The sequence below is a fragment of the Acidovorax sp. KNOB132 genome, from assembly GCF_057541515.1.
Window position 1 is genome coordinate 1 of the sequence record NZ_BAAJYT010000006.1, and the last position, 55,843, is coordinate 55,843.

At 65.2% G+C, this 55,843-nt stretch carries 53 protein-coding genes, 3 tRNA genes and 3 pseudogenes (1 of these 59 cut by a window edge); 14 read left to right on the forward strand and 45 right to left on the reverse strand.

The genetic code is table 11. The features are described 5' to 3' along the window. Window positions 1-1,238, reverse strand: a 1,238-nt coding sequence (locus AC27IO_RS01965) for an acyclic terpene utilization AtuA family protein (protein ID WP_498736993.1), incomplete at its 3' end; no start/stop codon positions are given. A gap of 81 nt (window positions 1,239-1,319) precedes the next feature. On the opposite strand from AC27IO_RS01965, the gene AC27IO_RS01970 reads away from it, so the two are divergent. Beyond that, on the forward strand, window positions 1,320-2,222 hold the full coding sequence (locus tag AC27IO_RS01970) for a LysR family transcriptional regulator (protein WP_317358606.1): 903 nt from the start codon (window positions 1,320-1,322) through the stop codon (window positions 2,220-2,222). A 343-nt stretch (window positions 2,223-2,565) separates the two neighbouring features. Here AC27IO_RS01970 and AC27IO_RS01975 read toward each other — a convergent pair whose 3' ends face one another. Beyond that, window positions 2,566-2,925: a hypothetical protein gene (locus AC27IO_RS01975; protein WP_284430771.1), complete on the reverse strand. Its 360-nt coding sequence runs from the start codon at window positions 2,923-2,925 to the stop codon at window positions 2,566-2,568. 153 nt (window positions 2,926-3,078) lie between these two features. Here AC27IO_RS01975 and AC27IO_RS01980 point away from each other — a divergent pair, with 153 nt between their 5' ends. The 3 genes from AC27IO_RS01980 (at window position 3,079) to AC27IO_RS01990 (ending at window position 4,003) form a co-directional block, all read left to right on the forward strand. Continuing rightward, a complete protein-coding gene (locus AC27IO_RS01980; protein WP_284406272.1) occupies window positions 3,079-3,390 on the forward strand; it encodes a hypothetical protein in 312 nt (103 codons plus the stop codon). 43 nt (window positions 3,391-3,433) lie between these two features. After that, the gene (locus tag AC27IO_RS01985; RefSeq protein ID WP_498736996.1) at window positions 3,434-3,715 is read left to right on the forward strand and encodes a hypothetical protein; all 282 of its coding nucleotides are present in this window, start codon (window positions 3,434-3,436) and stop codon (window positions 3,713-3,715) included. A 111-nt stretch (window positions 3,716-3,826) separates the two neighbouring features. Continuing rightward, a complete protein-coding gene (locus AC27IO_RS01990) occupies window positions 3,827-4,003 on the forward strand; it encodes a DUF3606 domain-containing protein (protein WP_284430769.1) in 177 nt (58 codons plus the stop codon). 582 nt (window positions 4,004-4,585) lie between these two features. Here AC27IO_RS01990 and AC27IO_RS01995 read toward each other — a convergent pair. From AC27IO_RS01995 to tolB, 6 genes are all read right to left on the reverse strand, one after another. Then, window positions 4,586-5,203, reverse strand: coding sequence for a DUF4124 domain-containing protein (locus tag AC27IO_RS01995; RefSeq protein WP_498736998.1), 618 nt, complete (start codon window positions 5,201-5,203; stop codon window positions 4,586-4,588). Window positions 5,204-5,454: 251 nt separating this feature from the next. Continuing rightward, a tRNA-Lys gene (locus AC27IO_RS02000) sits at window positions 5,455-5,530 on the reverse strand. A gap of 69 nt (window positions 5,531-5,599) precedes the next feature. Continuing rightward, the gene (locus tag AC27IO_RS02005; RefSeq protein WP_498737062.1) at window positions 5,600-6,379 is read right to left on the reverse strand and encodes a tRNA threonylcarbamoyladenosine dehydratase; all 780 of its coding nucleotides are present in this window, start codon (window positions 6,377-6,379) and stop codon (window positions 5,600-5,602) included. A gap of 47 nt (window positions 6,380-6,426) precedes the next feature. Beyond that, window positions 6,427-7,221, reverse strand: a complete 795-nt coding sequence (ybgF, locus tag AC27IO_RS02010) for a tol-pal system protein YbgF (RefSeq protein WP_498737000.1) — start codon at window positions 7,219-7,221, stop codon at window positions 6,427-6,429. Next, entirely contained in the window at window positions 7,221-7,772 is a 552-nt protein-coding gene (gene pal, locus AC27IO_RS02015) for a peptidoglycan-associated lipoprotein Pal (RefSeq protein ID WP_284430765.1), read from the reverse strand. Before pal ends, ybgF begins: the two co-directional genes overlap by 1 nt. Window positions 7,773-7,819: 47 nt before the next feature. Beyond that, window positions 7,820-9,139, reverse strand: a complete 1,320-nt coding sequence (gene tolB, locus AC27IO_RS02020) for a Tol-Pal system beta propeller repeat protein TolB (RefSeq protein ID WP_498737064.1) — start codon at window positions 9,137-9,139, stop codon at window positions 7,820-7,822. A 122-nt stretch (window positions 9,140-9,261) separates the two neighbouring features. Here tolB and msbA point away from each other — a divergent pair, with 122 nt between their 5' ends. Beyond that, the gene (gene msbA, locus AC27IO_RS02025; protein ID WP_498737002.1) at window positions 9,262-11,043 is read left to right on the forward strand and encodes a lipid A export permease/ATP-binding protein MsbA; all 1,782 of its coding nucleotides are present in this window, start codon (window positions 9,262-9,264) and stop codon (window positions 11,041-11,043) included. Between the two features lie 47 nt (window positions 11,044-11,090). On the opposite strand, the gene AC27IO_RS02030 is transcribed toward msbA, so the two are convergent. The 6 genes and pseudogenes from AC27IO_RS02030 to mltG form a co-directional block, all read right to left on the reverse strand. Further along, window positions 11,091-11,771 (reverse strand): ankyrin repeat domain-containing protein, encoded by a 681-nt coding sequence (locus tag AC27IO_RS02030; protein ID WP_284430762.1) that lies wholly within the window; start codon window positions 11,769-11,771, stop codon window positions 11,091-11,093. Beyond that, on the reverse strand, window positions 11,768-12,580 hold the full coding sequence (locus AC27IO_RS02035) for a TatD family hydrolase (RefSeq protein WP_284430761.1): 813 nt from the start codon (window positions 12,578-12,580) through the stop codon (window positions 11,768-11,770). The genes AC27IO_RS02030 and AC27IO_RS02035 overlap by 4 nt, the downstream gene beginning before the upstream one ends. Before the next feature lie 60 nt (window positions 12,581-12,640). Further along, on the reverse strand, window positions 12,641-13,000 hold the full coding sequence (locus AC27IO_RS02040; RefSeq protein ID WP_272568678.1) for a PilZ domain-containing protein: 360 nt from the start codon (window positions 12,998-13,000) through the stop codon (window positions 12,641-12,643). 18 nt (window positions 13,001-13,018) lie between these two features. After that, window positions 13,019-14,023: a DNA polymerase III delta subunit-related protein gene (locus AC27IO_RS02045; RefSeq protein WP_498737005.1), complete on the reverse strand. Its 1,005-nt coding sequence runs from the start codon at window positions 14,021-14,023 to the stop codon at window positions 13,019-13,021. Then, a pseudogene (tmk, locus tag AC27IO_RS02050) lies at window positions 14,020-14,701 on the reverse strand (dTMP kinase). The gene AC27IO_RS02045 and the pseudogene tmk overlap by 4 nt, the downstream one beginning before the upstream one ends. A gap of 29 nt (window positions 14,702-14,730) precedes the next feature. Continuing rightward, a complete protein-coding gene (gene mltG, locus AC27IO_RS02055) occupies window positions 14,731-15,735 on the reverse strand; it encodes an endolytic transglycosylase MltG (RefSeq protein WP_498737006.1) in 1,005 nt (334 codons plus the stop codon). Between the two features lie 44 nt (window positions 15,736-15,779). Here mltG and ygfZ point away from each other — a divergent pair, with 44 nt between their 5' ends. Next, window positions 15,780-16,697 carry a CAF17-like 4Fe-4S cluster assembly/insertion protein YgfZ gene (gene ygfZ, locus AC27IO_RS02060; RefSeq protein WP_284430758.1) on the forward strand — a complete coding sequence of 306 codons (918 nt, stop codon included), beginning with the start codon at window positions 15,780-15,782 and terminating at the stop codon, window positions 16,695-16,697. Here the strand turns inward: ygfZ and AC27IO_RS02065 are convergent. The 20 genes and pseudogenes from AC27IO_RS02065 to AC27IO_RS02160 form a co-directional block, all read right to left on the reverse strand. Continuing rightward, a complete protein-coding gene (locus tag AC27IO_RS02065) occupies window positions 16,673-17,041 on the reverse strand; it encodes a hypothetical protein (RefSeq protein WP_498737008.1) in 369 nt (122 codons plus the stop codon). The two genes, ygfZ and AC27IO_RS02065, sit on opposite strands and share 25 nt — an antisense overlap. Window positions 17,042-17,191: 150 nt before the next feature. Continuing rightward, window positions 17,192-17,267: transfer RNA gene (locus AC27IO_RS02070), tRNA-His, on the reverse strand. A 51-nt stretch (window positions 17,268-17,318) separates the two neighbouring features. Beyond that, on the reverse strand, window positions 17,319-19,241 hold the full coding sequence (locus AC27IO_RS02075) for a SurA N-terminal domain-containing protein (protein WP_284430756.1): 1,923 nt from the start codon (window positions 19,239-19,241) through the stop codon (window positions 17,319-17,321). A gap of 59 nt (window positions 19,242-19,300) precedes the next feature. Next, window positions 19,301-19,376: transfer RNA gene (locus AC27IO_RS02080), tRNA-Val, on the reverse strand. Window positions 19,377-19,393: 17 nt separating this feature from the next. Continuing rightward, on the reverse strand, window positions 19,394-19,666 hold the full coding sequence (locus AC27IO_RS02085) for an HU family DNA-binding protein (RefSeq protein ID WP_007858657.1): 273 nt from the start codon (window positions 19,664-19,666) through the stop codon (window positions 19,394-19,396). A gap of 349 nt (window positions 19,667-20,015) precedes the next feature. Then, entirely contained in the window at window positions 20,016-20,585 is a 570-nt protein-coding gene (pgsA, locus tag AC27IO_RS02090; RefSeq protein ID WP_498737011.1) for a CDP-diacylglycerol--glycerol-3-phosphate 3-phosphatidyltransferase, read from the reverse strand. A 54-nt stretch (window positions 20,586-20,639) separates the two neighbouring features. After that, a complete protein-coding gene (gene uvrC, locus AC27IO_RS02095; RefSeq protein WP_498737013.1) occupies window positions 20,640-22,688 on the reverse strand; it encodes an excinuclease ABC subunit UvrC in 2,049 nt (682 codons plus the stop codon). A 61-nt stretch (window positions 22,689-22,749) separates the two neighbouring features. Beyond that, window positions 22,750-23,459, reverse strand: a pseudogene (locus AC27IO_RS02100) (aspartate/glutamate racemase family protein). A 54-nt stretch (window positions 23,460-23,513) separates the two neighbouring features. Next, window positions 23,514-24,332, reverse strand: a complete 819-nt coding sequence (locus tag AC27IO_RS02105) for a M55 family metallopeptidase (protein ID WP_498737015.1) — start codon at window positions 24,330-24,332, stop codon at window positions 23,514-23,516. Window positions 24,333-24,342: 10 nt separating this feature from the next. Continuing rightward, window positions 24,343-25,431 (reverse strand): P1 family peptidase, encoded by a 1,089-nt coding sequence (locus tag AC27IO_RS02110; protein WP_498737017.1) that lies wholly within the window; start codon window positions 25,429-25,431, stop codon window positions 24,343-24,345. After that, entirely contained in the window at window positions 25,428-26,366 is a 939-nt protein-coding gene (gene gsiD, locus AC27IO_RS02115; RefSeq protein WP_272568665.1) for a glutathione ABC transporter permease GsiD, read from the reverse strand. Before gsiD ends, AC27IO_RS02110 begins: the two co-directional genes overlap by 4 nt. 43 nt (window positions 26,367-26,409) lie before the next feature. Beyond that, entirely contained in the window at window positions 26,410-27,330 is a 921-nt protein-coding gene (gene gsiC / locus AC27IO_RS02120; RefSeq protein WP_284412092.1) for a glutathione ABC transporter permease GsiC, read from the reverse strand. Window positions 27,331-27,424: 94 nt separating this feature from the next. Further along, a complete protein-coding gene (gsiB, locus tag AC27IO_RS02125; protein ID WP_284430751.1) occupies window positions 27,425-28,963 on the reverse strand; it encodes a glutathione ABC transporter substrate-binding protein GsiB in 1,539 nt (512 codons plus the stop codon). Window positions 28,964-29,060: 97 nt separating this feature from the next. Continuing rightward, window positions 29,061-30,944 carry a dipeptide ABC transporter ATP-binding protein gene (locus tag AC27IO_RS02130; RefSeq protein ID WP_498737020.1) on the reverse strand — a complete coding sequence of 628 codons (1,884 nt, stop codon included), beginning with the start codon at window positions 30,942-30,944 and terminating at the stop codon, window positions 29,061-29,063. Window positions 30,945-31,019: 75 nt separating this feature from the next. After that, complete coding sequence (locus tag AC27IO_RS02135; RefSeq protein ID WP_284398544.1) at window positions 31,020-32,027, reverse strand: isoaspartyl peptidase/L-asparaginase family protein; 1,008 nt, start codon at window positions 32,025-32,027, stop codon at window positions 31,020-31,022. Between the two features lie 92 nt (window positions 32,028-32,119). Next, entirely contained in the window at window positions 32,120-33,076 is a 957-nt protein-coding gene (locus AC27IO_RS02140; RefSeq protein ID WP_284430750.1) for a MurR/RpiR family transcriptional regulator, read from the reverse strand. Between the two features lie 247 nt (window positions 33,077-33,323). Continuing rightward, the gene (locus AC27IO_RS02145; protein WP_498737066.1) at window positions 33,324-34,271 is read right to left on the reverse strand and encodes a Bug family tripartite tricarboxylate transporter substrate binding protein; all 948 of its coding nucleotides are present in this window, start codon (window positions 34,269-34,271) and stop codon (window positions 33,324-33,326) included. Between the two features lie 167 nt (window positions 34,272-34,438). Further along, window positions 34,439-35,419 carry a Bug family tripartite tricarboxylate transporter substrate binding protein gene (locus AC27IO_RS02150; RefSeq protein WP_284430749.1) on the reverse strand — a complete coding sequence of 327 codons (981 nt, stop codon included), beginning with the start codon at window positions 35,417-35,419 and terminating at the stop codon, window positions 34,439-34,441. Window positions 35,420-35,503: 84 nt separating this feature from the next. After that, a complete protein-coding gene (locus AC27IO_RS02155) occupies window positions 35,504-36,535 on the reverse strand; it encodes a hydroxymethylglutaryl-CoA lyase (protein ID WP_498737023.1) in 1,032 nt (343 codons plus the stop codon). Next, the gene (locus tag AC27IO_RS02160) at window positions 36,532-37,749 is read right to left on the reverse strand and encodes a CaiB/BaiF CoA transferase family protein (RefSeq protein ID WP_498737024.1); all 1,218 of its coding nucleotides are present in this window, start codon (window positions 37,747-37,749) and stop codon (window positions 36,532-36,534) included. The genes AC27IO_RS02155 and AC27IO_RS02160 overlap by 4 nt, the downstream gene beginning before the upstream one ends. 131 nt (window positions 37,750-37,880) lie before the next feature. On the opposite strand from AC27IO_RS02160, the gene AC27IO_RS02165 reads away from it, so the two are divergent. The 3 genes and pseudogenes from AC27IO_RS02165 (at window position 37,881) to efp (ending at window position 40,618) form a co-directional block, all read left to right on the forward strand. Further along, the gene (locus AC27IO_RS02165) at window positions 37,881-38,780 is read left to right on the forward strand and encodes a LysR family transcriptional regulator (protein WP_272568647.1); all 900 of its coding nucleotides are present in this window, start codon (window positions 37,881-37,883) and stop codon (window positions 38,778-38,780) included. Beyond that, window positions 38,777-39,893, forward strand: a pseudogene (gene earP, locus AC27IO_RS02170) (elongation factor P maturation arginine rhamnosyltransferase EarP). Before AC27IO_RS02165 ends, earP begins: the two are co-directional and overlap by 4 nt. Before the next feature lie 170 nt (window positions 39,894-40,063). Next, a complete protein-coding gene (efp, locus tag AC27IO_RS02175; protein ID WP_272552191.1) occupies window positions 40,064-40,618 on the forward strand; it encodes an elongation factor P in 555 nt (184 codons plus the stop codon). A gap of 81 nt (window positions 40,619-40,699) precedes the next feature. On the opposite strand, the gene AC27IO_RS02180 is transcribed toward efp, so the two are convergent. After that, window positions 40,700-41,257, reverse strand: a complete 558-nt coding sequence (locus AC27IO_RS02180; protein WP_498737028.1) for a helix-turn-helix domain-containing protein — start codon at window positions 41,255-41,257, stop codon at window positions 40,700-40,702. Between the two features lie 159 nt (window positions 41,258-41,416). Here AC27IO_RS02180 and AC27IO_RS02185 point away from each other — a divergent pair, with 159 nt between their 5' ends. Together AC27IO_RS02185 and AC27IO_RS02190 are read left to right on the forward strand one after the other, a co-directional pair. Next, window positions 41,417-42,307: a DMT family transporter gene (locus tag AC27IO_RS02185; RefSeq protein WP_498737030.1), complete on the forward strand. Its 891-nt coding sequence runs from the start codon at window positions 41,417-41,419 to the stop codon at window positions 42,305-42,307. 223 nt (window positions 42,308-42,530) lie between these two features. Continuing rightward, window positions 42,531-43,043, forward strand: a complete 513-nt coding sequence (locus AC27IO_RS02190; RefSeq protein WP_284398572.1) for a hypothetical protein — start codon at window positions 42,531-42,533, stop codon at window positions 43,041-43,043. 55 nt (window positions 43,044-43,098) lie between these two features. Here AC27IO_RS02190 and AC27IO_RS02195 read toward each other — a convergent pair whose 3' ends face one another. Next, window positions 43,099-44,415 carry an Nramp family divalent metal transporter gene (locus AC27IO_RS02195; RefSeq protein WP_498737068.1) on the reverse strand — a complete coding sequence of 439 codons (1,317 nt, stop codon included), beginning with the start codon at window positions 44,413-44,415 and terminating at the stop codon, window positions 43,099-43,101. Between the two features lie 225 nt (window positions 44,416-44,640). Continuing rightward, on the reverse strand, window positions 44,641-46,035 hold the full coding sequence (gene rimO, locus AC27IO_RS02200) for a 30S ribosomal protein S12 methylthiotransferase RimO (RefSeq protein ID WP_498737032.1): 1,395 nt from the start codon (window positions 46,033-46,035) through the stop codon (window positions 44,641-44,643). A 37-nt stretch (window positions 46,036-46,072) separates the two neighbouring features. Between rimO and AC27IO_RS02205 the strand changes: the two genes are divergently transcribed. Next, window positions 46,073-47,695, forward strand: coding sequence for a recombinase family protein (locus AC27IO_RS02205; RefSeq protein WP_498737034.1), 1,623 nt, complete (start codon window positions 46,073-46,075; stop codon window positions 47,693-47,695). A 389-nt stretch (window positions 47,696-48,084) separates the two neighbouring features. Then, the gene (locus AC27IO_RS02210; protein ID WP_498737036.1) at window positions 48,085-49,605 is read left to right on the forward strand and encodes a conjugal transfer protein TraG N-terminal domain-containing protein; all 1,521 of its coding nucleotides are present in this window, start codon (window positions 48,085-48,087) and stop codon (window positions 49,603-49,605) included. Between the two features lie 10 nt (window positions 49,606-49,615). Here AC27IO_RS02210 and AC27IO_RS02215 read toward each other — a convergent pair whose 3' ends face one another. The 8 genes from AC27IO_RS02215 to AC27IO_RS02250 all read right to left on the reverse strand — a co-directional run bounded on the left by AC27IO_RS02215 (window position 49,616) and on the right by AC27IO_RS02250 (window position 55,399). Beyond that, the gene (locus tag AC27IO_RS02215) at window positions 49,616-49,981 is read right to left on the reverse strand and encodes a DUF3742 family protein (protein ID WP_498737037.1); all 366 of its coding nucleotides are present in this window, start codon (window positions 49,979-49,981) and stop codon (window positions 49,616-49,618) included. A 23-nt stretch (window positions 49,982-50,004) separates the two neighbouring features. Next, complete coding sequence (locus AC27IO_RS02220; protein WP_498737039.1) at window positions 50,005-50,418, reverse strand: PIN domain-containing protein; 414 nt, start codon at window positions 50,416-50,418, stop codon at window positions 50,005-50,007. Next, a complete protein-coding gene (locus tag AC27IO_RS02225) occupies window positions 50,405-50,638 on the reverse strand; it encodes an AbrB/MazE/SpoVT family DNA-binding domain-containing protein (RefSeq protein WP_128421519.1) in 234 nt (77 codons plus the stop codon). The genes AC27IO_RS02220 and AC27IO_RS02225 overlap by 14 nt, the downstream gene beginning before the upstream one ends. A 301-nt stretch (window positions 50,639-50,939) precedes the next feature. After that, window positions 50,940-51,563, reverse strand: coding sequence for a hypothetical protein (locus AC27IO_RS02230; protein WP_498737041.1), 624 nt, complete (start codon window positions 51,561-51,563; stop codon window positions 50,940-50,942). Window positions 51,564-51,730: 167 nt separating this feature from the next. Then, on the reverse strand, window positions 51,731-52,984 hold the full coding sequence (locus tag AC27IO_RS02235) for a lyase family protein (RefSeq protein ID WP_498737043.1): 1,254 nt from the start codon (window positions 52,982-52,984) through the stop codon (window positions 51,731-51,733). Window positions 52,985-52,995: 11 nt separating this feature from the next. Further along, window positions 52,996-53,475, reverse strand: a complete 480-nt coding sequence (locus tag AC27IO_RS02240; RefSeq protein ID WP_498737046.1) for a RidA family protein — start codon at window positions 53,473-53,475, stop codon at window positions 52,996-52,998. After that, a complete protein-coding gene (locus AC27IO_RS02245; protein ID WP_498737048.1) occupies window positions 53,472-54,383 on the reverse strand; it encodes a PhzF family phenazine biosynthesis protein in 912 nt (303 codons plus the stop codon). The genes AC27IO_RS02240 and AC27IO_RS02245 overlap by 4 nt, the downstream gene beginning before the upstream one ends. Before the next feature lie 5 nt (window positions 54,384-54,388). Continuing rightward, window positions 54,389-55,399, reverse strand: coding sequence for a Bug family tripartite tricarboxylate transporter substrate binding protein (locus tag AC27IO_RS02250; RefSeq protein ID WP_498737050.1), 1,011 nt, complete (start codon window positions 55,397-55,399; stop codon window positions 54,389-54,391). A 114-nt stretch (window positions 55,400-55,513) separates the two neighbouring features. Here AC27IO_RS02250 and AC27IO_RS02255 point away from each other — a divergent pair, with 114 nt between their 5' ends. Next, a protein-coding gene (locus AC27IO_RS02255; RefSeq protein WP_498737052.1) for an AraC family transcriptional regulator crosses the window boundary here: on the forward strand, window positions 55,514-55,843 show its 5' portion. Its footprint extends 525 nt past the window's final position; 330 of the gene's 855 nt are visible here — the first part of the coding sequence; the start codon lies at window positions 55,514-55,516; its stop codon lies beyond the right edge, outside the window.

Here is a 55,843-nt window from a genome sequence, read left to right on the forward strand (position 1 = left end):
TACAGGGCCGTCACCTCGCGCACCAGGCGCTGGGCGCTGGCGTGCTCCCCGGTGCTGCAGCGCCACGCGCAGGCGCACATCGCGGGCATCGCCGGCCGCAGCCGCGTCCCGCCGAGTGCCCCGGCGTCGTCGCCGAACACGCTGGTCACCCCGATCAGGTCGATGCGCAGCGGCGCGACGCCGGCCAGGCGCTCGCGCAGGACCTCGCCCGCCAGCCGCGCGCGTGCTTCGGCACGGGCCCCGGCATAGGAAATCTCGCCCTCGGCGAACCAGCCGGATTCGAAGCACACATTCACCTTGAGCGACGGTGGCCGCACATGGCCGCTCACCCCTTCCAGCCGCACACGGTCGGTGCCGGCCGGCAGCACGCGCGCGGTGGTGATGTCGGCCACCACATCGGGCGTGAGGTAGGCGGCCGGGTCGTGCAGTTCGTACAACAGCTGCTCCTTCACCGTGCGCTCGTCGATGCGCCCGCCTGTGCCCGCGGGCTTGGCGATGGTGCAGTGGCCATCGGCGTCGATCTCGGCGATGGGGTAGCCCAGTTGCGCCATGCCCGGCACGTCCTTGTAGCCCGGGTCGGCGAAATACCCGCCGGTGACCTGCGAGCCGCATTCCAGCAGATGCCCGGCCATGGTGGCGCGCGCCAGCCGGTCCCAGTCGTCCGGGGCCCAGCCGAAATGCGCGAGGGCCGGCCCCAGCACCAGCGAGGGGTCCGACACGCGGCCGCACACCACGATGTCGGCGCCTGCGCGCAGCGCGTCGGCGATCGGCTGCGCGCCGATGTACGCATTGGCGCTCACGATGGGGTCGGTGGGCAGGGCTGCGCCCAGCGCCTGGGCCAGCACGGCACGGTGCCCGTCCCCGCTCAGGTCGTCGCCCTGCACCACGGCGATGCGGGGGCGGCGCGCGCCCAGCGCTTGGGCCAATTGCTGGATGCGGTGCGCGGCACCCAGCGGATTGGCCGCGCCGAAATTGCTCACGATGCGAATGCCGTGCTGCAGGCACTGCGCCAGCACGGGGCGCAGCAGGTCGTCGAGCAGCGGCTCGTAGCCGGCGTCCGGATCGGCACGGCGCGCCAACTGGGCCAGGGCCAGGGTGCGCTCGGCCAGGGTTTCGAAAATCAGTACCGCGGGCTGGCCGCTGTCGATGAGGGCCTGCACCACGGGTGCGGCGGCATCGGTGCGGTCGCCCGAGAAGCCGGCGGCGCAGCCGACCAGCAGGTTTTTTGGGGGGGCCATGGTTGTCTCCTGCCGGCCAATGTAGGCCCCGCGCGTTATTCTGTGAAATAGATAATCAGGATCAATTCATCCAAATCTTCAATGAATATCTCCACACGGCAGATCGATGCCTTTCTCGCCCTGGCCGGCCAGCGCAGCTTCACGCGGGCGGCCGCGCACTGCCACCTGTCGCAGCCCGCCTTCAGCGCGCTCATCCGCACGCTGGAAGATGCGATGGGACTGAAGCTGTTCGACCGCAGCACGCGCCACGTGGCCCTGACGGCGGAAGGAGAGGATTTTCTGGAATCCGCGCGCCGCATCCGGGCCGAGGTCGACAACGCCTTCGCCGCGGTGCACGACACCGCCACACTGCGCCGGGGGCGCGTGGCGATCGCCCTGCTGCCCTCGCTCGCGGCGGGCTGGCTGCCCGGTGTGCTGGCAGCGTATCGCGCAGCCCATCCCGGCATCGAACTGGACATCGCCGATGTGCTGTCGGAACCCTGCATCGAGCGGGTGGCCACGGGCAAGGCCGATTTCGCGTTGGCGGCCATCCGGGCAGATACGCCGGAATTGCAGGCCGAGCCGTTCAGCAGCGACGGCTTTCACCTGGTGTGCCCCGCCGACCATCCACTCGCGCGCCGCCGACGCAGCGGCGGCAAGGTCGTTGCGGTGCAACCCGCCGACCTGGCGGCGTTCCCTTTCGTGCATCTGGCCCGAACCAGCAGCGTACGCCAGTACCTGGAGGCAGCGCTGCACCCGCAGGCGATGAACACGCTCATGGAAGTGGAGCAGCTCGCCACCGTGATGGGCATGGTGCGCGCGGGCCTGGGCATCAGCGTGGTGCCCACGCTCACGCTTTTCCACTTCGACCAACCCGGGCTGGTGACGCGGCCACTGGCATTGCCGGGGCTGACCCGCCAGATCTACCTGGTGCGTCGCCGGGACCGCAGCCTGTCGGTCGCGGCCCAGGCGATGTATTCCCTGGTCATGGAGCACCGGCCTTGAGCGCCATCAGGTGCTTCTTTTTTCATAGCAAATAAAGCCTTGGATAAAGCGGTACAAGCGGATTGGACTCAATACCTGGACCCGGCCGTGGCCGCGCCGGCTCAGTGGTGAGGTGGCGGCTCCTGCACGGGCGGCCCATCGCCTCCCGGCGGGTCTTCGACAGGCGGTGCAGGCGTCCAGGCGGGCTGGGGGGGCGTATCCAGCGGAGGCTGCGGGGTGGTCGGGGTCGGAATGGGGATGGAGGACGCGTGCATCGATGGCCTTTCAAGGGACAGTGAAAACGTGGGAATCGGCGGTGCCGCTGCAGCGGGCGAAACAGGCGCCTGGCAGCATGCAGCAAGCCCTATTCCGTCTTCTTTCGGTCATCGAGCTCGCCGATCAGCGCCGCACCCTGGCGTGAGGACAACCGGGGTTCCTTGTGCGCATCGCCCCCGTAGTCCAGGCCCAGGCCGCGTGCCGAGCCGGAGGCATCGACGGCGGCGATCGGGCCCGTGGGATGCTCATGCACCGCGTCTTCCGGCGCGCGGTTGGCGTACGTGGATTCGTCACCACTGGCTCCGAAGCGCCGGGGGCCTTCGCCATCGCCGCGGTTCTCGCCGTCCACTTCGCCACGGCCGCGCGCGTCGTCGCGCATTCCATAGAGGTTGAAATGGCCCTGATCGCGCTGGCGATCCTGCTCGGGCGTCAATTTGTCATGTGCCATTTTTTCGCTCCTGAAAAGGAAGCTGCCAGCCTATGCCGCGCATGGCCAGACAGGTGTAGGACCAGCGCTTCCAACGGGCTGGCATTGAAAACCCGGATGAAAGTTGCGCCAAAATACTGTAAATTCATACAGCACCAACCCAAGGAGCACGCCATGGAAACGGAAGAACTCACCTACACGGTCACCCTGCGCGACTATCCGGAAAACCTGCCCGAACGCGAGCGCACCAACGCGGAACGCCGCTATGCCAAAGCGATGGAAAAGGCTTTCGGCTCCGCCGCCCAGGTCGCCGCGGCACTGGACACGCTGCGCAGCCTGGAAGAGTCGCCGCCCGAAGTGGTGCCTCCTGCCGATCTCGCCTTGCTGCGGCAATGGGGCAAGGCCAGTACCGCGGCGCGCCAGGCCGCGTTCCAGGGCTTGGGCGAGGCAGAGAGCGCGTACTTCGACGTCCATCTGGCGGGATGAACTTGCGTTGTTGCCCGTCCTTTCCCCAGCCATTCCCACACCCATGGGCTTCGACCAAATCGCCATCGCTTTGCTGGGCGCCGCCGCGGCGTGGCTCTCTCAATCGCGCCACGAGGAGCGCCGGCGCTGGGCCTGCATCTTCGGAATGCTGGGACAGCCCTTCTGGTTCTATGCCAGCTGGACGGCGGGCCAATGGGGAATCTTCGCCGTCAGCATCCTCTACATGGGGGCGTGGCTTCGCGGCCTGTGGATCCATTGGCTGACCGCCCGCGAGGCACCGCAGGGCATCGGTACCATTCAACTGACCCCGCAACGCAGGCCTTGACCGCCGCCCACGGCCATCGCGGTCGATGGCATTGTCCTGCCGCAATCGTCCTACGCGAAACAAGCGAGTGACAGACCTAGCATGGCGCTCCCATTCCATCAGGAGCCACCCATGTCGGACGACGCCACGAAAACTGCGGAAGACCGCAAACTCATCAGCCTGGCCGAGGACTACGAGGTGCGCGACTGGGCCCGGTCTCTGAATTGCACCGAGGACGAGTTGCGCAGCGCGGTGAAAGCCGTGGGTAATTCTGCTCAGGCGGTGCGCTCTTATCTGGCGAATCGGTAGGTGCTCGCCATGTGGGAAGAACCAGTTGGAAAATTGGCAGATCTTCGGCAAGTGTGCATGCCGGACTCACGTGACAACGTGCTGGGCGCGGATCCAGCGCAGTTGCCGCAGCAGGCACATCAAGCGCACGAAGCCCGTGTGCAAATGAGCCATTCGGAGGCGCCTTCGCGCCAGCTTTCCTGAGGGCCCGGCAAGAGTTGATCAGCGCTTGGCAAGGCCTCTGCCCTTGCACTGCGATGCCCGCATCATCGAGCTGAGCCGTCCATTTTGCACAATCCACCACTTTCCATGCAGTGGGACAACAGATTGGTCAACAGCGCCTAATATTGACCTGTCGACACTCCCTGTCGACACCTCCCTTTCTTGCTCTTGAGCAAGTTTCAGCCCGCCTTGTGCGGGCTGCCTTTTTTGTGCCGCCGCTTTCATTCTCACCGTGGCGATTCGGTGCGCGAGCGATTCACTTCAAGGCCAAAGTAAAGCGCTGAATGCGATCTCACCCGCACTCATGCAGAGGATTGCAAACGCCGTGCAATGAATGGTCAACCGGCGTGCCCCCCCTCCGTCAAACCGGACGACGTATCTTCATTGGCATGTCCAGGCCATGCCGGCTCCGGTGCACGTCTGTCCATCCGGCGCCGTCAGCACACCGTTCCCGCTTCGGCCATAAGCAGCACCTCGATCGTCGTAGCAGAACTTGGTGTCGCAGTGCGTCATGACGATCTGCCGGATCACAGGGGGTGGTGGTTCCTGAATGAGCGGTGTCTGCGTACCGCATGAGACATTCACCCCGCTGATCGCGGCGTTCATGCGTAAGCGCTTTTCTGCACCAGACAGGGTTCGAATGCTAGAGACGAACTCCAACTCCTTTTGCGCGGCACGGCACTCGGCGGTGGGCTGCGTTTGCGCCATGACAGTTGGCACTGGTGGAATCGTTGGAGTGGGAAGGCGTTGAGCGTCCTGTTCGGCGCGCTGCTGTTGCGCCTTCAACTGATGGGCCTGAGCCGCCCCTGCGCGTTCCTGTTGCAACACTTCCGCCGTTTTACGCTGTTCGATCTGCGCGCCCGCCTGGCCTGCTTGGCAGGGCTGATCGGAATAGGTGAGCTTGCCTTTGGCATATACGCACCGATGAACCTGCGCTGCGGCCGATAGCGTACAGCTGCACAGCACCATGGCCACCATGGTGAGTCCCTTGGTTTTCATAGATAAGACCTCCGTGCCGGGACTCTAGCAGGCCGACCGTAGCAACGTCGTGCACCAAAGACTGAGTTCGGCGCGAAATTGCAACAGCAGGTTCGAGTGCGAAACGTGCAGTTTCAGTCGCCGCTACACGGGCACTGGCCATCACCATGGCGCTGGTGTTGAGAACCGTCGCCACACGCAGAAGAAAGCCGTCACAGCCACACAAAGCAAAAAGCGCTGCAACTGGAACAGCTGCAGCGCTACGCATTATCTGGTGGGACGTGCGGGGGTCGAACCCACGACAAACGGATTAAAAGTCCGCTGCTCTACCAACTGAGCTAACGTCCCAACCTTTGCCACATCGGCATGAAACCCATGCAGCAAAGCCTCGAATTATAGCGTCTTTTCCAGGCGGATCTACCGCTTTGGTACGGTTGCCAGCATGTCCAAGACCCATCCGGCAGCGCATTGGCCAAACGTGGCGGTCACCGCCACCACCGAACCATAGCCATGGCAATTGAGTGAACCGTCGCCATCGCCGGCGATATCGCAGGACGCATGGGGAGGTGCCACCGCTTCCCGGCTGAACACGCACTGGACACCGATGCGGCGCCCCTCTTTCGCAGCGCCATAGTGTTTACGCAACCGGTAACGCATCTGGGCGAGCAGCGGATCGTGCGTGGTATTCGACAGATCGTCGATGTCCACTTTGTGCGCCAGCCGTTTGCCGCCTGCAGCACCTACAGCCACGAGCCGATGCTTACCGCGAATCGCCCAGTCAGCGATCAACGCCTTGGTCTTGACTTGGTCGCAGGCATCCACGACCGCATCGACCCCATGCGGCAACAAGGCCGGCCAGTTGCCGGCATCCGCAAACTCCTCGATGCAAGTCACCTCGCACTCAGGATTGATCTGTCCAATGCGATCTCGCATGGCTTCGACCTTGGCTTGGCCCACCGTGCTGGACAGGGCATGGATTTGGCGGTTGATATTGGACTCGGCCACCTGATCCAGGTCGATCAATGTGAGGTGCCCGACACCGCTGCGCGCCAGCGCTTCCGTAGTCCAGGAGCCCACGCCGCCAATGCCCACCACGGCCACATGCGCGTTGCGAATGCGCGCGGCGCCGTCCACGCCATACAGACGCTCCAGGCCGCCGAAGCGGCGCTGGAGATCGGCGGTGCCGGCATCCTGCATCGCGTTGACGTGCGAATGGATTTCTGTCGAAGGCTCTACCGCGCCGCTCACTTCAGGCGCGACAAGCGTTCTTTGGCCGCTCCAGCCGCTTCCGACTGGGGGTAGACGCGGATCAGGTCTTCCAGCGTCTTGCGGGCGGCGCGCGTGTCCTTCAACTCGATCTGGCAGTTGGCGATCGACAACGCAGCCTCCGGGGCACGCGCATGGTCAGGCGCAGCAGCCAGCAAGGCCTTGAAGTTGTTGATGGCTTCTTTGTAATCGCGCGTAGCGTATTGGGCATTGCCCAGCCAGAACCTGGCGGAAGGCGCATAGCCGCTGCGCGGGTACTGCTTCAGGAAATTTCCGAATGCGCTCACGGCATCCGGAAACTTGCCAGTACGAAAGACCGCCAGTGCCGCATCGAAATCCCGCTTTTCGGCGGGGTCGGCCTGGAACTCCTGACCATCCACCGTGACCTTGGCAGGTTCGAACTGGCGCAGCCGTTCGTCAACGCCTTGGGCGATGTCTTTCTGGCGGCGCTGCAGCTCGGAGACATCCCGAAGCAACTGCTCGTTCTGCCCACGCAGATTGGCCTGCTCGGTCCGCAGGGTTTCGATCTGTGTCTGCAGATCGAGCAGGCTTCGGCGCATTTGGGAAGTCTCGTCGCCTGAGCGACGAAGATCGTCACCCGCACGCTGATTGGCCTGCTGCAGCGTGTCTACACGCTGACGCAATTCCAGAATGGCGCGGCGTGCTTCTTCATCCTCGAACAGCGCGGCATGGCTTGTCGGAGCGAAAGCCGCCGACAGGGCCAAGGCCAGCAGGGCAAGTGCCTTGCGGGGAACCACCATCTGCGCGCTCATCAACGGTAAGACAGCTCAACGCGGCGATTCTGGGCGTACACGTCTTCCGTGCTGCCCTGTGCCGCAGGCTTTTCCTTGCCGAAGCTCACAGCTTCCATTTGCGCTTCCGACACACCGAGCAAGGCAAGCGAACGGCGCACCGCTTCAGCGCGCTTTTGACCCAGGGCCAGGTTGTATTCACGGCCGCCACGCTCGTCGGTGTGGCCTTCGATCATGACCTTGCGGTTCTGGCCTGCCTTGATGAAACGGGCGTGCTGCTCGATCAGCGACTGGAACTCCGGCTTGACCGCGTAGCTGTCGTAGTCGAAGTACACGATGCGGCTCACGCCGACCGGGCCTGCGCCATCGCGCGCCGACTGGCTCAGGTCCACGGGAGCGACGCCGCTTTGTGAAGCGCCGTTGGGGTTGGCGCCACCATTGCCTGGCATCGTCGAAGTAGCGCCCTTGTCTTCCACAGGCACGTCTTCCAGCTTTACGCCGGAGCTGCAGCCAGCCACGATGGCTGCAGCGATGAAGATGGCGGAAATGCGTTTGAAGGGAAAGCGGTTCATTGAAATACTCCTCAAGTCCAAATGATCAAAAATCGAAAGATGGGCGGTCACTGTTTTTGGAACGGGCCCCAGTCGGGCTCGCGGATATCACCGCCCTGCCCGGCCAAGCGCGCCTTGATCTTGCCGTCCAGCGTGGTCGTCATGAGCGCTTCCCGGCCTTGTTGCTGCGTCGCGTAGACGATCAGGCGGCTGTTAGGCGCAAAGCTGGGGTTTTCATCTGCAGTCGTGTCGGTCACGGCCGTGGCCGTACCGGTCGCCAGATCCATGACGTGCAGCTTGAACGCACCGCCGATGCGCGAGACGTAAGCCAACCACTTGCCGTCGGGGCTGATGCTGGGGGAAATATTGTAGGAACCAGTGAACGTCACACGCTCGGCATTGCCGCCCGAAGCGCCGACTTTGTAGATCTGCGGTGCGCCGCCCCGATCGCTCACGAAGTAGATGCTACGGCCATCGCTCGAGAACATGGGTTCGGTATCGATGCCGGTGCTCTGCATGAGACGGCGAGGCTCGCCGCCATTGGCATCGATGGTGTAGAGCTGCGAGCCACCGTCGCGGCTCAGAGTCACGGCGAGCGTGCGGCCGTCGGGAGACCATGCAGGCGCGCTGTTGGAGCCCCTGAAGTTGGCGATCAGGCGGCGCCGGCCCGAGGCCACATCGTGCACATACACAACCGGCTTGCGTGACTCGAAAGACACATAGGCCAATTGCCCACCGCTGGGAGACCAGGCCGGCGAAATGATGGGTTCCGGGCTGGACAACGCCGATTGCGCGTTCTCTCCGTCCGCATCGGCCACCCAGAGGCTGTAGCGCGGGCCGGACTTGGTGACATACGCAATGCGGGTCGAGAACACCCCGCGCTGGCCCGTGAGCTTTTCGTAGATGAAATCAGCGATGCGGTGGGCCACCAGACGCAGGTCACCCTGCGTGACCACGAAGCTTTGGCCGCCGAGGTCCTGGCCGCGCACCACGTCCCACAGGCGAAAGCGGATGTCGAAGCGACCGTCGGGCAAGCGCGCGATGCTGCCGGTCGTGAGCGATTCCGCGCCCTTTTGCTTCCAAAGGGCGACGTCGGGGCGCGACGTTTCGTCGAGCGCCGGCCCGGAAGAATCGACCGCCCGGAACTGGCCACTGCGCTCCAGGTCGGCCTGGATGATGGCCGAGATCTTTTGCGGGGACTGCGCCTCACCACGGAACGGCGAGATCGCAAAGGGAAGCTGGGTCAAACCCACGCCGGTGATTTCGACCCTGAATTGGGCCAGTGCAGGCAGTGCGGAGGAAAAAACCAGCGCGGTGATAGCGTGCCGGCGAGAAAGGTGCGGCAGGGCCGCAGCAAGAATGGAGGATGGATTTCGGTCAATAGTCATTGGCAGCCATCGGATACCGAGCAAATGCCGGTGGACAGACCGTGGATGTTACACACTGGGGGGATACCCCTGTGACAAACTGTGCAAGGTTTGGATGCGGTCCTACGTAGAATCCGCGCCTCATGCACGCCCCAGACCCCCGCCCCCTTCCGGCTTCCGAGCAAACCGCCCGCCTCACCCTGGCCACTAGGCTCCGGCGGCTTTCCGTTTACTTCGGCAACCAGCGCTCCGCATGGACACTCGCCGTGCTGGCCACGCTGGTCGGAGCGGTCACTGAGCCCCTCATTCCCGCGCTGCTCAAGCCCTTGCTAGACCAGGGATTCACCGAAGGCTCCTTGAAACTCTGGATGGTTCCGCTGGCCATCATGGGTGTGTTTCTGGTACGGGGATTGGCGCAGTTCGCGGGGCAATACGCTCTCGCCCGCATTGCCAACGAAGGCATGATGAAGCTGCGCGAGGCGCTCTTCGACCGCCTGCTCGCAGCCGAAATGGCCCTGTTCACGCGGCAGTCGGCCAGCACCCTGTCCAACACCGTGGTGTACGAAGTGCAGACCGGCGCCACGCTGCTCGTGCAGGCGCTGATGGGGCTGTCTCGCGACGGATTCACCCTGATCGCCCTGCTGGGATACCTGCTCTACCTCAATTGGCAGCTCACGCTCATCGTCGCCATCGTGGTGCCGGGCGTGGCCTGGATCATGAAGACGCTGTCCCGGCGGCTCTACCGCATCACCAAAAGCAGCCAGGAAGCGACCGACCAGTTGGCCTACGTGGTGGAAGAAAACGTGCTGGCCCATCGCATGGTTCGGCTGCACGGTGCGCAACCCAGCCAGTCGCGGCGCTTCGGTGTTCTGAGCCAGAGCCTGCGCCGGCTGGCCATCAAGGCCACCATCGCTTCGGCAGCGATGACCCCGCTCACCCAATTGCTCGCCGCTGCAGCCCTGTCGGGCGTGATTTGCGTGGCGCTCTGGCAGAGCCATGCCAGCGGCGACCGTGATGTGACCGTGGGTGGCTTTGCGGCATTCATCACCGCCATGCTCATGCTCATCGCACCGATCCGCCGCCTGGCGGACGTGGCCAATCCCGTGACCCGGGGGGTCGCGGCCCTCGAACGCGGATTGGCCCTGCTGGGAGATACCCGGGCAGAGGACGGAGGCGACCACGCGCCCGAGCGCACCTCGGGAGCCATTACCCTGGAAGACGTCACCGTGGCGTTCGGCGACGAGCAGGCCATGGCCCTGGACCACGTGAACCTGACCGTGCACCCTGGAGAAACCGTGGCGCTCGTAGGCCCGTCCGGCGCCGGGAAAACCACTTTGGTAAACCTGTTGCCCCGCTTCATCGCGCCGAGCGCCGGCCAGGTCCTCCTGGATGGCCAGCCTGTGTCGCGCTGGAACCTGCAAGCCCTGCGGTCGCAATTTGCCATGGTCAGCCAGGACGTGGTGATGTTCAACGACACGGTGGCAGCCAACGTGGCGTTGGGCGGCGAAATCGATGAGCAGCGCGTTCAGGACTGTCTGGCCGCCGCGAACCTGGCCGAGCATGTGGCGGCGCTGCCTTCAGGCATGCACACCGTGGTGGGCCACAACGCGACGCAGCTGTCGGGCGGGCAGCGCCAGCGCCTGGCCATTGCCCGAGCGCTTTACAAGGATGCGCCGATCCTCATCCTGGACGAAGCCACATCGGCACTGGATACCGAATCAGAGCGTCTGGTACAAGACGCGCTGCAGCGCCTCATGCAGGGGCGCACCACGCTCGTGATCGCGCACCGCCTGTCCACCATCGAGCATGCCGACCGGGTGGTGGTGATGGAGCGTGGACGCATCGCCGAACAGGGCACGCACGCCGACTTGATCGCCCAAGGCGGTCTGTACGCCCGGCTCCAGGCCCGCCCTGCGGGGCACTGAACCTCCGCTGCGCTCAGGTCCGACCGAAGGCGAAACGCTTCGCCGCCTTACCACTGTCCGCGGCGGGGTTGCCGCCGGCGCACGGCCTCAGCCACGAGTTCCTCCATGTCCTTGCGGTCGGCACGCCGCGCGAAGTCAGCGGCACCCAGACCGATCTGATTGCGCAACGTGGGGTCCGCTCCTTCGTCCAGCAGCAGCTTGGCAACGTCGGCCGTGCCGTAACTCACCGCCATCATCAAGGGCGTGGTGCCGTTGGGCGAGGCGGCGTCGATGTAGGCGTGATTTTCCAGTAGCAGCGTGGTGATGGCCGCCTGCTGCGGCGTGGTGCCGGAGGCTGCGTAGTGCAGAGGCGTCCACCCCGTCTTGTTGACATCGGCATCCTTGGCAATGAGCGCGCGCGCCGCCTCGACATTGCCCTTGATCGCGGCCAACATCAGCGGGCTTTCATCCTTGACGTTCCGCTCCTCCACCTTGATACCCTTGGCCGCCATCAGCGCCGCAAAGGCGCGCATGGAACCTTCTTTCAAGGCAAGCGTGAGCGCGACCTCACCCTTCGGATTGCGCGTATTCGGATCGAATCCCCGGCGTACCAGCGAGTTGATGCCGGAGTCGTCGTCGCGCAATACGGCGGTAAAGAAATCCTCATACGCACCGGCGTGGGCACATGCGCCGCACAGCGCCGCGGCGGCCAAAGCAAAGGAAGCAAGCACTCGGCGACGGACCATCATGATGGGGTGGCTCCAGAAAAGAACAGTGTGTCGAAATTGCGGCTCGTGGCCAGCGCCACCTCCTGCACGGGCATCCCTTTGACCTCGGCCAGTTGTTGCGCCACGAAAGGGACATACGATGGGTTGTTGGTCTTGCCACGGTAGGGCACCGGAGCAAGGTAGGGGCTGTCGGTTTCGATGAGCATCCGATCCAGCGGCACGAAAGCCGCCACATCCCGCAAATGCTGGGCGCTCTTGAACGTCACGATGCCGGAAAACGAAATGTAGTAGCCCAGATCGAGGGCCGCGCGAGCCACCTCTGCGGTCTCGGTGAAACAGTGGAATACCCCACCAGCCAGGTTTCCAATCCCGTTCTCGCCCTCTTCGCGCAGGATCGCCAGGGTGTCGTCCGACGCGCTTCTCGTATGGATGACCAGGGGCTTGCCGCACGTGCGGGCAGCACGGATGTGCGTGCGGAAACGATCACGCTGCCATTCCAGATCAGCGATGCTGCGCCCTCCTTTCCGATCTTCCATGCCGTAGTAGTCGAGACCGGTCTCGCCGATGGCTATCACCCTCGGCAAGGCAGCACGATCGAGCAGGTCCTGCTCGGATGGTTCGGCAATGCCTTCGTTGTCGGGATGAACGCCCACGCTGCTCCAGAAGTTGTCGTAGGCCATGGCCAGCCCGTGCACATCGGAGAACTCTTCCAGGGTAGTGCAGATGCAGAGCGCACGATCCACGCTGGCATCGGACATGGCCTGGCGAATGGCTGGCAGTTGGGAGACCAAATCAGGAAAGGTGAGATGGCAGTGGGAATCTGTGAACATGCGCAATCCAAACAAAAATGCCGACCGGCAGTCGGTCGGCATGGCAAAGGCGCGGGGCGCTCAGAGGGTCTGGGTCGGCCGGTCCGACCCCAGACTGGTTCCAAGCAACTCTTCGATCTTGAGCTTGAGAATGCGGGATTTCTCATCCCTCGGAAACTGAATGCCGACACCCTGTGTCCGATTCCCGGCCGCCCGCGCGGGGGTCACCCAGGCCACTCGCCCCGCGACGGGATACCGCTGCGTGTCTTCCGGCAACGTCAGCAGCACGTAGACATCATCGCCCAGCTTGTATTCGCGCTGCGTCGGCACAAAGATGCCGCCTTCGGCGAACAAGGGGATATAGGCCGCATACAGAGCCGCCTTCTCCTTGATGGCCAGCTGCATGACGCTGGGACGGGGCGCGGTAGAGGGGCTGCTCATGGTCTTGGGGCGTCTTCTTCAATGGCGCGAGTGTAGGGTGTTTCGCGCCTGCGCAACAAGCGCTTCCAGCATGAGCCCCGCATTGAAGGGGTGATCGGCGGTACGTGCCTCTTTTGCCAAAGCCTTCGCCCAGCGGCTCAACGGCCCGAGGCCCGGCGGCGTCGGCAGGTCCTCCACTGCAAAGTAGCGTGGCGCCGCGCCGACCCGGCACGCCATCAGGTCATGGCAAATTTTTTGCAACGCGTCCACCGCCTGGGCAGGAGAGGCATCGGCCAACGCCGTGACATCGCCCCGGGCGACCGCCTTGGGCAGCTGCGACCACGATTGCGGGCTGCGTCCGGCGCGGGCCAGGCTCAGTGCGTCGTCGGGACGACCGCCGCATGCACGCAGAAATGCGCTGGCAGCATCGGATTCCAGACCTTGCTGAACCAGCCAATTCACCATGTCGGACTCAGACGGCCATTGCATCGTGTGCCCCAGGCAGCGGCTTCGGATAGTGGGCAGCAACTGGTGCGCGGCCTCGGTGGCCAGGACAAATCGCACGTCGCCTGCCGGCTCTTCCAGCGTCTTGAGCAACGCATTGGCCGTGACGTTGTTCATCTGCTCGGCCGGGTACACGAGCACAGCCTTACCACGCCCGCGGGCGGATGTGCGCTGCGCGAACTGCACGGCGTCCCGCATGGCATCCACGCGGATCTCGCGGCTGGCCTTGCGCTTCTTGTCGTCGATCTCAGACTGCGCCTTCTCTGGCAATGGCCAGCCGCGCTCCATCATCTGCGTCTCGGGCATGAGTACACAAAGATCCGCATGCGTTCTGACCTCGACCGCATGGCAACTGCCGCAGTGACCACATGCGCCATCATTTGTGGGCGTATCGCACAACCAGGCTCGTACCAACTCCATCGCCAACGCATACTGGCCCAGCCCGGACGGGCCACTCAGCAGCCACGCATGACCCCGCTGTGCCAGCAGCGTCTGGCGTTGTGCGGCAATCCACGGGGCGATCAATCGAGGATGGCTCATGGTGCACCCGCGCCGACGTCTGGAGTGCCCGACTGCAGCCAGCCTCGCTGGACAAGCGCGCCTGTCAATTGCGACCACACCGCATCCCGGGGCTGTCCTGCGTCCAGGCGCACGAAGCGCTGCGGCGCAGCAGAGGCGCGATCGGCATAACCCTGCCGCACCCGGCCAAAAAAACTCGGCAGGCTGCGATTCGAAGCGATCGGGGGTGCGTGCATGGGCCAAGCGTGCTGCGGCTGTCTCCGGAGGGAGATCGAACCAGATCGTCAGATCAGGATCACGCATTTTTTCAGGCTCCAGTGCGTTACCTGATTGGGTGATGCGCTCCAAAATAGATAGCACCTTCGCGTCGAAGCCGCGTCCTCCTCCCTGATACGCGAAAGTGGCATCCGTGAAGCGGTCGCACAGCACCACCTCGCCCCTTGCCAACGCAGGCTCGATCACGCAGCGCAGGTGGTCGCGGCGCCCCGCGAACACCAGCAGCGACTCCGTGAGAGCGTCCATGGCGTCATTCAGCAAAAGCGCGCGAATCTTTTCCGCCAACGGCGTGCCGCCGGGTTCCCGGGTGACCGTGACGGTCTGGCCGTGACGCCGAAAGGCAGCCGCCAAGGCATCGATGTGCGATGACTTGCCCGCACCGTCGATGCCTTCGAATGTGATGAACCGTCCCGCTGGCTCCATGGTGGACTTTCTGCCGGGTTGGGGCGTGGTCAAGGCTGCCCCCGCTGGTAGCGGTTGACGGCCCGGTTGTGCTCATCGAGGGTCGGGCTGAACTGGCTGGTCCCGTCGCCTCGGGCAACGAAATACAAGGCGTTGGTCTTCTCCGGCTGGACTGCAGCGATGAGCGAGGCCTTGCCCGGCATGGCGATGGGCGTCGGGGGAAGGCCGGGACGGGTGTAGGTGTTCCAGGGCGTGTCCGCAAGCAGGTCACGTCGGCGCAGGTTGCCGTCGAATTTTTCACCCAGACCGTAAATCACGGTGGGATCGGTTTGAAGCAGCATGCCCGCCTTCAATCGGTTGCTGAAGACGCCCGCGATCTGTGCGCGGTCGGAAGAACGGCCCGTTTCCTTTTCCACAATGCTCGCCAGGGTGAGGGCTTCGTCGGCGCTTCGCAAAGGCGTGTCCGCCGCACGTTGCGCCCAAGCCGCCTCCAGCCGCCGGTCCATGGCATGCATCGCCCGGCGAAGCACGGACAAATCGCTGCTGCCTTTGGCATAGGTGTAGGTATCGGGGAAAAAGCGGCCCTCCGCCGGCAGGCCGGGACGCTCGAGGCGCGCCATGATGGCGTCGTCAGCGAGGCCTTTGGTATCGGGCTTTAGCTGCTCTTCGCGCGCCAGCGCCTGGCGGACCTGCCGAAAGGTCCATCCCTCTACCAAGGTGACGGCGCGCAGAGCCTCTTCCCCACGCACGAGTTTTTGCAGCAGCTCGCGTGGGGTGGTGCCTGGCGGAATTTCGTAGTTCCCGGCTTTGATCAGGCGATCCTGACCGGACAAGCGAAACCAGGCGTAGAGCAGACGTGGATCGGAGTCGACACCGGCGGCGACCACATCACGCGCTACACCGCGGGGCGTAGTGCCTGGCTCGATCGCCAACTCCAGCGGCTGCGCGGAGGACACGCCGCTGCGAACGGGCATGGGCTGGTGCAACCACCACACCGCTGCCGCAGTGGCGGAGCACACAATGACTAGCAACAACGCGAAAAAAACGACGCACAACCTTGGCAGCCTGTAGGGAAGTAACCGGGCATCATAATTCAGCCATGACTTATCCCTTGAACGGCATAGCCCCCCTTTCCCACCTCGGCGTGATTCGCGTGGAAGGGGAAGATGCAGCAAAATTCCTGCATGGCCAGCTCACCCAGGATTTCGCGCTGCTGGGTATGGAGGAGGCCCGATTGGCCGCATTCCTTTCCGCCAAGGGACGGGTGCAGGCCAGCTTCATCGGCTTCAAGCGCAGCGCCACGGAAGTGCTGTTGATCTGCAGTGGCGACCTGCTCGCTCCTACGCTCAAACGGCTGTCCATGTTCGTGCTGCGTGCCAAGGCACGGTTGAGCGATGCCACGGCAGATTTCGCCCTGTATGGCTTGGCAGGGAATGCGGTGACCGCTCTGGCAGCGGGTGAGCCACCCTCACCGTGGTCCAAAGCCAAGCGGGACGTTGCCACCGTGGTGCATCTGTATCCGGCAGTGGGTCAGCCGCGCGCACTATGGGTGGCACCGACCACCGCCCCTGCGCCGGTCGGGAATTTGCTCGCACCCGGCATGTGGGAGTGGGGCGAAGTTCAGAGCGGAGTCGCGACTCTGACAGCCCCCCTGGTGGATGTGTTCGTGCCCCAGATGTTGAACTACGAATCCGTTGGGGGAGTGAATTTCAAGAAGGGCTGCTATCCCGGCCAGGAGATCGTGGCTCGCAGTCAATTCCGCGGCACGTTGAAACGACGCACCTATCTCGCCCATGCAGCCCGTCCGATCATGGTGGGATCGGAGGTGTTCGCCGCCAGCGATGCAGAACAACCCTGCGGTTTGGTCGTGCAAACAGCGGAGTCTCCCACGGGGGGCATGGACGCCCTGGTGTCGCTGCAAATCGCCTCCACGGGCGAATCGCTTCGCGCAGGCGGCGCAGAGGGCGTGCCCCTTGCGTTAGGCACGCTACCTTATGCTTTGCTGGAAGACATCTGAATCGAACTGAAGGCCTGAATGAAGGTTCGTGCAGGCCCTTGGATTGAATTCGCTCTCTCGGTGAGCAGAATCATTTTTTTCGTAGCACCTGCCACTTGCGGCTCATCCAGTTTACGGGCCCCAGAAGCAAAATCGGAGAGCGCAACCATGGCTTCGTCACGGGTGGCCCAGTGGTCTTCGGGTAGAGGCAGGTTATGGCCGTCTACCTGGATCTGTGCGAAGTAATAGCGTCCTGCCTTGCTCAGACACAACTCGGCTGTGTAAGTAGCCCCGTCGGCCACTCCAAAAACTGTCTCTTGCGCGTGTTTCTCATGCATCTCGAGCCCTTTCAGAACTTTTTCCATTCTGAGCAGGTAGCCTCACAGTTTTTGTAGGCGGCTTGGCCTTGTGCAAGTCACGCCACGAACAATTCATGGGCAATCTGAAATCGGCAAACACCACGCGCACAAGAAAAAAAGCGCTGCAACCTTTCGATTGCAGCGCTTTGGTGATTTTGGGGTGGCTGATGGGGCTCGAACCCACGACAACAGGAATCACAATCCTGGACTCTACCAACTGAGCTACAGCCACCGCAGACTCAAATTATACCCACAAATCAATCGACCTCTGAGGAAAAAGCCATCAATTTTCCAGAACAGGCGCAACCGCTGGGCGAGGTACCTTGAACTGCACCTTGAAGCGGTCTTTCAGCAATTCGTAATACGCCAACGCTTCTGCGGAACCTGCAGCCTGCGCATACTGCTGATGTTGTTGGCGGTTTGCCGCCTCATCAGGGGCAGGACGGGGCACCAAGCGGTTGACCTTCACCACAGCGTAGCCCTGGGCGCCCAGGCTCACGCCAGTCCATGAAGGCAAAGCATCCACATTGGACTGCAGCGCGGCATCGATCACAGGCCGAGGCAGATTCTGCGGCTGATCCCGAGAAACGGTGAGTGCAGGCGCGAGGCCTGTGGCCGATGCAGGTGCAGCCTTCCAGGCCGCAAGCTTGGCTTCACCTTCCTTGCGAGCCATTTCCGCGGACTTCTCAGCCACATACAAATCCTTCACGCGGGCACGAACATCTTGCAGCGGCAATGCACGCGCAGGCGTATACGACGTGATTCGCCCGGCCACCAGGGCGCTGGGCCCGGTTTCGATGGCTTCGGTGTTCCGCTTGTGCTCCAGCGAATCCGGGGAGAACAGAGCCTCCAGGAAGCGCTGATTGGCCAAAGGCCCCTGCGCCCCCGCAGCAGGCGTGCGCATCACGCCATTGGCGGTCTGCACCTTGAGCTTGAGCTTCTCTGCGACGGATTGCAGACCGTCTGCCTGTTCGTACACCCCGTTGGTGAACGCTTCGGCCACTTCCGCAAACTTGCGTTGGGCCTGCTGCTGCTTCAGCTCTGTCTCTAGCGTGGGGCGCAATTGCTCGAAGCTGGGTTGCTTGGGCGCCTTGATGTCGGTCAACAAAATGATGTGATAGCCGAAGTCGGACTCCACCACGTTGCTGATCTCGCCCTTCTTCATGGAGAAGGCGGCATCCTCGAAGGGTTTGACCATCGCACCGCGGGCGAAGAAATCCAGATCTCCGCCAGAGGCTGCGGAGCCAGTATCCTGCGAGTATTTCTTGGCCAATTCGGCGAACGTGCCAGGGGCCTTGCGAACCTGCTCCAGCAGTTCGGTCGCACGTGCCTTGGCTTTTTCACGATCAGAAGCAGGGGCGTCCTTGCTCGCATTGATCAGGATGTGGCTGGCGCGGCGCTCTTCCTTGCCAGCCAAGCGTTCCAGATTTTGCTTGTAGTAGGTGCGCAGGTCTTCTTCGTTCACGACGATGCTGGACTGCACTGCATTCGTGTCCAGCACCACATATTCGATGTTGGCCTGCTCGGACTGCTGGAACGACGCTGCATGCGACGTGTAATAAGCCTCCAGGTCGGCATCCGAAGGCGTGACCTTGGTGGCGAAGTCGGCGGCATTGAAGCGCGCGATCTGGATTTCGCGCCGCTGATACAACGCGTCCAGCGCCAGTTGAGATTGTGCGTTGCTGCTGAAGGCCGAACCCAGCACACCCGACATCACCTGATTCACGGAAATGTCGCGGCGCACATTGGCTTCAAAACCTTCCGGCGTCAGTCCCTGGGCTCCTACGATGGCGCGATAGGCCTCCGCATCCAGCGTGCCATCCGGGCGCCTGAGATTCGCGATGGCAGGAATGCCCTGCAAAGTGCGGGCCAGCTGCGCGTCGCTGGCGATGAGGTGCATCTTCTGCGCGGCGGTCTGCAAAACACGATCACGCACCATCCGCTCCAAGGTCGCATAGCGCGCCTGAGGCGTGTCGAGCAGCTTGGCATCCACCGTGGGAGATTGCGCGCGAATGCGGTCCGTTTCAGCGCGATGGGCGTTGTCCCATTCGTCCTGCGTGATGTCGTGGCCATCGACGCGTGCGACCACTGGACTCTTGCTGGAGAAGTAGCTGCGGTCGATGCCGACAAGGACAAAAGACGGAATGATCAGCAAGAACAGCAAGAACATCACGATCTTGGAGTGCTTGCGGATGGATTCGAACATGTGCGATCTTTCAGTGGCGACAAAAGAAAAGGCGAACTCGCGTTCGCCTTTTTGTTCAGTGGTGGGTGCTGACGGGGTCGAACCGCCGACCTACGCCTTGTAAGGGCGCCGCTCTACCAACTGAGCTAAGCACCCCACCTAAACATAAACCATCAGTTCAGAGCATCCTTCAATGCCTTGCCTGGACGGAACTTCGGGACTTTAGCAGCCTTGATCTTAATCGTATCGCCCGTACGGGGATTACGGCCGGTGCGCGCAGCGCGCTTGCCCACGGCAAAAGTGCCAAAACCGACGAGAGACACCGTACCGCCCTTCTTCAGGGTCTTCTTGACCGCCTCGATCGTGGACTCCAGCGCTCGCGCTGCTGCAGCCTTGGAGATGTCGGCGTTGTTAGCAATGTGCTCAATCAGTTCGGTTTTATTCACAAGAAGCCTCTCGGGAAAAGAGTGGATGGAATGTCTTTTGCAAATCTGGCCCTCCGACACGCGCCGTACCGAGCCGCAACGAAGTGGCACATCAAGCAGGCGGGGAAGGGCTGACACTGGGGCAGATTCTGCTGTGTCAGATTAAAGCCATCGACTTTCCGGGTGTCAATACAGTGCGCCGTTTTACGGCAGCGTAGCAGCGAATTCTAGACGCATTTGTGAAGCGGGCCGGGGCTTCCAAGGGCTTTTTCTCGGTGGCGTTGCGCCCATAGGCACATCCCGTATTGACAATCTGCTGGACGGAATTTCCGTGCTCGCACCACCCGTCCATTCACGATGCAATGCACCGTCACTTCTTGACCCGCGCCCGAATTTCCGGAAGCGCCTTCTGAAGGTAATACACCATCGACCACACCGTGAGCACAGCGGCAATCCAGATCAGCCATGTGCCCCAGACGCCCGTGTCGACCACGCCAAACAGCTGTCCGTCGTACAGAAGAAAAGGGATCGCGATCATCTGCACCGTGGTCTTGACCTTGCCCAGCATGTGCACAGCCACGCTGCGCGACGCGCCGATTTGCGCCATCCACTCGCGCAGTGCCGAGATTGCGATTTCGCGCCCGATGATGATCATCGCAACGAAGACATCGGCCCGCTGAAGATGCACGAGCACGAGCAAGGAGGCACAGACCAGGAACTTGTCTGCCACCGGGTCGAGGAAGGCGCCGAACGACGAGGTCTGGTTGAGCTTGCGCGCCAGATAGCCATCCAGCCAGTCCGTCGCGGCGAAGATGACGAACATCACCGTCGCGATGAGATTGCGCGTGTTCGGCTCCAGTGGCGCGTAGAACACCCCCACGATCAAAGGTATCGCGACGATGCGCGTCCAGGTCATGATGGTGGGGATGGTCAGGAACATGCGGCGATTGTGTCATGCCCGTTCGGCCACCATCGCCGAACGAGGCCAATCCAGTCAACGCAGCGCGCGATAGATCTCCTCGGCCAGATCGCGCGAAATGCCCTCCACCGTGATCAGGTCCTCCACGCTGGCCGCTGCGACACCGCGCACGCCGCCGAACCGCTGCAGCAGCCGAGCCCGCTTCTTCGGCCCCACGCCCGGAATCTCCTCCAGTTGCCCCCCGCCCACACGCACCTTGGCCCGCGCCGCCCGCATGCCGGTGATCGCGAAGCGGTGCGCCTCGTCGCGGATCTGAGCGACCAGCATCAAGGCAGCGGAGTCCCGGCCCAGGTAGACCTTTTCACGCCCATCGGCAAACACCAATTCTTCCAGCCCCACCTTTCGGCCCTCGCCTTTTTCGACGCCGACGATGCGACTGAGGTCCAGGCCGAGTTCGGTGAACACCTCGCGCGCCATGCTCACCTGCCCCTTGCCGCCGTCCACCAGCACCAGGTCGGGCAGCCGGGCTTGGCTTGGCGCGGGCTCCGCGCCCCCGGCCTCGCGCTGCGCTTCCGCGACCTTGCTGTAGCGGCGCATGAGCACCTGCCGCATGGCTGCATAGTCGTCTCCGCCCGTGATGCCTTCGATCTTGAAGCGCCGATACTCGCTGTTCTGCATTTTGTGATGGTGGAACACCACGCAAGACGCCTGAGTGGACTCGCCCGCCGTGTGCGAGATGTCGAAGCACTCGATCGTGAGGGTATCGAGGTCCTCTTCGCTCAGGTCCAGCGCCTCGGCGAGGGCCCGGGTACGCGCCTGCTGCGAACCCTCTTCGGCCAGCAGGCGGGCCAGCTGGATGTCTGCATTTTTCTGAGCCATGTCCAGCCAGGCGCGGCGCTGCTCCCGCGGCTGGTGCACCGCCGTCACCCGCACGCCGGTCTGTTGGGACAGCGCATCGATCAATGCGCGATCGACCGGGTGGCTCACGATGAGCGCAGGGGGCACCGGCACGCCGATGTAATGCTGCGCGATGAAGGCCTCCAGCACCTGCGCCTCGACGGAACGCGCCGGTGCAGAACGCATGGACTGAGCCGACTTTCCTTCATCCACCGTGGCGCCAGCCAATTCACCGCCCTGCCCGCCTTCAATGGAAGCGGCCTCACTCGTGGACCCAGCGTCGTCCGCGGCCTCCTCTGCCTGGAATACGGCCGCAGCGTCTTCCACGTGCACGGGAAAGTACGCCCGGTCGCCCAGGTGCCGACCTCCCCGCACCATGGCCAGATTCACGCAGGCGCGCCCCCCCAGCACCTTCACTGCCAGAATGTCCACATCCTTGTCGGACACGGTTTCGATGGCCTGCTGGTGCAGCACGCGCGACAGCGCGGTGATCTGGTTGCGTACATCGGCTGCCTGCTCGAACTCGAGGCGGCCGGAATGCTCCATCATGCGGGCCTCCATCGATCGCAGCAGCTCTTGCGTCTCGCCCCGCAGCATGGCTTCCGCATGCGCGACATCGCTCGCGTAGGCCTGGGGCGAGATCAAATCCACGCAGGGACCGGTACAGCGCTTGATCTGATACAACAGGCAGGGCCGGGTGCGGTTGGCAAACACCGTGTCTTCGCAGGTGCGCAGGCGAAAAACCTTCTGCAGCAGCAAGATGGTTTCCTTGACCGCCCAGGCCCCCGGGTAAGGACCGAAGTAGCGGTGCCGCTTGTCGATGGCGCCGCGGTAGTAGGCCATGCGCGGGAAGAGCTGGCTTGGCGCCTCGCCGGTGCCGTCCTTGCCGGCCACGCCGGTGATCTTGAGATACGGATAGCTCTTGTCGTCCCGAAACAGAATGTTGTATTTCGGATTCAGCGACTTGATGAGGTTGTTTTCCAGCAGCAGTGCCTCGGCCTCGGAGCGCACCACCGTGGTTTCCAGCCGGACGATCCGGCCCACCATGTGGCCGATCCGCGTACCGCCATGGGTCTTGGTGAAGTAGCTGGAGACGCGCTTCTTGAGGTTGCGTGCCTTGCCCACATAGAGCAAGGCGCCTTGCGCATCAAAGTAGCGGTAGACACCCGGCAGCGGCGGCAGCGCGGCCACTTGCGCGAGGAGTTCGGGGGAATGCACATCGGACATGGCGCTATTGTGGCCAGTCTCTGCGCCCCGTCGCATGCCGCAACGGCCAAGCCCTGCCGGATCAGTGCCCGACGTGCCCTTCGTAGGCCTTGCGGGCCAGCGCCATGGCCAGGATTTCGGAAGGATCGATCAATGTCCAGCCTTGCGCTTGCGGGGCCTGGGGCAAGGCCAGCGGGATTTCGGTGCAGGCCATGATCAAGGCGATGCCATCGCCATGGCGCCCACGCAACTGCCTGCCCACGCGCGTGAAACATGCCTGCGCCAACGCCAGGTTCCCGGCCTTGACCCCTTGGTAGATGCCCTGCATGAGTTCTTCACGCTCGGATGGCTCGGGAATCACGCATTCGATGCCATGGGCCGCCATGACGGTGTCGTATAGGCCCATGCCGTAGGTGCCTTGCGTGGCCAGCAGCGCCACTTTGCGGATGCCCGCCGCTGCAATTCGGCGGCAGTCTCACGTGCGATGTGCAGCAGGTCCACGGACGGCACCCGCTCCTGCAGTGCAGCGTGCCAGGCGTGCGCGGTGTTGCACGAGATGGCCACGGCGCGGGCGCCCACGGCAGAGAGTTGCTGCAGCACCCGCGCCATTTCGTCCAACGGCTGCGGTGCGTTTGCATCGCTGAGCGCGCGGGACCGGTCCGCCACCGGGACCTGTGCCATCCAGTGCTCGGGGTATGCCTGGTCCTGAACCGCCAAACCATGGTCCCGCAGCCAGCGCTCGGACGCCTTGAGGAACAGGCGGGCGAAATCCACACCTGCCGCCGGCCCCATGCCGGCCAGGATGCCGACCTTCGCGGGCGCGCCAAAAAAAATGCGGTTCGCCGTTCATCGCAGCATGCTCGACATGGCCGATAGGCAATTGACCATTCGCACGGCCGACTCGGTGTCCGGTGCCTGAAAGCGCACGGCGTTGGAGGCCGCGCGCTCCAGCGTGGGCCACTGGCAGAACAGATCGGCCAGGGCAGGCGTCTGGGCCTGCACGTCCACCAGAATCTCGCCCTCGATGCGAAAAGGCGGCACGGCAGCACAATCCTGCACGGCTGCCGCCACGCCCGCCCGGATGGCCGCGCAGGACTGCGCGGGCGACAGGCTGATGCCGCTCGTCTGGCCCGTCGCCCGCTTGGTTTGCACGAACCGGGCCTGGGGAAACAGCGGCTGGGTTTCCGCGATGAACACGTCGTCACCCGACCCCATGATCACCGGCGCCCCATAGGCGCCTGCCAGGGCGCCATAGATCCCCGCCTCGCCCAGTTCCTGGCCGTTGAAGGCGATGCGCGCGAAGGCGAAGCTGTTGATGGTGTGGGCCAGAATGCCGCGCCCCTGGGCTCGGGAGTGATAGCCGATGAGACACACGCCGTCCATACCCAGTTCCACGCCCGCCACCATGCTCAGGTAGCGGGGCTTGCCCTGGATGGCCTGCGCCCGCTCGTCCAGCAGGTCCGGCGGCATGTTCCGGAAACCACCGTGCGAATCGTTCACGTAGACCTCGGAGGCCCCGGCATCGAAGGCGCCGGCGATCGCCGCGTTGGCCTCGGCCGCCATCAGGCGCCGCGCGCGCTCGTATTCGGGATTGCCGGGCCGCACCTGCTCGGGGTGGTAGACGCCCGCGACGCCTTCGATATCGACGGAAATGAGAATTTTCATGGAGGGGTCTTCAGGAAATCGATGCGGGCAGACAGGGCAGCAACCCGCGCAATGCAGGGCGGTGGTGCCCATCCCGGCCGGTGACGGGCGTGGCATGCCACAGGGCATGGACGATGGCCTGCTCCACGCTGTCGGCCGCTGCCTGGAACAGGCCGTCCAGCAAGGTTTCGTGCAGCATCGGCGTGGCCGGCATGGGCTGGTCCGCCAGATGCGGCACGGTGTAGCCCGTGGAGAACGCCAGGGCGATGTCGCCGCTGCCATGGCCGTAGACTGAGCCAGTGCGTGCCAGTCCTGCGCCGGCGCGCAGGGCCAGGCGGTTCAGTTGGCGGGCATCCAGCGGCGCATCGGTGGCGAGCACCATGATGATGGAGCCGCGTTCGGTCTCCGCAGACTGCGCGCGCGCGCTGTCGTCCAGCAGGGTGGCCACTTCGGCACCGATGGCCTTGCCGCCCCATACCAGGTTCGGAAGCAGCCCGTAGTTGGCCAGCACCAGCGCTCCGACAGTGCAGATGCCCCCCTGGCGCAGCGGCACCCGGCGCGACGCCGTGCCGATGCCGCCTTTCAGCTGGAAACTCGACATGCCCCGCCCCGCGCCCACCGAACCCTGTGCCGCGCGCGCGCCAGCGTTGCTGCACGCCGCCAGGTAGTCGCCTCCGTCCAGGGCCATGCGCTGGATGTCGTTCAAAAAACCGTCATTGCACTCCAGCACCAGCGGATTGACCGTGGGCAACGCCCTGCCCGTCTCCGGATTGGCCTCGATGCATTGGCGGATCTGCGCCTGGGCCATGGCGCCGACAGAGAAGGTGTTGGTCAACGCGATGGGCGTCTCCAGTTGCCCCAATTCCGCCAACTGCACCAGGCCCACGCTCTTGCCGAAGCCATTGATCACCGACGCACCGGCCGGCACCTTGTGGCGATAGGGGTCCAGCCCATGCGGATGGATCACGGTGACGCCGGTTTGCACCGGACCGTCGTCGCGCGTCGCATGCCCCACGGTCACGCCCGCCACGTCGGTGATGGCATCGAGTGGCCCGGCCAGCAGGTTGCCGATGCGTGGCGGCACCAATGCCGCCGTGATGCCTGTCGAAGACGGTCTCATGACTGCCGGTCGATCTTCGGGTCGAGGGCATCGCGCAAGCCGTCCCCCAGCAGATTGAAGGCGAGCACGGTCAGGAAAATGGCCAGGCTGGGGAACAGCGCCACGTGCGGTGCGTTCACCATGTCCGCACGGGCCTCGTTGAGCATGGCGCCCCATTCCGGCGTGGGCGGCTGCGCGCCCATGCCCAGGAACGACAGGCTGGCCGCCGTGATGATCGAGGTGCCCACGCGCATCGTGAAGTACACGACGATCGAGGAGATCGTGCCCGGCAGGATGTGCCGCACGATGATGGTCCAGTCCGACGCACCGATGCTGCGCGCCGATTCGATGTAGGTCATCTGCTTGAGCACCAGCGTGTTGCCGCGCACCAGCCGCGCGAAAGCCGGCACGCTGAACACCGCCACGGCCACGATGACGTTCGTCATGTTGCTGCCCAGGATGGCTACCACGCCGAGCGCCAGCAAGATGCCGGGGAAGGCGAACAGCACGTCCGAGATGCGCATCACCACGCGGTCCCACCATCCCTCGTAGTACCCGGCCAGCAGACCGAGGGTCGTGCCGATCAGGCAGCCGATGAGCACCGACAGGAATCCCGCCGCCAGCGAGATTCGCGCGCCCATCAGGATGCGGCTGAAGATGTCGCGCCCCAGCGGGTCCACGCCGAACCAGTGGACGGCCGACGGCAGTTCGTTCAGCCTTTCGTAGTCGAAAAAGCCTTCGGGGTCGTAAGGCACCAGGACCGGTGCCAGCACGGCCACCAGCACCAGCAGCAGCACGAAAGCCAGCGCCACCATGGCCACGCGCTGCTTCTTGAACTTGCGCCAGAATTCGCGCCAGGGCGTGCGGACCGCGCCGGAACTGGCAGCGGCAGGCGCCACCGAGGCGGCCGCCAGTTGCGCGGCATCGGGGGGCGTGGGGATGGAGGGCGTGGTCATACCGTCTCTTCGTGTTCGTGGAATGGGATGCAGGCCGCCGTGGTCACTTGTAGCGGATGGTGGGATTGATGAAGCCGTAGAGCATGTCCACCACGAGATTGATGAGGATGAACTCCAGCGAGAACAGCAGCACCAGCGTCTGGATCACGGGGTAGTCCCGCATGGTCACGGCATCCACCAGCAGGCGACCCAGGCCCGGCCAGTTGAAGACGGCCTCCACCACGATGGAGCCGCCCAGCAGGAAGCCGAACTGCAGCCCCATCATGGTGATGACGGGAATGAGCGCATTGCGCAGGCAATGCTTCAAGATCACGAGGCGCTCGTTGAGCCCCTTGGCGCGCGCCGTGCGCACGAAGTCTTCCTGCACCACCTCGACGAACGACGCGCGGGTGAAGCGCGCCATCACCGCGGCGACGGCCGCCCCCAACGTGATGGAGGGCAGGATGTAGTGCTGCCAGCTTGCCGCACCCACCGTGGGCAACCAGCCCAGGTTGACCGAGAACACCTGCATCAGCACCATGCCCAGCGCGAACGCGGGAAACGAGATGCCCGATACCGCCAGCGTCATGCCCAGCCGGTCGGGCCATTGGTTGCGATACACGGCCGAGATGATGCCGATGCCCATGCCGAAGATGACCGCCCAGACCATGCTGGTGACCGTGAGCGCCAGCGTGGGCATGAAGCGCTCGCCGATCTCGGCCGCCACCGTGCGGCCGGTGCGGATGGACTTGCCGAAGTCGCCCTGAACCATGCGCGTGAAGAAGTGCACGAACTGCTCGGGCAGCGGCCTGTCCAGGCCCAGGTCGTGGCGCACTACCGCGACGGCGGCCTCGTCGGCGTCCTGCCCCGCCGCCAGGCGCGCGGGGTCGCCGGGCAGCATGTGGACGAACAGGAACACCAGCACAGCCACGATCAGCAGCGTGGGTAAGAGTCCCAGCAGTCGTTTGAGAAAGTAGTTCAGCATGGGTGCGGCGCTGCGGGCGCAGCGATGTGTTTTTTGATGAAAACAGGAGCAGCCCCGCGCACGCCGGATCAGCGTGCGGGGCGGTCTTGGCCTGTTATTTCAGGTCGATCTCGTCGCTGTTGATGTTGCCGTCGGGCATCACATGCACACCGGACAGGCGCTTGGCGTGGGCGTACAGCACGTCCTCCGTCACCAGCGGGATGCGCGGCAGGTCCTTGGCGAGTTGCTCCTGCGCGGTCTTGTAGAGCGCCGCGCGCTCGGCGCCGTTGGTGGTCAGCAGCGCCTTGGCGATGGACTCGTCCACCACGGGGTTGCTATAGAAGGCGTAGTTCGCCAGCTTCGGCGCCCATGACTCCGTGGAGAACAGGGGGCGCAACGCCCAGTCGGCCTCGCCGGTGGAGGAAGACCAGCCGATGTAGTACAGGCGCACCTTGGCGGTCTTGGGATCAGGCCATGAATCCACCTGCTCGGCGCGCTGGCCGGGCTCCAGTGCCTGCACCGACACCTTGATGCCGACCTGCTGCAACTGCTGCTGGATGAACTGGATCACCTTCTGGCTGGTGGTGTTGTTGTAGCCGCTCCACAGCACGGATTCGAAACCGTTGGGGTAGCCCGCTTCCTTCAGCAGTTCCTTGGCCTTGGCCACGTTGTAGGGAATGGGCTGCATCTTCACCGCGTATTCCACGCCCTGCGGCACGAAGCCCTGGGCCGGGAAGGCATGGCCGTTGAAGGCCACCTTGGCCAGCGCTTCCTTGTTGATGGCGTAGCCGATGGCTTCGCGCACCTTGGGGTTGTCATACGGCTTTTGCAGCATGTTGAAGGTGAGGAAGCGCTGGATGATCGACGGCGCGGACACCACCGTGACCTTGTCGCTCTTCTTGAGCGTGGCGATCTGCTCATAGGGCAGCGTGAAGGCGAAGTCGGCCTCGCCCGTCTGCAGCATGGCAGCGCGGGTGTTGTTCTCGATCACAGGCTTCCAGGTGACCTGATCGACCTTGGGATAGCCCTTCTTCCAGTAGCCCGCGAACTTCTTGCCCACGATGGCCTCGGTCTGCTTCCATTCGACGAACTCGAACGGGCCGGTGCCCACGGGGTGGAAGGCGATGTCCTTGCTGCCCCACTTGGCCAGCGCGGCGGGCGAGATCATCGCGGCCGAGGCGTGGGCCAGCGCATTGATGAAGGGGCCGAAGGGCTCCTTGAGCGTGATGCGCAGCGTGGTCGGGTTCACGGCCTCGACTTTGGCGACGCGGTTGAACTGGTTGGCGCGCAGCAGGCGGTTCTCGGGGTTCATCACGCGGTCGAGGGTGGCCTTGGCCGCGGCGGCGTTGAAGTCGGTGCCGTCGTGGAACTTGACGCCCGAGCGCAGCTTGAAGGTATAGACGAGGCCGTCGTTCGACACTTCGTAGCTCTCGGCCAGCACGTTCTTGACCTTCATGTCCTTGTCGAACGCGAACAGGCCTTCATAGAAACTCTTGGTCACGGCCGTGGTGATGGTCGTGTTGGTGTTGTAGGGGTCGAGCGTCTCGGGCTGCTGGTAGATGGCCAGCACGGCGTTGCCGGCGGCCAGCGCGGAGCCGGACATGGCCAGGGCCAGCAGGCTGAAGGCGATGCGGCGGGTGGAAGCTTTCTTCATGGGTGAACTCCGGTGTGGAAAAGATCAGGGGTTTTCAAAATGGATAGCTGCTTTCGCTTGTCAGGCAAGCGCTGAAGGTCGATTTGAGTTGGAAACATCACCCCCCTTGCGGCGCCACGAAATGGCCGGGTCCCACCTGCACCATCGGCAGCACCACGGGCTCGTCGCCCACCGCGCGGATGGGGCTGGGAATGTCCCCCTCCAGCAGCGTGCGCCGGAGGTGCCGGCGCGCCGGGTCGGCGACGGGCACGGCGGACATGAGCTTTTTGGTATAGGCATGCTGCGGGTTCTCGAAGATCGCGCGGCGCGGTCCGATCTCCACGATCTGGCCGAGGAACATCACCGCCACGCGGTGGCTGATGCGCTCGACGACGGCCATGTCGTGCGAGATGAAAAGAAACGCCACCCCCAGCTCGCGCTGCAGGTCCAGCATCAGGTTGACGATCTGCGCCTGGACGGACACATCCAGTGCCGACACGGATTCGTCCGCCACCACCACCTTGGGGTTGAGGGCCAGCGCCCGTGCGATGGCGATGCGCTGGCGCTGGCCGCCCGAGAACTCGTGCGGGTAGCGCTGCGCGTAGTCGCGCGGCAGCCCCACCTTTTCCAGCAGCCAGTCCACGCGCTCCTGCGCCTGCCGGCCACTGGCCACTTTGTGCACCAGCAGCGGCTCCATGATCGAAAAGCCGACGGTCAGGCGCGGGTCGAGGGAGGCGAACGGGTCCTGGAAAATGAACTGGATGTCGCGGCGCAGCGCCTGGACCTCGCTCGTGGGCAGGTCCAGGATGTTGCGCCCGCCGAACTCGATGGCACCGCTCTGGCTGTCCACCAGCCGCAGCAGCGAGCGGCCCGTAGTGGACTTGCCGCAGCCGGACTCGCCCACCAGCGCCAGCGTCTCGCCCGGATAGAGGTCGAAGCTCACCTTCTCTACCGCGTGCACGCGGCGCTTGACGCGGTTGAACAGCCCCGAGCGCAGGTCGAAACGCGTCACCAGGTCTTTCACCCGCAGGATGGGCTGGGCCCCTGCGGGGCGCGTATCCACCGGCGTGGACTGCAGCGCTTGCACCGTCTCGGCATCACCGGAAGGTCGCAGCAGTTCGAAATGCCGCGGCAGGTCGGTGCCCTGCATGGCACCCAGCTTGGGCACGGCCGACAGCAGCGCCTGCGTGTAGGCATGCTGCGGGGCGGCGAAGATCTGGGCGGAAGGGCCCTCTTCCACCTTGTCGCCGCGGTACATGACCAGCACGCGGTCAGCCACCTCGGCCACCACGCCCATGTCGTGGGTGATGAAGATCACGCCCATGCGCATCTCTTCCTGCAGCTGGCGGATCAGCTGCAGGATCTGCGCCTGGATGGTCACGTCCAGCGCGGTGGTGGGCTCGTCGGCGATGAGCAGCTGCGGCTTGCACGACAGCGCCATGGCGATCATCACGCGCTGGCGCATGCCGCCGGACAGTTGGTGCGGAAACCGGTCGAGCACATTGCGCGCCTCGGGAATGCGCACCAGCTCCAGCATGCGCAGCGCCTCGGCGCGCGCCGCCGCCCGGTCCTTGCCCTGGTGGTAGCGAATGGACTCCGCGATCTGCTCGCCCGCGGTGAAGACGGGGTTCAGCGAGGTCATGGGCTCCTGGAAGATCATGGCCACGTCGGCACCACGCACCGACTGCAGCGTGGCGTTGCTGGCGCGGCGCATGTCCAGCACCTGCCCGCTGCTGCGGCGCAGCGCGATGGAGCCGCCCACGATCTTTCCGCCGCCATGCTCGACCAGCCGCATCAGCGCCAGCGAGGTGACGGACTTGCCCGAGCCCGACTCGCCCACGATGGCCAGCGTTTCGCCCCGGTCCACGTGGAAGGACAGGTTGCGCACGGCGTCCACCGTGCGCTCGGAATTGGCAAAGCGGACCGTCATATCGTCCACGGCCAGCACGCGCTGCTCTGCAAGGGCCAGGGAGGTCGTCGCGCTCGAAGGGGTTGGGGTCATGGCAGGACAGGGATAGGAAATTCGGTCAGGCGATCAGGCAGCCAGTCGGTCGGTCGATGCATCGGCCCGTGGGCTTCATGCATCCGGGGTGCGGAAGATGAAGGACTCGGCCGCGTGGCCGACGCGGGCCAGCCCGCGGTACATGCCCTCGGTGTTGAACGGCAGGCACACGTTGCCGTGGCGGTCCACCGCGATCAGGCCCCCGGTGCCGCCCACGGCAGGCAGCGCGCCATGCACCACGGCATCGACAGCCGCCTCCAGCGAGGCGCCGCCGTAGGCCATGCGCGCGCAGATGTCGTGCGCCGCGCTCACGCGGATGAAGGCTTCGCCATGCCCCGTGCACGACACGGCGGCCGTGCGGTCGTCCGCATAGGTGCCCGCGCCGATGAGCGGGCTGTCGCCCACGCGGCCGGGGCGCTTGTTGGTCATGCCGCCCGTGGAGGTGGCCGCCGCGAGGTGGCCCTGGGCATCCAGCGCCACCGCGCCCACGGTGCCCATCTTGCGGTCTTCGTCCAGCGCGCGGCCCGACAGGCCGGCCATTGCAGCAGCGCCGTCGTGGTCCAGCACCGCGCCCGACTGGCGGGCCTGCGCGGCCAGCAACTGGGCGCGCCGGGCTTCGGTCGAAAAGTAGTGGGGCTCGACCATGGCCAGCCCCGCATCGCGCGCCAGGCGCTCGGCGCCCTCGCCCGCCATGAGGACATGCTGGCCCTGGCGCAGCACCGCGCGGGCCGCCAGGATGGGGTTGCGCACGTGGCGCACGCCGGCCACCGCGCCGGCCGCCAGCGTGGCGCCCTCCATCAGCGCGGCATCCAGTTCATGGGTCGCGTCGGCGGTGAACACCGCGCCATGCCCGGCGTTGAAGAGCGGGCAATCTTCCAACAACTGCACGGCCGTGCACACCGCATCGGCGGCGGACCCGCCCTGCTCCAGCACCGCCTGCCCGGCGCGCAGCACGTCCTGCAGCACACCGTGGTAGGCCCGCTCCTGCCGGGCGTCGATCTGCGCGCGGCTCAGCGTGCCGGCACCGCCGTGGATGGCGATCACCGGAACGGGACGGCCGGAAGGAGACGGAAAAACGGTCATGGAAGAAGCGGCGAAACCGGTCAGCGAAGTGGATGGGAACGAATCAATCGGCCAGGCGAAAGGCGATCGGGAGCGATGGATGCGGCCGCCGTTCAGGCGCGGCCACTGCCCTTGGCAGCGGGCTTCCTGGCGGCGGTGTCGGCCGAGCGTGGCGCCAGCCGCGTGCGCGAGCTGTCGTGCAGCCAGGGCAGCACCGCCTCGGTCATGCGCGCCGCGGTCTTCACCGACTCCTTGGCCTGGTGCGCCACGGCGCTGGTGAGCGCCTCGATCATGGCCAGCGCCGACGATTCGGAATTGGCCGCGTACTGGTTTTCGGTCTGCGCGAACAGGCAGCCGTGGGCGAAGGGCACCAGGGGCGACTGCAGCCCGTCGGTCAATGCCAGCACGCGCACGCCGCGCTCGAAGGCGCCCTGCGCCAGCACGACGGTGTCGGTCAGGTAGCGGGGGTAGCTGATGGCGATGAACAGGTCTTCCTCGCCCATGCGCGGCAGCAGCCGCGCGCCGTAGGACGCACCCGCCACCCCGGCCAGCAGGTGCACGCCGTCGCAATGCGCATCCAGCCCGCGCTGCAGCAGCCCCGCGAGCCAGCCGCTGGCGCCGAAGCCGGCGAGATAGATGCGCCGCGCCCCCACGATGGCCTGCACGGCGGCCTCGCACGCGGCCGGGTCCAGGGCCTCACGCGTGGCGGCGATGTTGCGCTGGCTTTCCTCCAGCGCGGCGGCGAACACGTCGCCAATGCTGCTGGGCTTTTCCAGCTTGATGCGCATCTTCTCGATGGGCGCCAGCATGGCTTCGAAACCGCGCACCAGCTCGGCCCGCAGCATGGGGTAGCCATCCAGGCCGATGGCCCGGGCGAAGCGGTTGGCCGTTGCGATGGAAACGCCCACCGCCGCCGCGAGTTCATCGATGGGCATGGTGGCCGCCTGCAGCGGGTGGGCCAGCACGTAGTCCGCCATCTGCTGGTGCGACCGCGTGAGCGTGGGGCGCACCCGGCCGATGCGAATGGCGATCGTGGGGGCTTCGGTGCTCGGGTCGGGAACAGCGGACATGGGACAAGTGCCAGGTGGGTGGGGGAAAGCGTTCAGCCGCTTTTGATAAAAAATTTACAACACCGTCATATTAAAGAAAAAATTCAATCATTCAAAGAATTTTTACAAGCGCATGACGGGCCCGTGCACGGCGGCCCTCCCGTTGTCTCGGCGCACGCGCTGCGCACAAAGCAAAAAGCCCTGCGCGCTGCGCAGGGCTTCGATGGCTGGAGGGCCCTTAAAGAGCGGTCCGAGGGGCAAGGAACGATCAGTCCGCCTCGATCCTGGAGGCCTTGACCACTTGTGCCCAGTTGACCAGATCGGCCTTCACCCGCTCGGCGAGCGGTTGCGGTCCCTGGTAGTCGGCGGTGGCGCCCTGCTCCAGGGCCTTTTGCTGGAATGCGGGGTTTTGCACCACGGTGCGCACATCGGCCACCAGCTTGTCCACCACCGCCTTGGGCACATGGGCCGGGGCGAACAGCGCGAACCACGACGTGGCATCCACCTTGGGGTAGCCCGCCTCGGCGGTGGTGGGCACGTCCGGCAGGCTGGCCAGGCGCTGCTTTCCGGTGACCGCCAGCACGCGCAGTTTTCCGGCCTGGATGTGGGGCATGAACGGTGGCGCGGTGCCGAAGGTCAGATCCACCTGCCCGCCCAGCAGATCCTGCAGCGCCGGGCCGGTGCCTTTGTACGGCACGTGCACCATCTTCACGCCGCCCTGCTGCTCCAGCATGGCACCGGTCACGTGCTGCAGCGATCCGTTGCCGGACGAGGCGTAGTTGAGCTTGCCGGGATGCGCCTTGGCGTAGGCGATCAGATCGGCCAGCGTCTTCACGGGCAGGCCATCGCGCACGACGATGATCTGCGGCGCCGACAGCACGTTCGCAATGGGTTGGAAATCGCCCGGCTCCCACTGCTTTTGCCGGGTGAGCAGTGGCGAGATCACGTGATAGCCCGAGTACTGCATGAGCAGCGTGTACCCATCGGGCTCGGCCCGCTTGACGGCACCGGCGGCGATGTTGCCGTTGCCGCCGCCCTTGTTGTCCACCACCACCGACTGGCCCAGCACCGGGCCCAGGGCCTGCGCGAGCATGCGCGCGGACAGGTCCGTGGTGCCGCCCGCGGCGGTGGGCACGACCAGGGTGACCGGCTTGTTCGGATAGCCGCCCTGCGCCCAGGCGGGGCCGGCGAAGGCCGCAGCCAGCGCGATGGCCATCGCCGCCCTGCGACGGGATGCGCAAGGGGTGATCGGGGTGATCGCTGCCGTTGTCATTGTCGTTCTCATGCCATGTCTCCTTGGTTTTTTGAAATTCAAAAGAAAAAAAGCCCTGCGGCGGCAGGTCGCGCCCCGCCCTCGGTCCGCACGGGCCGGTCGGCCTGCCGTCAATCCAGCTTGGCCCCGGTGTCCTTCACCGCCCGGCCCCAGCGCGCGAGGTCGTCCCGCACCAGCGCCGCCAGCTGAGCCGAGTTGCCCTTGTATGGTTCGCACCCCACGGCGGCGAGCCGCTCGGCCACGTCTTTCTGCTCCAGCGCCTTGGCCACCTCGGCCTGCAGCCGCGCGACCACGGCGGGCGGGGTGCCGGCCGGCGCGAAAAGCCCGTACCACGGTGTCTGGCCAAAACCCGCCAGCGTCTCGCCGATGGTGGGCACGTCCGGCAAGGCCGCCACGCGCCGCGTGTTCACCACGCCCAACACCTTGAGCTTGCCGGCCTTGATGAAGGCGATGGAGGACGGCAGGCTCTGCACCGACAGCGGCACCTGCCCACCCACCACGTCCGTGGCCGCCGCGGCGGAGCCCTTGTAGGGCACGTGCTGCAGCGTGATGCCCGCGGTCTTTTGCAGCATCTCGCCGATCAGGTGGTTGAGCGTGCCGTTGCCCGCCGAGGCGATGGCGTACTGGCCCGGGTGCGCCTTGGCCAGCGCCACCAGCTCGGCCACGTTGGACGCTGGAAACGCCGGGTTCGCCACCAGCACGTAGCCCGCCGTGGCCAGCGGCGCCACCGGCTCGAAATCCTTCACCGGGTCGAACCCCGTGTGCTGGTAGAGCCAGGGGTTGATGACCTGCGCGCTGTCCGCCGTGAGCAGCAGGGTGTAGCCGTCCGGCCGGGCCTTGGCCGCCGCGGCCGTGCCCACATTGCCGCCCGCGCCGGGCCGGTTGTCCACCACCACCGGCTGGCCCAGCTGTTCCGACAGCTTTTGCGCCACCACCCGGGCGATCGCGTCGTTGGCGCCACCGGCCTGCTGCGGCACCACGAGGGTGATCGCGCGCTGGGGGTAGCCCGCCTGCGCCAGGGCCGTGCCCGCCATGCCGCACAGCAGCGTGCCCAGCGCCGCGCGGCGCGAGAGTGAATGCGTGTCCATCATTTTTGTCTTCCTTGGATTTTTGTCGATGCATCGCGCCGCGCCGGCCCGCGGCCTTCCCGCGGGAAGGCCGCTGCCGCCCGGCGTTCAGGCGGCTTCGCGCGCCCGTGCCCGGTCGCGGATCGCCTCGAAGCCGTCCGGCACCGGGTGCAGGTCCAGCCGGCGCCCCGCCTTCACGATCTCGCTGGGAATGTCGTGGCCGATCAGCCCGGGCAACCTGGCCGCCGCGGCGATCAGCTGCGAAAGATCCACGCACGTGTCGTAGCCCATCCATTGCAGCGCGTGTGCGACCTCCTCGCTGCACACGTTGCCCGACGCACCCGGCGCATAGGGGCAGCCACCCAGGCCGCCGAGCGACGCATCGAAACGGTCCGCCCCTGCATCGATGGCGGCGAGCACGTTCGCCAGTCCCATGCCGCGCGTGTTGTGAAAGTGCAGCGTGAAATCCACGCCCGGCCAGCGCGCCCGGGCGGCGGCGGTGAGCTGCGCCACATGGGTCGGATACGCCATGCCGGTCGTATCGCACAGGGTGATGCCGCGCACGCCCAGGTCGGCGAAGCGCTGCACCCAGCCGAACACCTGCGCCTGTGCCACATCGCCTTCCATGGGGCAGCCGAACACGCACGACAGGGACACGTTCACCGCCACGCCCGCGGCCTGGGCGGTGGCCACCACCTGCGACAGCGCCGCGAACGACTGCGCGCGCGCCATGCGCAGGTTGGCCAGGTTGTGCGTCTCGCTGGCGGACATGACCAGGTTCAGCTCGTCGGTGTGCGCCTCGATGGCGCGCTCGGCGCCGCGCACATTGGGCACCAGCGCGCTGTACACCGTGCCGGGGCGCCGCACGATCTCGCGCATCACGATCTCGGCATCGCGCAGCGCCGGTATCGCCGTGGGCGAGACGAACGCCGTCACCTCGATCTTCGACAGGCCCGCCGCCGACAGCGCATCGACCAGCGCGATCTTGTCTGCCGTGGGCACGAAGGCCTGCTCCATCTGCAGGCCGTCGCGCGTTCCCACTTCCTGCAGGTGGATGCGGCGGCCATTGCCGTTCCACACGCCGGCCCGGGCTTCGCGCTTTTCATCCGCCCCGTTCGACGGGTTGCGAGTCGCGGTCATTGGATCACCCCCTTGCTGCGCAGCAGCGCGATCTGTTGGGCGGTCAGGCCCGCCTCGGCCAGCACCGCATCGGTGTCGTCGCCCAGGTGCGGCGCACTGGAGCGGATCGTGCCCGGCGTGCCCGACAGCTTGGGCACGATGCCCGGCACCTCGACCACATAGCCGTCGCGCGTGGTCTGCGGCAGCAGCATGTCTCGGGCGCGGTAGTGCGGGTCTTCGGCGATGTCCTGCGCCGTGTACACCTTGCCGGCGGGCACGCGGGCGGCGCCCAGGCCCTCCAGCACTGCCTGCACGGTGCGCCCGGCCGTCCATTCGCCGATGGCCGCATCGATCTCCGCCACCCGGGCCACCCGCCCGGCATTGCTGCCCAGGTCGGGCGCCGCCGCCAGATCGCGCCGACCGATGGCGTCCATCAGCCGCTTGAAGATGCTGTCGCCATTGCCTGCCACCAGCACCCAGCCATCGGTGCACGGATACGCGTTGGACGGCGCGATGCCCGGCAGTGCGCTGCCCGCCGCGTCGCGCACGGCACCGAAGGCGCTGTACTCGGGAATGAGGCTCTCCATCACGTTGAATACGGCTTCGTGCAGCGCCACATCGATCACCTGGCCTTTGCCGCCGTTCACCTTGCGGTGGTAGAGCGCCGTCAGCACGCCCACGGCGCCGTGCAGCGCCGCCAGCGTGTCGCCGATGGAGACGCCCACGCGCACCGGCACGCGGCCGGGCTCGCCCGTCAGGTGGCGCAGGCCACCCATCGCCTCGCCGATCATTCCGAAGCCCGGCAGGTCGCGGTAGGGGCCGGTCTGCCCATAGCCCGAGATGCGCAGGATCACCAGCCCGGGGTTGAGCGCATGCAGCGCCTCGGGCGACATGCCCCAGTCCTCCAGCGTGCCGGGGCGAAAGTTCTCGATCAGCACATCGGCCTCGGCGATGAGCCGGCGCGCGATGTCCTGTCCTTCCGGCTGGCGCAGGTCCAGCGCCAGCGAACGCTTGTTGCGCGACTGCACCTGCCACCACACCGAGGTGCCTTCCTTGATCAGCCGCCAGTTGCGCAGCGGATCGCCCGCGCCGGGCGCCTCGATCTTCACCACATCGGCCCCGAACTCGCCCAGCGTCTTGCCGCAAAACGGCCCGGCGATCAACTGGCCCATCTCGATCACCCGCACCCCGGCCAGGGCGGCGGGGGCTGCTGTCGTATCCGTCGTCGTCGTCATTCCTGTCGCGTCCCTTCGTTCGAATGGCGCGGATCATGCCGTGGCCCCCGCCCACCGCAAAACCCCGATGCGCGACGCCGCCATCGCAAACCGGCATGGCCGGCTGCCCGGCGGCAGTACCATCGGCGCCCATGAAGCTCGACCCGGTTTCCCTGCGCCTGTTCGTGGCGGTGATGGAAGAAAACGCCATCGCCCGCGCCGCGGCGCGCGAGCACATCGCCCCGTCGGCCGCCAGCCGGCGCCTGGCCGAGCTGGAGGGCACCCTGCAGGTGGAGCTTTTCAGCCGCAGCAACCGGGGTACCGAGCCCACCGACGCGGCCTATGCGCTGCTGAACATGGCGCGCGGCGTGCTCAACGAACTCGATGGCATCGCCCTGCAGATGCGCGACTTTCGCGCCGGGGTGCGGGGCCACGTGCGCGTGGTGGCCAACATCTCGGCCATCACCCAGTTCCTGCCGGCCGAGCTGCCGGCCTTCATGGCCGCGCACCCGCAGGTCCAGGTGCGGCTGCAGGAGCAGATCAGCAGCGCCATCGCCCATTCGGTGGCCGAGAACGCCGCGGACGTGGGCATCCTCAACCACGGCAGCTACGGCGAGCGCGTCGCCCTGCTGCCCTACCGCACCGACGAACTGGTGCTGATCGCCCCCGCTGGCCATCCGCTGGCCCGGCGGCGCTCGGTGCGGCTGGCCGATGCGTTGCCGTTCGACTTCGTGGGCGTGCACCCGGGCAGCGCCATCAACAACCAGCTCACCCGCGCGGCGGCCGAAGCGGGCCTGCCGCTCAAGCTGCGCATCCAGGTGACCAGCTACGACGCGCTGTGCCTCATGGTGTCCGCGGGCCTGGGCGTGGGCGTGCTGCCCCGCGGCAGCGCCCAGCTGTACCGCGCGACCCTGGCCCTGCGGCCCATCACCCTGGCCGAGCCGTGGGCGCACCGGCAGCTGTCGCTGTGCGTGCGGTCCGGGGAGCCGCTGTCGCGCGTGGCGCAACTGCTGGTGGAGCATCTTCGGGCACCGGCCGGGGGTGGCGCATGAGCCCTGCGCACCCCGTGGCCTCCCCCCTGCGCTGGGACCTGTTCTGCCAGGTCATCGACAACTACGGCGACATCGGCGTGTGCTGGCGCCTCGCCGCCGACCTGGCCGGGCGGGGCCACGCCGTCCGCCTGTGGACGGACGACGCCACCGCGCTGGGCTGGATGGCCCCTGCCGGCGCACCGGGCGTGCAGGTCCTGCCCTGGCCTGCGCAGGCCCCGCCCGACGGCGCGGGCGATGTGGTCATCGAGGCGTTCGGCTGCGAGATTGCTCCTGATTTCATAGCATCAATGGCAAATTCCACTAGGGCATCGGGCCAAAAAACGCCCTTGGATCAACCTGGAGTACCTCAGCGCCGAAAGCTATGTGGAGCGCAGCCACCGCCTGCCCTCCCTGCTGATGTCGGGCCCCGGCGCGGGCTGCACGCGCTGGTTCTTCTACCCCGGGTTCACCCGCCGCACGGGTGGGCTGTTGCGCGAACCGGGGTTGATGGACCGCCAGGCCGCCTTCGACCGCGCCGGCTGGCGTGCCCGCCATGGCGTGGCGGCCGGGGCCTTCGCCGTTTCGCTGTTTTGCTACGAGCCACCCGCCTTGCCTTCGCTGCTCGACCGGTTGCGGCAGCATGCCGGCGCCCATTTGCTCGTCACCCCCGGCCGCGCAACGGCAGCCGTCCAGGCGCTGGACAATCAGGACCGAAATGGCCTCCAGCGCAATCAAGACGCCGGCAGTCTGCTATCGATTTCATACCTCGCTCCCTGCCCCCAGCCGGCGTTCGACGAGATGCTGTGGGCCTGCGATTTCAACTGCGTGCGCGGCGAGGACTCGCTGGTGCGCGCCCTGTGGGCCGGCCAGCCCTTCGTGTGGCACATCTATCCCCAGGACGACCAGGCCCACCATGCCAAGCTGCACGCGTTCCTCGACTGGCTCCAGGCGCCGCCTTCGCTGCGGCGTTTCCACGCGCTGTGGAACGGACTCGAACAGGACGGTCCCCTGCCCGCCCTGGACGCCGCCACGCTGCAGGAATGGCGCGCGACCGTGCAGGCGGCGCGCGCACGGCTGCTCGCGCAGGACGATCTGTTGACCCAACTGCTAGGGTTCGTGGCCGAAAAAAGCTAAAATCCACGGTTTTGCGCCAACCCAAGGCGGCACTTTCTGACGAAGTGACCGGCCGGCGCATCCCGCCGCGGAACATGCGCTGGCGCTCGGACCTTGCGCTGCACCTCTCAGGCAGCGCCCGCAGCGCCCCGGCGCGTAGAGCGGCTTCAACCCCAGCCCAGCAATCTGCTATGAAAATCGCTCAAGAAATCCGCGCCGGCAATGTGATCATGCACGGCAAGGACCCGATGGTCGTCCTGAAGACCGAATACGCACGCGGCGGCCGCGGCGCCGCCACGGTCCGCATGAAGCTCAAGAGCCTGATCGGCAACTTCGGCACCGAAAACGTGTTCAAGGCCGACGACAAGATCGACAACGTCATCCTGGACAAGAAGGAGTGCACCTACTCCTACTTTGCCGACCCGATGTATGTCTGCATGGACACCGAATTCAACCAGTACGAAGTCGAAGCCGAGAACATGGGCGACGCACTGAACTACCTGGAAGACGGCATGACCGTCGAAGTGGTGTTCTACGACGGCAAGGCCATCTCGGTCGAACTGCCCACCAGCGTGGAACGCGAAGTCACCTGGACGGAACCCGCCGTCAAGGGCGACACGTCCGGCAAGGTGCTCAAGCCCGCCAAGATCGCCACCGGCTTCGAAGTGCCCGTGCCCCTGTTCGTGAGCCAGGGCGACAAGATCGAAATCGACACCCGCACGGGCGAGTACCGCAAGCGCGTCTGATCGATCCGGATCGAGTTTCGATCCCCAAAGGGCACCCGCTTCGGCCGGTGCCCTTTTTCATTTCCGCTGGGCCAGTCCATGTCATGTGTGCTCGATCAGCATGACCGCCGACGTCTGAGGCTCCAGCGCTTCGAACACATGCGTTTCATCCGCCGAGTAGCTGGCGTAGTCCCCCGGGCCGAGTTCCACCAGATGGCCGACCGGCCCCAGCCTGGCGCGTCCGCTGCACAGGACGACGTGCTCCACCGTGCCCGGCAAGTGGCGCTCGGAAGTCCTGGGTGCGCCGGGCTGGACCGACAGGCGGTAGAGATCGCGCTGCACGCCGGCAGGGCACACCGCCAGCAAGGTCGCCGCGTAGTTCGCCTGCTCCGAAGCCAGCGCCACCCCCTCATGGGCCCGGATGACCTGCACATGGGTTCTGGGCTGGGCGATCAATTGCGTCACCTGCACATCCAGCGCCGTGGCGAGCGCCCAGAGCGTTTCCAGGCTCGGATTGCCGACGCCCGCTTCCAGCTGGGAGAGAGTCGATTTGGCGATGGCCGCCCGTTTGGCGAGTTCGGACACCGACAGGCCGAGGCGCTCGCGCTCGCGGCGCACGGCCGCGGCCAACAGGCGGATGGGTGAAGAACTGGTGGTCAAGGGATGATCATCCTATCTCATTAAAAAGAACAATCGTTCGACTTGACGAACGAATGAAGCAAGTTCATCATACCGCTCGTTCGTTCTTTTTAAAGAACGAATCGCTTTCTTCCGACCCCTTGCCCAGGCGACTGGGCAATCCACCACAGGCGACGATCCATGCATCCGAAAACGGCAGGCACGCTGGAGATGACCACCGCCATGGTCATCGCCGGCACGGTGGGCTGGCTGGTGCTGCAAACCGGAATACCCGCGGCTTCGGTGGTCTTCTGGCGCTGCGCGTTCGGCGCCGTGGCGCTGCTGATGCTCTGTCTCCTTTCGGGCCAGCCAGAGCGATGGAACATCGGCCGCAGGCAAGCCGGCATGGCCGCACTCGGCGGCATTGCCCTGGCGGCCAGCTGGGGCCTGCTGTTTGCCGCCTACTCGCACGCATCCATCGCGATTGCCACGGTGACCTACCACACCCAGCCCTTCATGCTCGTGGCGCTGGGGACGCTGTTCTTCGGAGAAAAGCTGACCGCGTCGCAGGCAGGATGGCTGGGCATCGCGTTCGGCGGCCTCGTGCTCATCGTCGTCGGCGGTGGACAGTGGGGCGCGCTGCCCTCCGGCTACCTGGAAGGCGTCGGACTGGCACTGGCCGCCGCGTTCTTCTACGCCATGGCGGCCGCGATCACCAAAAGGCTGAGCGGCGTGCCGCCCCGCCTGATCGTCCTGATCCAGCTGATCGTTGGCACCCTGCTTTTGCTGCCGTTCGCCCAGGCCCCGACGGGCGGATCGACGCTACCCACCTGGGGTTTGCTGTTGGCGATCGGATTCATTCACACGGGCCTGATGTCCACGCTCCTGTACAGCGCCATACAGAAGTTATCGACGTCGATGGTGGGCGTTCTGTCGTTCATCTATCCCATCGTGGCCATCGGGGTGGACGCGTGGGCCTTCGGCCATCGGCTGAGCCCGATGCAGGTCGGTGGCGCCGTCGCCATCCTCATGGCCGTGGCAGGGATGAACTTTGGATGGCGCATGGCCGCACGCCACCCAGCGCCGCAATAGCCACGCGCACGAAGCGTGCGCTGCCGCGCTTCAGCCCATTTCAGGACGATTCACGCAATCTTCAGAGCGCTGCAAGGGGAGTCTTTCCAGAATGGAGCCACCGGAAGGCCGACAGGCGCGCACCCCTTGCCAGCATCCAGGCCCGCCATGGCACAGGGGCTTCGGGTGGGCAATTGCCAGGCCTTCCGGCAATGATTTCCTTACATAACACCAGGGAGCCCGCATGCATTCGATCCGCTTTTTTTCGTCCACCACCCCCTTGGCGCTGTCCGCCATGGCCGCGCTGCTCATGGCCCCGGGCCTCAGCCGCACCGCCCACGCCGTGGAATGCCGCGCCATCGCGACGGTGCAGCACAGCGCCGTCTCGGCCAACAACAACGCCGATGGCGGCCACCTCAACCAGCACGTCTTCGGCGCGACGCCGCCCAAGGGCTCCAGCCAGAAGGACAAGACGCTGTTCTCCAGCGTGGGGGAATACAGCGGCTTCTGGAACAACTACCAGGACCCGAAAAAATACAAAGGCACGGCCGTCGACTGCTCCGGCACGCATGCACGGCAGAAGGTGACGGTCTACAGCGTGCTGAAAAAAGACCTGATCGGCGGCTTCAACTGCACCGCTGCCAACGCCAACGGCGAATGCACCACCAAGACGAAATCGCAGTTCTCCAACATCCAGCTCGACTTCGAAGTGGTCGGCGGCAAATGGATCCTGCTGACGGCCTATCCGACCAACTGAGCCGACCAATCAAGCAGGGGGCCGCAGCGGCAGCTTCTGGCGGAAACGGCCTCTCTCAGGCGAACACCGCCGTCACCAGCCAGAGGTTCGCCAGCGAGATCACGGCAAACAGCCCCCAGGCCGCCAGCCGGAGGGTTCGTCCGGTGGCAAAGCGGCCCATCACCTCGGGGCTGCTGCTGAACCGGATCAGCGGCCACATCGCGAAGGGCAGCTGAAAGCTCAGCACCACCTGGCTGAGCACCAGCATCTTGCCCACACCCGCATCGCCCAGCCACCACACGCCCACGAAAGCCGGCACCAGCGCCAGGCCCCGCGTGATGAGGCGCCGCTGCCAGCAGGGAATCTTGAGGTCCAGGAATCCTTCCATCACGATCTGCCCGGCGATGGTGCCCGTGAAGGTCGAACTCTGGCCCGAGGCCAGCAGAGCGATGCCGAAGAGCGCAGCCGCGAGGGCGCTTCCCACCAGGGGTTCGATGAGGTGGTAGGCGTCGGCGATGTCGGCCACGTCGCGGTGGCCGCTGTGGTGGAAGGCACTGGCGGCCAGCACCATGATGGCCGCGTTCACCAGCAGCGCGAGCGACAGCGACACCACGGCATCCCAGGTGCAGAAACGAATGGCCTCGCGCCGCGCCGCATCGGTGTCGGCCACCAGCCGGGTCTGCACGATGGACGAGTGCAGGTACAGGTTGTGCGGCATGACCGTGGCGCCCACGATGCCGATGGCCAGGTACAGCGCCCCAGGCTGCTGCAGCCGCTCCAGGCTGGGCACGAAGCCGATCGCCACCTGCGACCAGATCGGCTGCGAGAACGCCAGCTCCACTGCAAAGCACGCAGCGATGGTGGCCACCAGCGCCAGCACGATGGCCTCCACTCGCCGGAACCCCGCGCCCTGCAAGCCCAGCACCAGCACAGTGTCGAAGGCGGTGATGGCGATACCCACCGGAATCGACACGCCGAACAGCAGGTGCATCGCCAGCGCGCTGCCCAGCACCTCGGCCAAATCGCAGGCCACGATCGCCAGTTCCGCTCCCAGCCAGAGGCACCGGTTCACGGCGGGGGAATAGCGCTCGCGGCACAGCTGGGCCAGGTCCCGGCGCGCCACCAGCCCCAGTCGCACGCACAGGGTCTGCAGCAGCATGGCGGCGAGGCTCGCCAGCAGCACGACGAAGAGCAGCCCGTAGCCGAAGCGTGAGCCGGCCTCGATGTCCGTCGCCCAATTGCCGGGGTCCATGTAGCCCACCGAGACCAGCAGGCCCGGCCCTGCGTAGCGCAGCAGCTTTTTGGAAAACGGGAGACCAGGGTCCACCTGGACGCTGCCCTTGACTTCGGATGGGCAGAAAGGCGCGGTGGCGGTGCGCGGCAAGGGGAACATGGGCATGGGAGCTCGATGATACGTAGCCCGGTCCCGCAGCAGGCACGCGACGGCATGGCGCCGCGCCTATTGCGCAGATAGACGGCGTGGGGTTGCCATGGCGGCGCGCTCGGACTATGCGGCGAGTGATCAATCGCCGCCATGGCATGGCGCGATGGGCGGTACCTGCCATCAGGCCCGCGCCCGCCGCGGCGACCGCCCGCGCGGGTCCCGCGCCACCTCGGGTCAGATCGGCAGTGCGACCAGGTCGTGTCCCTGCGTGCCGACGATGCGGGCCCGGGTGAACTCGCCCACCTTCATCGTCTTGCTGATCTTCTCAGGCGGCAGCAGGTGCACCACGCCGTCGATCTCGGGCGCATCGGCATAGGTGCGGCCGGTGCCGCCCTTTCTGCCCAGCGCGGGGGCGGAGTCGACCAGCACCTGCATGGTGGCGCCCACGCGGCTGCGCAGCTTGGCGGCGGACACTTCCTCGGCCACGGCCATGAAGCGCGCGCGGCGCTCTTCGCGCAACTCGAGGGGCAGCATGCCGGGCAGTTCATTGGCCACCGCGCCGTTCACGTCGCTGTAGGCGAAGCAGCCTGCACGGTCGATCTGCGCCTCGCGCACGAAGTCCAGGAGGTGCTGGAACTCTTCTTCGGTCTCGCCCGGAAAGCCGGCGATGAAGGTGCTGCGGATGACGATTTCGGGACAGGTCTCGCGCCAGCGCTGGATGCGCTCCAGATTGCGCTCGCCGCTGGCGGGGCGCTTCATGCGCTTGAGCACGTCCGGGTGGCTGTGCTGGAACGGCACGTCCAGGTACGGCAGCACCTTGCCCGTGGCCATGAGGGGGATGACCTCATCGACGCTCGGGTAGGGGTACACGTAGTGCAGGCGCACCCAGGCGCCGTAGGGCTCGGCGATCTCGCCCAGGGTCTGCACCAGCTCCAGCATGCGGGTCTTGACGGGCTTGCCGTCCCAGAAACCCGTGCGGTACTTCACATCGACGCCAAACGCCGAGGTGTCCTGGCTGATGACCAGCAGTTCCTTCACGCCGCCTTCGAACAAAGCCTTGGCCTCGCTCAGCACATCGCCGATGGGACGCGAGACGAGGTCGCCGCGCATGGAGGGGATGATGCAGAAGGTGCAGCGGTGGTTGCAGCCTTCGCTGATCTTGAGGTATGCGTAGTGCTTGGGCGTGAGCTTGATGCCCGCCACACCGAAGCTGCCCGGCACCAGGTCGATGAACGGGTCGTGCGGCTTGGGCAGGTTGAGGTGAACGGCATCCATCACCTCCTGCGTGGCATGGGGGCCGGTGACGGCCAGCACGCTGGGGTGCATTTGCCGCACCAGGTTCCCGCCACCGTCGCCGGACCGCGCACCCAGGCAGCCGGTGACGATGACCTTGCCGTTCTCGGCCAGCGCCTCGCCGATGGTGTCCAGGCTTTCCTTGACCGCATCGTCGATGAAGCCGCAGGTGTTGACGATGACGAGATCGGCACCTTCGAAAGTCTTGGAGGTCTGGTAGCCCTCGGCGCTCAGCTGCGTGAGGATCAGTTCGGAGTCGGTCAGGGCTTTGGGGCACCCAAGGGATACCATACCTATACGCGGCTGACGGGCGGCTTGTGCAATCGTTTCGGTCATGTGGGGGTGAATTTTGAAAGGTCTTGTCTATAGCTACATGCGCTTTTCCGACCCGCGCCAGGCCGCTGGCCACAGCCGCGAACGCCAGGAGGCATACGCAGCCCGATGGGCAGCAGAGCATGGACTGCAACTGGACAACAAGCTCACCATGCTGGACGAAGGCCTATCAGCCTATCACCAGCGGCACGTTAAATCAGGGGCGCTCGGGGCATTCCTGGAGGGGATTGAGGCCGGGCGGATCGCAGAGGGCTCTGTACTTGTCGTCGAGGGGCTAGACCGGCTCTCACGCGCAGAGCCGATCCAGGCCCAGGCGCAACTGGCCCAGATTGTAAATGCCGGCATCACGGTAGTCACAGCAAGCGACGGAAAGGCCTACAGCAGAGAGCGCCTGAAGGCGAATCCGATGGACCTTGTCTACAGCCTGCTAGTGATGATCCGCGCCCACGAAGAAAGCGATACCAAGAGCAAGCGCGTGAAAGCAAGCATCCGCCGGTTGTGCGAGGGCTGGAGGGCCGGAACGTATCGTGGCCGCATCCGTCAGGGACATGACCCTGACTGGCTGCACGAAGCACCAAGTGGGCCCAACAACGGATGGGAACTGGTCCCGGAGCGCGTTGCTGCAGTGCGCAGGGCCGTCGCACTGTATGTGCAGGGATTTGGCGGCAAGCGCATCGTGCAAAATTTGGACGCTGAAGGCCTTCAGATGTACAGCACAAGCGACGAAAATCATTCACCGCAGGTGTACCGCCTGGTCAAGATGCCTCAGTTGATAGGGACCAAACCGGTAAAGGTTGATGGGGAGGAGTACATGCTGGAGGGTTACTACCCAGCCGTCCTGAGCGCATCTGAATGGGACGAGCTCCAGCGTGTAGGAGCACAAAGCGGTCGCCGGCGGATAAAGGGCGAGCTGCCACACGTAATCACTGGCCTCGGGATCACGGTGTGCGGCTACTGCGGTCGTCCCATGGCTGGGCAGAACCTGGCCACAAAAAAGCGCCTGCCGGATGGGCGCATCCGCGACTGCTATCGCAGACTTCTGTGTGCATCAAACGCCGCGTACGGCGGAGGCTGTACCGTCCAGGCCAGCACCAGCGTGGCACCTGTGGAGCGGGCACTGATGGCTTACTGCAGCGACCTCATCAACCTGCAGGCGCTTTTTGGCACCGACCGCGCCGAATTGCCGCGCACCAAGATGGCAGCCGCTCGCGCAAAGGTTAATGACATCAACGAGCAGTTGGAGAAGGTGACGGACGCCATGCTGGCCAGCGAAGCTGAGGGAACACCGCAGGTGTTTGCGCGCCGCGCCCGCGTACTTGAGACAGAACTACAAGATGCCGAGAAGGCATTGCGAGACGCAGAGCAAGAATTAGCCAGCTTGAGCCGCAAGGATGTGGAGGGCACAGAAGAAGCTTGGCGGGAGCTCGCCATCGGCGTCGAAGCACAGGACGTGGCTGCGCGTTTACGCGCACGCCAGTTGGTTGCAGACACTTTTGAGCGAATAGTTGTCTATTCCCGTGGGATTCGGCCAGATCCAAATGCCAGCGAGCGCGACTACTGCGTCGACATCATCCTGGTGGCGCGCGGCGGCAACTCGCGACTACTGCGCGTTGACCGCGAGGGCAAGTTGCTGCTCGCCGATGATGTCTCGCAACTGCAGTAACGACTCTATGAGGACTCTATAACCCCATTCTTCCAGCTCAAGCACCTGCTCGGCAACACCCACTTAACGCATGTGCGGCTCTCGCCATTGCTTGGCCGGTCGAATCGCAATTTCAGCCTATTTAGGAGTACGCAAGTACGGTGGTTGTACCGGGCCGCTTGATGGGCCTGTCGCCGCGATGGCCCAACCTTTCCCGTGCAACTCTAGGAAACCGCCTGGACGCTGAAAAATCCAGCGCGGTCACTCTGCGATTGTCCCGACTGCTTCAACGCGGCTCTGAGAGTCGGCGACCAGTTTCAATGCGGTTCCAGACCCGAACCCATTGCCTCGCGCAAGCGACCTTCGCGGCCTCCATCATGCCAACAGGTCACTATTGACGCTGAGGCCCCATGACGCTCTACACCACAGACTACCTGGAGTACTACCTAACTCTGGTCGGCTGGATCGTTCACAACGGCATCTGGCACATCTTGGTCGCCAGCGGCGTGTTCGCCCTGCCCTTCGTGTCCATCGTCATCCAAGAATGGCTCCGTGCGCGAACCGAGGGGGCCGACGAGGGGAATAAGGGGGTCCTGTCAGCGGCCCGTATCGAGAACCGCGTGTGGGTCGCCATCGTGGTCATCATGTTCGCCGGCATACCCTTCATCAACGTCAATCTCTCTACGATCCAGTTCGATGCCACGCGCTCCACGCAGTGCAAGGTGGATGTAGCGACGCCGCAGGACACCCGATGGTCCAATGCCTTCACTACGCTCAACAACCAGAGTGCGCAGGTGCCGGTCTGGTGGTTCTTCATGCATGCGATCTCGAAGGCGGTTACCGGCGCGGCGGTCGCTGCCATCCCGTGCGGCACGGACCTGCGGCAGATACGCATGGACATCGATAGCACACGCATCAACGATCCGGTACTCGCTCAGGAGGTGGCCGACTTCACCCATGACTGTTACGGGCCTGCGCGGGCAAAACTCTTCATGGGGCGGCCAGCGCTCTCCGACACGCAGATGAACGATGTGACCTGGATTGGATCGGCCTACTTCCTGGGAACCGACGGGTTCTACGACACCTACCACTCGCAGACACCGCGCTCCGCCTGGCCCTATAACGCAACGCGCGATGCAGGCCTAGCCCAGGTGGACAACGGAGGAGGCTATCCAACCTGCCGGCAATGGTGGTCGGACGGCGACCAAGGTTTGCGCAGCCGTTTGCTCGCCCAGGTGGATCCCGATCTGCTGTCGCGCATTGGGCGATGGGCGGGTTTCATATCCCGTCAGCAAGCGGACGATGCGATCATCCGCGCGATCGCCGCGCCTCGGCAGCAGACAATGAACCAAGGACAGGCCTACGCCGACTACGGCGGTCAGGTGGACATGACACTACCCAACATCGTGACGCGCGGCGCAGCTGACATCGGCCTGGCAGCGGGCTCGATCGGGTTCTTTCCGGCGATGGATGTGGTAAGGCAGGCGCTGCCGATGGTTCTGTCGTTTCTCAAGATGGCGATGGTCATCTGCATCCCTCTCGTACTGCTATTCGGCACTTACGAACTCAAGGCCGTGGTGACGATGAGTTGCGTGCAGTTCGCGCTGTTCTACGTGGATTTTTGGTTCCAGTTGGCCCGCTGGCTTGATAGCACCATCCTCGATGCGCTCTATGGATGGAGCTCTCCGCACAGCAATTTCAATCCTCTGCTCGGACTGAACAATGCCTTCGGCGATATGCTCATCAACTTCGTAATGGCCATGATGTTCATCGTGCTACCCAGCCTCTGGGTTGCGGCACTGGGTTGGGCCGGCGTTCGCGCCGGCAATATCGCCCAGCTGCTCACGACCGGCACCGAAGGCGCGAGATCTGCGGGAAGCAAGGGGGGCGACGTTGCAATCAACGCTGCGAAGTCTATGCGGTCGAAGTAACCGCTATCGCTCACGGTTCCTCTTGCTCACCCGGATCAATTCGGATTTCGCCCCTGTACAGGCCATATCCGGCCACGCCGTCTCGCCAGCGAGTTTCCTCAGTAGTGTCGAATGCATCAATGCAACCTACAAAACAAACGACAGCCATTGTGGCGAGCACGGCAATACCCAGCCAGAACGCTACATAGAACAGCATCCCTACCACGATCAGCAGGCTTACAGTGCCTACCACCCTCGCCACACCCGACGGCATACCGGCGCCAACCATCCATCCTTGGAACTGCTGATTCCGAAACAGCAGCCAACACCATACCCGCGCCGCAGCACGTCCAGCCCTCCGGCTCAGTGTTGACTTGGAGTAAGAGGTAGCCATCATGGTGCCCTCCTGCAATCGTTGGGTCAGGTGTTGAAGGGATTCCGGATCGAAAGGCTTTCTTCGATGATCAGGCCGTGGTGCATGTCTTCCGTATACAGGGTCTGACAGCCTTCGATGGCCGCCGCCGCAATGATGCAGGCATCGTAGAACGAGAGCTGGTGCCGCTCGGCCAACTGCCGAGCCCGGTCGTGCACGTCGACCGTGAGAGGCACGACTTTGCAGAACTCTCGCACCAGCGCAAGGAACTGCCCCACTTCACCCCACCCCATCTTGAGCTTGCGCACACAGACGTGAGTGACTTCGTTGAGCACCTGTACGCTGATGATCGGCCGCCGCTGAAGAAGCTTTTCAGCATCATCCGCCTTCGCGGAGTCCTCGGACAGCAGGTAGAGCACCACGTTGCTGTCGAGGAAGATCTTGGCGCTAGCCCCGGCCATTGGCCTCTTCCCGGTTGAACCTGAAGTCTGCCGGCAGCTTGCCGCGAAAAGCGCGTAACCGTTCCAGCAAAGCTTCCGAACCTGGCTTCTTGCGCACCGCGAAAAGGCGCGGCTCGTCCACGACGATTTCGATGTCATCGCCCTCTCGCAGTTCCAGGGCCTCCACCAGGCTCGCAGGCAGGCGCACTGCCAGACTATTGCCCCACTTGGCTACTTGCATGTTCGCCCCTCAAAAGATATACATTTCTGGTGTATATCCTACAACTCCCACGCGAGTTCGCAACCCCCCTATGCCGTTGCGGTAGCCACAACAGACCAATCGCATCAAAGGGTAAAAGGAATGGAAGGGGCAGCAAGGGGAAAGGCTCTACCTTGAAAAGGGAAAAGGCTGTCCGCACCCTCCCTCAGCGTCCAAACGGTGGCACTCGCCAAAGAGCTCGGCCGGATAGCAAGTACCTGCCTCTTCACGCCCCACGCTGCAGCCAGGCGCGTCACGCAAGTCGCTGGCTGCGCCTTGATGCTCAGCCCACCAGCGACTCGTCCGGGTTCGCGAGCTGCGCGCGGGCGAGACCGGCCTGCCAGTACGTCGATAGATGCTCGACCAGTTCGGGATTGGTCATACCACGCACGCCGGTCGCCTTGAAGATGATCCAATGTTCTTTGGCGTTGTACCAAGCGCTCCGGACGCTTTGCCAAGCACTCGTCACGTTCTTATCCCTGAGCGGAACCTCGTAGCCTTGGGACAGGTCGACGAACACGATTAGGTTTTCGCCGCGATGACTGCCCGCACCTACACGGTAATTTTCGATCGCGGTCCACGGTATCGGCTGCGTCAGATCGGCGTAGTGCAGTCCCTGCTCCCCGAGCGTGAGGAAAGGAACTTTGCGGCGACGGCCTAATGCCCTTCCGAGCGCTCCAAAAGCAATGCCGATCAGTAAGAACGCCAAGGCGACCAAAAGCCCACCCTGCCGAGCAAATGACAGCATTGCCAAACCAGGCACCACACACAGAAGCGCCAACGTCCACAGCAACACGCTGAGCGCCCTTCCTCCTTCATACACCGCGATGGTTTCGCGCCCCTGGGCAGCAAGCTCGCGCAACTGGGCACGGGAAGGCGTGGAAGGTTGGTCTTTTTCGTTGTCCATGTGCTGACTCTGGTTCCTCTTTGGATTTTGGTCCAGATTCCTCCAACACGATGCGACAGGATCGTCAGCACGTACCGGGGGTACCTCTTTAGATAAGACGAACCAGACGGCAATTTCCCCCAGCGGGCGAATGCGACCGGACTTGTGCAAATACCACGAAGTTTCAGTCACCGAACACCTTGCCTCGCGATTGCGTCATACCCCTCCTCCCGGGATCGCAGGTAGCGTGCACTTGGCCCTGCCTCCACCTGCGCCGCCAACTGCGTCCGATCCACCTCCAGCCGGTCGATCAACCGGGATGCGAAGAACCACATCCCCTGCCCCAGCGTCTCGACCGCATCCACCGTCACGCAGGCAGCCAGCAAGTAGGTCGTGTTGAGCTGCAGACGCGCGCTCGACAACGAGGTGCAGACCATCGCGTGGTCCGACAGCACCCGCATGCACATCATCTCCAGCATGGAAGCGTGGGTCGGATTGATTTTGCCGGCCATGCTGGACGAGCCTGGCCCGAGCGCAGGCAACGCCAGTTCGCCGAGTCCGCAAGCGGGTCCCGACCCCAACAGTTCGATGTCGCGGCAGAGCTTCAGGCACACCACCGCGATCTCCACCAGTCCGCCCCATACACGCAGCAACGCAGTATCGACCACCTGCGCCGTACAAGGCTGCGGCGCCGCCTGGAAAGGGATGCCCGTCAACGTTCGCAGTTCCTCGGCAAAGCGCGCCCCGAAGCCTGGATGGATCGCTGCCCCATTGCCCACCGCCCCGCCCCCTTGAGGCAGCGCCCACAGCGGCTCACAGGCGGTCGCCAGAAGGGCCTGGCAGCCCCGCAGCAGGGCCGCGAACCCGCCGAACTCCATGCCGATCGTCGTGCAATGCGCATCACGCAGGAAGGTGCGCCCGACTTTGGCCGTTTCCCGATGCCGGGCCGCGAAGGTGTCCAGTGCCGTCACCAAGGTATCCAGCGAGGCGGCAAACGGCACCTGCAGCGCCTGGGCGAGTGCGATGTGCACCACGCTCGGCCAGCTGTCGTTGGAGGACTGGTTGCGGTTGGCGTGGTCGAGCGGATGGATGCTGGCTGCCGGCGCGGTGCCGGTTGACCCGGCGTTGGTTTCGGCCATGAGTTCGGCAGCCCGGCACGCGATCACTTCGTTGACGTTGATGTGGGTCTGGTTGCCATCGCCCGCCTGCCACGGCCCCAGCGGAAACTGCGCGTCCCACGCGCCCGCAGCCACTTCCTGCGCAGCACGCGCAATGGCATCGGCGATGGGCGCCGGCAGTTCCCGCAGGTGCGCATTGGCCCGCGCGCTCGCCTGCTTTTGCAAACCGAAGGCGTGGATCAGGCTGAGTGGAATCTGGCCCAGGCCGCTCGGATAGTGCACGAGGGCATCGGCGGTGTAGGCGCCCCATTTCGGATCGACCATACCGACCTCCTTCAATCCGGGAGGTCGCGGGTCGCAAGCACCATGACCACCTCGACCGCACCGCCACCGGGCAGCGACGCCACGCCCACGGTCGTGCGCGCGGGCAGTGGCGATTGCGGCAGCACCTCCTGCAGGCAGGCCGATGCCGCGTCCATCACCCGCACGTGGTCCCGGAAGTCCGCGGTGCTGCTGATGAAGCCCTGCAGCGCGACCACCCGATCGACCCGATCCAGGGTGCCCAGCGCCTTTTGCGCGGCGCGCAGGATCAGCACCACCGCGGCGGCAGCGGCGCGTTCGCCGATGGGCACGTCCTCGGCACCCCGCAAGGGGCCGGCGATGATCGCACCGCCCTGCCGCCCGACCACGCCGCTGGACACCAGGCAGTCGCCGATCTGGAAGAAGCTGCTGTAGCGGCCCGATGGGTGCAACTCCGGTTCTCCCGCCACCAGTGCGTCGAGCCGTCGGTCGGCTTCGGAAGCGACGCGGTTCATATCCATTGCCCTCCCCAATCCTTCTCCAGGAGCGCTTCGCCCCCCACCCAGCAGCCCTCGGCCTCCTGCGTCACCGCGGGCATCCGCACCGTGATCTGGGAGGGAGACCCCATGGCCTCCCCCTGCCGTACGGTGACAACAGCGGACCTCGGCCCGACCAGCGCCATGCGGCGCAGCCCCCAGGCCAGCGCCGCGGCGGCGATACCCGTGGCGGGGTCTTCCAGATAGCCGGAGGCCTTGGGAAACTGCCGCGCACTGCAGTGCACGTCCCGCGGTTCTGCGCTCGCCACGGCATAGGGATACAACCCCGTCGAACCGATGCGCTCGCAGACCTCGGGGACTTGCGCGGCGTTGACGCGAAGCCCATGGAGCGTGGCCATGCTGTCCAGCCGGACGAGCGTCTTCGCCCGACTGGTCGAGGCATTCAGCACGCCATCGACGATTTGCGAGGGCCGCACGCCCAGGCACTGCGCAATCGATTCGGCGTGCCCCTCGCCCAGCAACCGCATCGATGCCGGAGGCTGGCTGATCTCGATGCGGCCATCCACCTTGCGCCCGCGCACCGTCCCGCTGGCGGTGCGGATCGCCACCGGCTCTCCGTCCCAACTGCCCTGCTCGTACAGCAGCCACAGCGCGGCGATGGTGGCGTGGCCGCACATTTCCATTTCGTGCAAGGGCACGAAGTAGCGCATGTGCCAGCGGTGCGCGCCGTCGCTGGACGCGCGCACGAAGACGGACTCATGGCCGCTGGCGTGCGCATGCGATTGCATTTCGACGTCGCTCATGGCGTCTGCATCGAGCCAGACCGGCGCGGGGTTGCCGCCCCGCGGATCGCCATTGATGGTGAAGACACGCACCAGAGGGGCACGGGTACGTGTACCGGTGGGAATGACATTCTCGGACTGCATCGGGCTCACTCCACCTTGGCCCCGACCGAGCGGGCAATGCCGCCCCACAGGGCGATGTCGGCCCGGATCCGCTGCGCGAACGCCTGGGGCGTTCCGGCAGCCGGGGCCACGCCGCGGGCGAGCAGATCGGCCCGGACTTCCCGGTCCTCCAGCACCCGGCTCAGCGCCGCGTGCAGGCGCTGAATGACCGGCTGCGGCGTCGCTGCCGGTGCCATCAGGCCATACCAAAGCTCGGGACTGAAACCCTGCATGCCCGCCGCCGCGAAGGTGGGCAGATCCTGGAACACGGCCGAAGGCTCGGTGATCGCCAGGGCCTGCATGCGCCCCGCGCGCACCTGTTGCACGAGCGCCGTGGGGTTGTCGAACAGTACCTGCACCTGGCCGGCCATCAGGTCGGTCTGCGCCGGTCCCGCGCCGCGGTACGGCACGTGCGTCATCTCCACGCCGGCCCGTTGCTTGAACAGCTCTGCGACCAGATGGCTCGCACTGCCGTTGCCGATGCTCGCGTAGTTGACGGCGCCCTGGTGCGCCTTGGCATAGGCAATGAAATCCGCCAGGCCCTTGGCGGGAAAACGCGGTGCGGTGACCAGAACAAACGGTGTCGTACCGATCAGGCCGATGGGGGCCAGGGTGGTCGGGTCGTAGCCGAGCTTGGGGTACACCGCCTGCGCCGAGGCGATGGTGGTCGTGGTGGCAGCGATCAGGGTGTAGCCGTCCGCGGGCGCCTTGGCTGCGGAGGCCGTGCCCACGGTGCCGCCGGCACCGGCGCGGTTTTCGATGATGACAGGAGCACCGCCGAGCGCGGTTTGGAGCTTCGCGGAGATCGACCGAAAAACCACATCGGTGCCCCCGCCAGCGGGAAACGGGACCACAATGGTGACGGGCTTGCTAGGGTAGTCCTGCGACAGCGCCGGGGCGGGAACGCAGACGGAGATGGCGCCCGCCAGCGCCGCGCAGACGGACAGCAGGCCTTGGCGCGGGTCTTTGCGCAAGAAGCGCGAGAGTCGATGGATCATGGCAATTCCTTCAGAAAGCAGTGGTGCAACGCTGCAACTGATTTTTCGCGAACGCCGATCGCGGTGCGCCGCCAATTGCGACACCGCCCAGCACGATCGCGACAGGGGACGGAGATGCAACAAGCATTGGGAACCCAGGGGCTGCGGGTGTCGCCCTTTCGGGAACGCCTGCGCCACGGCGCAGCACTGGTGGCCGACCACCGCCAGGGGTATTCGGCCTCCCCCCATACGCACGACTGCGACATGCTGTTCGTACCGATGCAGGGGCGGTTCGAGATCGTGGACGCCTGGGAGCGCCATCTGCAGTCGTCGCCCGGCGACTTCCTCTGGCTCGGCCCGGACGCCGCGCACGCGACCGCCGCCCAGACCTTCCGACAAACGCACCTGGCGATCTACGTCGATCCGGAGTTCTGGGCCACCGCCTTGGGCGCACAACGGATCGAA

Bases quoted from the DNA above. Each gene is read 5' to 3' on its own strand.
- AC27IO_RS02155 (WP_498737023.1), bottom strand. From the start codon at position 36,535: ATGACCGCGACTCGCAACCCGTCGAACGGGGCGGATGAAAAGCGCGAA.
- AC27IO_RS02230 (WP_498737041.1), bottom strand. From the start codon at position 51,563: ATGGACAACGAAAAAGACCAACCTTCCACGCCTTCCCGTGCCCAGTTG.
- AC27IO_RS02215 (WP_498737037.1), bottom strand. From the start codon at position 49,981: ATGATGGCTACCTCTTACTCCAAGTCAACACTGAGCCGGAGGGCTGGA.
- AC27IO_RS02250 (WP_498737050.1), bottom strand. From the start codon at position 55,399: ATGATCCATCGACTCTCGCGCTTCTTGCGCAAAGACCCGCGCCAAGGC.
- AC27IO_RS02005 (WP_498737062.1), bottom strand. From the start codon at position 6,379: ATGCAGGATGCCGGCACCGCCGATCTCCAGCGCCGCTTCGGCGGCCTG.
- AC27IO_RS02110 (WP_498737017.1), bottom strand. From the start codon at position 25,431: ATGAGACCGTCTTCGACAGGCATCACGGCGGCATTGGTGCCGCCACGC.
- AC27IO_RS02185 (WP_498737030.1), top strand. From the start codon at position 41,417: ATGCATCCGAAAACGGCAGGCACGCTGGAGATGACCACCGCCATGGTC.
- gsiD (WP_272568665.1), bottom strand. From the start codon at position 26,366: ATGACCACGCCCTCCATCCCCACGCCCCCCGATGCCGCGCAACTGGCG.
- ybgF (WP_498737000.1), bottom strand. From the start codon at position 7,221: ATGAGCGCGCAGATGGTGGTTCCCCGCAAGGCACTTGCCCTGCTGGCC.
- AC27IO_RS02040 (WP_272568678.1), bottom strand. From the start codon at position 13,000: ATGAGCAGCCCCTCTACCGCGCCCCGTCCCAGCGTCATGCAGCTGGCC.
- pgsA (WP_498737011.1), bottom strand. From the start codon at position 20,585: ATGTTCCTGACCATCCCCACCATCATGACCTGGACGCGCATCGTCGCG.
- AC27IO_RS02030 (WP_284430762.1), bottom strand. From the start codon at position 11,771: ATGATGGTCCGTCGCCGAGTGCTTGCTTCCTTTGCTTTGGCCGCCGCG.
- pal (WP_284430765.1), bottom strand. From the start codon at position 7,772: ATGAACCGCTTTCCCTTCAAACGCATTTCCGCCATCTTCATCGCTGCA.
- AC27IO_RS02160 (WP_498737024.1), bottom strand. From the start codon at position 37,749: ATGACGACGACGACGGATACGACAGCAGCCCCCGCCGCCCTGGCCGGG.
- AC27IO_RS02145 (WP_498737066.1), bottom strand. From the start codon at position 34,271: ATGGCCATCGCGCTGGCTGCGGCCTTCGCCGGCCCCGCCTGGGCGCAG.
- AC27IO_RS02240 (WP_498737046.1), bottom strand. From the start codon at position 53,475: ATGAACCGCGTCGCTTCCGAAGCCGACCGACGGCTCGACGCACTGGTG.
- AC27IO_RS01995 (WP_498736998.1), bottom strand. From the start codon at position 5,203: ATGAAAACCAAGGGACTCACCATGGTGGCCATGGTGCTGTGCAGCTGT.
- AC27IO_RS01985 (WP_498736996.1), top strand. From the start codon at position 3,434: ATGGGCTTCGACCAAATCGCCATCGCTTTGCTGGGCGCCGCCGCGGCG.
- AC27IO_RS02225 (WP_128421519.1), bottom strand. From the start codon at position 50,638: ATGCAAGTAGCCAAGTGGGGCAATAGTCTGGCAGTGCGCCTGCCTGCG.
- gsiC (WP_284412092.1), bottom strand. From the start codon at position 27,330: ATGCTGAACTACTTTCTCAAACGACTGCTGGGACTCTTACCCACGCTG.
- AC27IO_RS02035 (WP_284430761.1), bottom strand. From the start codon at position 12,580: ATGTTCACAGATTCCCACTGCCATCTCACCTTTCCTGATTTGGTCTCC.
- AC27IO_RS02165 (WP_272568647.1), top strand. From the start codon at position 37,881: ATGAAGCTCGACCCGGTTTCCCTGCGCCTGTTCGTGGCGGTGATGGAA.
- AC27IO_RS02190 (WP_284398572.1), top strand. From the start codon at position 42,531: ATGCATTCGATCCGCTTTTTTTCGTCCACCACCCCCTTGGCGCTGTCC.
- rimO (WP_498737032.1), bottom strand. From the start codon at position 46,035: ATGACCGAAACGATTGCACAAGCCGCCCGTCAGCCGCGTATAGGTATG.
- msbA (WP_498737002.1), top strand. From the start codon at position 9,262: ATGCACGCCCCAGACCCCCGCCCCCTTCCGGCTTCCGAGCAAACCGCC.
- ygfZ (WP_284430758.1), top strand. From the start codon at position 15,780: ATGACTTATCCCTTGAACGGCATAGCCCCCCTTTCCCACCTCGGCGTG.
- AC27IO_RS02075 (WP_284430756.1), bottom strand. From the start codon at position 19,241: ATGTTCGAATCCATCCGCAAGCACTCCAAGATCGTGATGTTCTTGCTG.
- efp (WP_272552191.1), top strand. From the start codon at position 40,064: ATGAAAATCGCTCAAGAAATCCGCGCCGGCAATGTGATCATGCACGGC.
- AC27IO_RS02205 (WP_498737034.1), top strand. From the start codon at position 46,073: ATGCGCTTTTCCGACCCGCGCCAGGCCGCTGGCCACAGCCGCGAACGC.
- AC27IO_RS02150 (WP_284430749.1), bottom strand. From the start codon at position 35,419: ATGATGGACACGCATTCACTCTCGCGCCGCGCGGCGCTGGGCACGCTG.
- uvrC (WP_498737013.1), bottom strand. From the start codon at position 22,688: ATGTCCGATGTGCATTCCCCCGAACTCCTCGCGCAAGTGGCCGCGCTG.
- AC27IO_RS01990 (WP_284430769.1), top strand. From the start codon at position 3,827: ATGTCGGACGACGCCACGAAAACTGCGGAAGACCGCAAACTCATCAGC.
- AC27IO_RS02130 (WP_498737020.1), bottom strand. From the start codon at position 30,944: ATGACCCCAACCCCTTCGAGCGCGACGACCTCCCTGGCCCTTGCAGAG.
- gsiB (WP_284430751.1), bottom strand. From the start codon at position 28,963: ATGAAGAAAGCTTCCACCCGCCGCATCGCCTTCAGCCTGCTGGCCCTG.
- AC27IO_RS01980 (WP_284406272.1), top strand. From the start codon at position 3,079: ATGGAAACGGAAGAACTCACCTACACGGTCACCCTGCGCGACTATCCG.
- tolB (WP_498737064.1), bottom strand. From the start codon at position 9,139: ATGACTATTGACCGAAATCCATCCTCCATTCTTGCTGCGGCCCTGCCG.
- AC27IO_RS02045 (WP_498737005.1), bottom strand. From the start codon at position 14,023: ATGAGCCATCCTCGATTGATCGCCCCGTGGATTGCCGCACAACGCCAG.
- AC27IO_RS02245 (WP_498737048.1), bottom strand. From the start codon at position 54,383: ATGCAGTCCGAGAATGTCATTCCCACCGGTACACGTACCCGTGCCCCT.
- AC27IO_RS02210 (WP_498737036.1), top strand. From the start codon at position 48,085: ATGACGCTCTACACCACAGACTACCTGGAGTACTACCTAACTCTGGTC.
- AC27IO_RS02140 (WP_284430750.1), bottom strand. From the start codon at position 33,076: ATGTCCGCTGTTCCCGACCCGAGCACCGAAGCCCCCACGATCGCCATT.
- AC27IO_RS02235 (WP_498737043.1), bottom strand. From the start codon at position 52,984: ATGGTCGATCCGAAATGGGGCGCCTACACCGCCGATGCCCTCGTGCAC.
- AC27IO_RS01975 (WP_284430771.1), bottom strand. From the start codon at position 2,925: ATGGCACATGACAAATTGACGCCCGAGCAGGATCGCCAGCGCGATCAG.
- AC27IO_RS02195 (WP_498737068.1), bottom strand. From the start codon at position 44,415: ATGTTCCCCTTGCCGCGCACCGCCACCGCGCCTTTCTGCCCATCCGAA.
- AC27IO_RS02135 (WP_284398544.1), bottom strand. From the start codon at position 32,027: ATGACCGTTTTTCCGTCTCCTTCCGGCCGTCCCGTTCCGGTGATCGCC.
- AC27IO_RS02065 (WP_498737008.1), bottom strand. From the start codon at position 17,041: ATGGAAAAAGTTCTGAAAGGGCTCGAGATGCATGAGAAACACGCGCAA.
- AC27IO_RS02220 (WP_498737039.1), bottom strand. From the start codon at position 50,418: ATGGCCGGGGCTAGCGCCAAGATCTTCCTCGACAGCAACGTGGTGCTC.
- AC27IO_RS01970 (WP_317358606.1), top strand. From the start codon at position 1,320: ATGAATATCTCCACACGGCAGATCGATGCCTTTCTCGCCCTGGCCGGC.
- AC27IO_RS02105 (WP_498737015.1), bottom strand. From the start codon at position 24,332: ATGAAAATTCTCATTTCCGTCGATATCGAAGGCGTCGCGGGCGTCTAC.